Annotated in this window: 47 protein-coding genes, 1 other RNA gene and 1 pseudogene; 27 read left to right on the top strand and 22 right to left on the bottom strand. The window is 59.6% G+C overall.

Going from position 1 to position 56744, the window contains the following annotated elements; all coding sequences use genetic code 11:
• Nucleotides 1-185: 185 nt before the first annotated feature.
• On the bottom strand, nucleotides 186-551 hold the full coding sequence (locus AC0ZWN_RS25275; RefSeq protein WP_099758482.1) for a DUF6124 family protein: 366 nt from the start codon (nucleotides 549-551) through the stop codon (nucleotides 186-188).
• Between the two features lie 1057 nt (nucleotides 552-1608).
• On the bottom strand, nucleotides 1609-2289 hold the full coding sequence (locus AC0ZWN_RS25270) for an alpha/beta family hydrolase (protein ID WP_476337046.1): 681 nt from the start codon (nucleotides 2287-2289) through the stop codon (nucleotides 1609-1611).
• Between the two features lie 95 nt (nucleotides 2290-2384).
• Here AC0ZWN_RS25270 and ccoN (AC0ZWN_RS25265) point away from each other — a divergent pair, with 95 nt between their 5' ends.
• The 10 genes from ccoN (AC0ZWN_RS25265) to AC0ZWN_RS25220 all read left to right on the top strand — a co-directional run bounded on the left by ccoN (AC0ZWN_RS25265) (nucleotide 2385) and on the right by AC0ZWN_RS25220 (nucleotide 10487).
• Entirely contained in the window at nucleotides 2385-3809 is a 1425-nt protein-coding gene (ccoN, locus tag AC0ZWN_RS25265; protein WP_476337044.1) for a cytochrome-c oxidase, cbb3-type subunit I, read from the top strand.
• Between the two features lie 10 nt (nucleotides 3810-3819).
• A complete protein-coding gene (ccoO, locus tag AC0ZWN_RS25260; protein ID WP_003223389.1) occupies nucleotides 3820-4428 on the top strand; it encodes a cytochrome-c oxidase, cbb3-type subunit II in 609 nt (202 codons plus the stop codon).
• A gap of 3 nt (nucleotides 4429-4431) precedes the next feature.
• Nucleotides 4432-4629 carry a cbb3-type cytochrome oxidase subunit 3 gene (locus tag AC0ZWN_RS25255; RefSeq protein WP_095124863.1) on the top strand — a complete coding sequence of 66 codons (198 nt, stop codon included), beginning with the start codon at nucleotides 4432-4434 and terminating at the stop codon, nucleotides 4627-4629.
• Nucleotides 4626-5579 (top strand): cytochrome-c oxidase, cbb3-type subunit III, encoded by a 954-nt coding sequence (ccoP, locus tag AC0ZWN_RS25250; RefSeq protein WP_476337042.1) that lies wholly within the window; start codon nucleotides 4626-4628, stop codon nucleotides 5577-5579. The genes AC0ZWN_RS25255 and ccoP (AC0ZWN_RS25250) overlap by 4 nt, the downstream gene beginning before the upstream one ends.
• A gap of 482 nt (nucleotides 5580-6061) precedes the next feature.
• Nucleotides 6062-7504, top strand: a complete 1443-nt coding sequence (ccoN, locus tag AC0ZWN_RS25245; protein ID WP_093431876.1) for a cytochrome-c oxidase, cbb3-type subunit I — start codon at nucleotides 6062-6064, stop codon at nucleotides 7502-7504.
• Complete coding sequence (gene ccoO, locus AC0ZWN_RS25240; RefSeq protein WP_095047713.1) at nucleotides 7504-8112, top strand: cytochrome-c oxidase, cbb3-type subunit II; 609 nt, start codon at nucleotides 7504-7506, stop codon at nucleotides 8110-8112. The genes ccoN (AC0ZWN_RS25245) and ccoO (AC0ZWN_RS25240) overlap by 1 nt, the downstream gene beginning before the upstream one ends.
• 5 nt (nucleotides 8113-8117) lie before the next feature.
• Nucleotides 8118-8303 (top strand): CcoQ/FixQ family Cbb3-type cytochrome c oxidase assembly chaperone, encoded by a 186-nt coding sequence (locus AC0ZWN_RS25235; RefSeq protein WP_003175465.1) that lies wholly within the window; start codon nucleotides 8118-8120, stop codon nucleotides 8301-8303.
• Nucleotides 8300-9283, top strand: a complete 984-nt coding sequence (gene ccoP, locus AC0ZWN_RS25230; RefSeq protein WP_093431872.1) for a cytochrome-c oxidase, cbb3-type subunit III — start codon at nucleotides 8300-8302, stop codon at nucleotides 9281-9283. The genes AC0ZWN_RS25235 and ccoP (AC0ZWN_RS25230) overlap by 4 nt, the downstream gene beginning before the upstream one ends.
• Nucleotides 9284-9813: 530 nt before the next feature.
• Nucleotides 9814-10068: a type II toxin-antitoxin system Phd/YefM family antitoxin gene (locus AC0ZWN_RS25225; RefSeq protein WP_191630901.1), complete on the top strand. Its 255-nt coding sequence runs from the start codon at nucleotides 9814-9816 to the stop codon at nucleotides 10066-10068.
• Nucleotides 10068-10487 (top strand): type II toxin-antitoxin system VapC family toxin, encoded by a 420-nt coding sequence (locus tag AC0ZWN_RS25220; RefSeq protein WP_099758478.1) that lies wholly within the window; start codon nucleotides 10068-10070, stop codon nucleotides 10485-10487. The genes AC0ZWN_RS25225 and AC0ZWN_RS25220 overlap by 1 nt, the downstream gene beginning before the upstream one ends.
• A gap of 38 nt (nucleotides 10488-10525) precedes the next feature.
• Here AC0ZWN_RS25220 and AC0ZWN_RS25215 read toward each other — a convergent pair whose 3' ends face one another.
• On the bottom strand, nucleotides 10526-11530 hold the full coding sequence (locus tag AC0ZWN_RS25215; protein ID WP_476337039.1) for a metallophosphoesterase family protein: 1005 nt from the start codon (nucleotides 11528-11530) through the stop codon (nucleotides 10526-10528).
• A gap of 270 nt (nucleotides 11531-11800) precedes the next feature.
• Here AC0ZWN_RS25215 and AC0ZWN_RS25210 point away from each other — a divergent pair, with 270 nt between their 5' ends.
• The 7 genes from AC0ZWN_RS25210 to hemN all read left to right on the top strand — a co-directional run bounded on the left by AC0ZWN_RS25210 (nucleotide 11801) and on the right by hemN (nucleotide 19177).
• Nucleotides 11801-12118, top strand: a complete 318-nt coding sequence (locus tag AC0ZWN_RS25210; RefSeq protein ID WP_139213396.1) for a hypothetical protein — start codon at nucleotides 11801-11803, stop codon at nucleotides 12116-12118.
• The gene (gene ccoG, locus AC0ZWN_RS25205) at nucleotides 12118-13533 is read left to right on the top strand and encodes a cytochrome c oxidase accessory protein CcoG (RefSeq protein ID WP_093431860.1); all 1416 of its coding nucleotides are present in this window, start codon (nucleotides 12118-12120) and stop codon (nucleotides 13531-13533) included. The genes AC0ZWN_RS25210 and ccoG overlap by 1 nt, the downstream gene beginning before the upstream one ends.
• An 11-nt stretch (nucleotides 13534-13544) precedes the next feature.
• Nucleotides 13545-14084: a FixH family protein gene (locus tag AC0ZWN_RS25200; protein WP_093431857.1), complete on the top strand. Its 540-nt coding sequence runs from the start codon at nucleotides 13545-13547 to the stop codon at nucleotides 14082-14084.
• 212 nt (nucleotides 14085-14296) lie between these two features.
• Nucleotides 14297-16747 carry a heavy metal translocating P-type ATPase gene (locus AC0ZWN_RS25195; RefSeq protein ID WP_476337036.1) on the top strand — a complete coding sequence of 817 codons (2451 nt, stop codon included), beginning with the start codon at nucleotides 14297-14299 and terminating at the stop codon, nucleotides 16745-16747.
• 24 nt (nucleotides 16748-16771) lie between these two features.
• Nucleotides 16772-16984: a cbb3-type cytochrome oxidase assembly protein CcoS gene (gene ccoS, locus AC0ZWN_RS25190; protein ID WP_093431851.1), complete on the top strand. Its 213-nt coding sequence runs from the start codon at nucleotides 16772-16774 to the stop codon at nucleotides 16982-16984.
• The gene (locus AC0ZWN_RS25185) at nucleotides 16977-17660 is read left to right on the top strand and encodes a sulfite exporter TauE/SafE family protein (protein ID WP_476337035.1); all 684 of its coding nucleotides are present in this window, start codon (nucleotides 16977-16979) and stop codon (nucleotides 17658-17660) included. The genes ccoS and AC0ZWN_RS25185 overlap by 8 nt, the downstream gene beginning before the upstream one ends.
• Before the next feature lie 134 nt (nucleotides 17661-17794).
• Nucleotides 17795-19177 carry an oxygen-independent coproporphyrinogen III oxidase gene (gene hemN / locus AC0ZWN_RS25180; protein ID WP_476337033.1) on the top strand — a complete coding sequence of 461 codons (1383 nt, stop codon included), beginning with the start codon at nucleotides 17795-17797 and terminating at the stop codon, nucleotides 19175-19177.
• Here hemN and AC0ZWN_RS25175 read toward each other — a convergent pair.
• Nucleotides 19174-19656: a hypothetical protein gene (locus AC0ZWN_RS25175; RefSeq protein WP_320414100.1), complete on the bottom strand. Its 483-nt coding sequence runs from the start codon at nucleotides 19654-19656 to the stop codon at nucleotides 19174-19176. The two genes, hemN and AC0ZWN_RS25175, sit on opposite strands and share 4 nt — an antisense overlap.
• Nucleotides 19657-19810: 154 nt before the next feature.
• Here AC0ZWN_RS25175 and fnr point away from each other — a divergent pair, with 154 nt between their 5' ends.
• Entirely contained in the window at nucleotides 19811-20545 is a 735-nt protein-coding gene (gene fnr, locus AC0ZWN_RS25170) for a fumarate/nitrate reduction transcriptional regulator Fnr (protein ID WP_007918332.1), read from the top strand.
• 78 nt (nucleotides 20546-20623) lie between these two features.
• Nucleotides 20624-21172: an adenine phosphoribosyltransferase gene (locus AC0ZWN_RS25165; RefSeq protein ID WP_034152844.1), complete on the top strand. Its 549-nt coding sequence runs from the start codon at nucleotides 20624-20626 to the stop codon at nucleotides 21170-21172.
• A gap of 110 nt (nucleotides 21173-21282) precedes the next feature.
• On the opposite strand, the gene AC0ZWN_RS25160 is transcribed toward AC0ZWN_RS25165, so the two are convergent.
• The 5 genes from AC0ZWN_RS25160 to dnaX all read right to left on the bottom strand — a co-directional run bounded on the left by AC0ZWN_RS25160 (nucleotide 21283) and on the right by dnaX (nucleotide 27083).
• The gene (locus AC0ZWN_RS25160) at nucleotides 21283-22431 is read right to left on the bottom strand and encodes an acyl-CoA dehydrogenase family protein (protein WP_476337032.1); all 1149 of its coding nucleotides are present in this window, start codon (nucleotides 22429-22431) and stop codon (nucleotides 21283-21285) included.
• A 157-nt stretch (nucleotides 22432-22588) separates the two neighbouring features.
• Nucleotides 22589-23191: a recombination mediator RecR gene (gene recR, locus AC0ZWN_RS25155; RefSeq protein WP_007918335.1), complete on the bottom strand. Its 603-nt coding sequence runs from the start codon at nucleotides 23189-23191 to the stop codon at nucleotides 22589-22591.
• 66 nt (nucleotides 23192-23257) lie between these two features.
• Nucleotides 23258-24292 carry an NADP-dependent oxidoreductase gene (locus AC0ZWN_RS25150; protein WP_476337029.1) on the bottom strand — a complete coding sequence of 345 codons (1035 nt, stop codon included), beginning with the start codon at nucleotides 24290-24292 and terminating at the stop codon, nucleotides 23258-23260.
• A 276-nt stretch (nucleotides 24293-24568) separates the two neighbouring features.
• A complete protein-coding gene (locus AC0ZWN_RS25145) occupies nucleotides 24569-24907 on the bottom strand; it encodes a YbaB/EbfC family nucleoid-associated protein (RefSeq protein ID WP_016984747.1) in 339 nt (112 codons plus the stop codon).
• Between the two features lie 67 nt (nucleotides 24908-24974).
• A complete protein-coding gene (gene dnaX / locus AC0ZWN_RS25140) occupies nucleotides 24975-27083 on the bottom strand; it encodes a DNA polymerase III subunit gamma/tau (protein WP_476337028.1) in 2109 nt (702 codons plus the stop codon).
• A 145-nt stretch (nucleotides 27084-27228) separates the two neighbouring features.
• On the opposite strand from dnaX, the gene AC0ZWN_RS25135 reads away from it, so the two are divergent.
• Nucleotides 27229-27978 (top strand): substrate-binding periplasmic protein, encoded by a 750-nt coding sequence (locus tag AC0ZWN_RS25135; RefSeq protein WP_476337026.1) that lies wholly within the window; start codon nucleotides 27229-27231, stop codon nucleotides 27976-27978.
• Nucleotides 27979-28035: 57 nt separating this feature from the next.
• On the opposite strand, the gene AC0ZWN_RS25130 is transcribed toward AC0ZWN_RS25135, so the two are convergent.
• The 9 genes and pseudogenes from AC0ZWN_RS25130 to AC0ZWN_RS25090 all read right to left on the bottom strand — a co-directional run bounded on the left by AC0ZWN_RS25130 (nucleotide 28036) and on the right by AC0ZWN_RS25090 (nucleotide 39796).
• Nucleotides 28036-28524 (bottom strand): OB-fold protein, encoded by a 489-nt coding sequence (locus tag AC0ZWN_RS25130; RefSeq protein ID WP_476337024.1) that lies wholly within the window; start codon nucleotides 28522-28524, stop codon nucleotides 28036-28038.
• Nucleotides 28525-28676: 152 nt separating this feature from the next.
• Nucleotides 28677-29036 carry a hypothetical protein gene (locus AC0ZWN_RS25125; protein WP_476337023.1) on the bottom strand — a complete coding sequence of 120 codons (360 nt, stop codon included), beginning with the start codon at nucleotides 29034-29036 and terminating at the stop codon, nucleotides 28677-28679.
• A gap of 40 nt (nucleotides 29037-29076) precedes the next feature.
• Nucleotides 29077-30217, bottom strand: a pseudogene (locus tag AC0ZWN_RS25120) (polymorphic toxin type 44 domain-containing protein).
• Between the two features lie 287 nt (nucleotides 30218-30504).
• Nucleotides 30505-30601: signal recognition particle sRNA small type (gene ffs, locus AC0ZWN_RS25115), an RNA gene on the bottom strand.
• Nucleotides 30602-30735: 134 nt separating this feature from the next.
• Complete coding sequence (locus tag AC0ZWN_RS25110) at nucleotides 30736-31899, bottom strand: zinc-binding metallopeptidase family protein (protein ID WP_476337021.1); 1164 nt, start codon at nucleotides 31897-31899, stop codon at nucleotides 30736-30738.
• Between the two features lie 177 nt (nucleotides 31900-32076).
• Nucleotides 32077-34434, bottom strand: coding sequence for an NAD-dependent DNA ligase LigA (ligA, locus tag AC0ZWN_RS25105; RefSeq protein ID WP_476337019.1), 2358 nt, complete (start codon nucleotides 34432-34434; stop codon nucleotides 32077-32079).
• Between the two features lie 86 nt (nucleotides 34435-34520).
• Entirely contained in the window at nucleotides 34521-35384 is an 864-nt protein-coding gene (zipA, locus tag AC0ZWN_RS25100) for a cell division protein ZipA (RefSeq protein ID WP_034152851.1), read from the bottom strand.
• 261 nt (nucleotides 35385-35645) lie between these two features.
• Nucleotides 35646-39134 (bottom strand): chromosome segregation protein SMC, encoded by a 3489-nt coding sequence (smc, locus tag AC0ZWN_RS25095; RefSeq protein ID WP_116255236.1) that lies wholly within the window; start codon nucleotides 39132-39134, stop codon nucleotides 35646-35648.
• Nucleotides 39135-39136: 2 nt separating this feature from the next.
• Entirely contained in the window at nucleotides 39137-39796 is a 660-nt protein-coding gene (locus AC0ZWN_RS25090) for a GntR family transcriptional regulator (protein ID WP_034152853.1), read from the bottom strand.
• Between the two features lie 268 nt (nucleotides 39797-40064).
• Between AC0ZWN_RS25090 and xdhA the strand changes: the two genes are divergently transcribed.
• From xdhA to guaD, 4 genes are all read left to right on the top strand, one after another.
• Nucleotides 40065-41519 carry a xanthine dehydrogenase small subunit gene (gene xdhA / locus AC0ZWN_RS25085; protein ID WP_476337016.1) on the top strand — a complete coding sequence of 485 codons (1455 nt, stop codon included), beginning with the start codon at nucleotides 40065-40067 and terminating at the stop codon, nucleotides 41517-41519.
• Nucleotides 41512-43905, top strand: a complete 2394-nt coding sequence (gene xdhB, locus AC0ZWN_RS25080) for a xanthine dehydrogenase molybdopterin binding subunit (protein WP_095124885.1) — start codon at nucleotides 41512-41514, stop codon at nucleotides 43903-43905. The genes xdhA and xdhB overlap by 8 nt, the downstream gene beginning before the upstream one ends.
• 126 nt (nucleotides 43906-44031) lie before the next feature.
• The gene (gene xdhC, locus AC0ZWN_RS25075; protein WP_122597606.1) at nucleotides 44032-44889 is read left to right on the top strand and encodes a xanthine dehydrogenase accessory protein XdhC; all 858 of its coding nucleotides are present in this window, start codon (nucleotides 44032-44034) and stop codon (nucleotides 44887-44889) included.
• 13 nt (nucleotides 44890-44902) lie between these two features.
• On the top strand, nucleotides 44903-46207 hold the full coding sequence (guaD, locus tag AC0ZWN_RS25070) for a guanine deaminase (RefSeq protein WP_093431807.1): 1305 nt from the start codon (nucleotides 44903-44905) through the stop codon (nucleotides 46205-46207).
• A gap of 106 nt (nucleotides 46208-46313) precedes the next feature.
• Here guaD and AC0ZWN_RS25065 read toward each other — a convergent pair whose 3' ends face one another.
• Entirely contained in the window at nucleotides 46314-47078 is a 765-nt protein-coding gene (locus AC0ZWN_RS25065) for a GntR family transcriptional regulator (protein ID WP_007918375.1), read from the bottom strand.
• A gap of 357 nt (nucleotides 47079-47435) precedes the next feature.
• Between AC0ZWN_RS25065 and AC0ZWN_RS25060 the strand changes: the two genes are divergently transcribed.
• On the top strand, nucleotides 47436-48626 hold the full coding sequence (locus tag AC0ZWN_RS25060) for a benzoate/H(+) symporter BenE family transporter (protein WP_476337013.1): 1191 nt from the start codon (nucleotides 47436-47438) through the stop codon (nucleotides 48624-48626).
• 250 nt (nucleotides 48627-48876) lie between these two features.
• On the opposite strand, the gene AC0ZWN_RS25055 is transcribed toward AC0ZWN_RS25060, so the two are convergent.
• Nucleotides 48877-49221, bottom strand: a complete 345-nt coding sequence (locus AC0ZWN_RS25055; RefSeq protein ID WP_095047735.1) for a YggL family protein — start codon at nucleotides 49219-49221, stop codon at nucleotides 48877-48879.
• A 233-nt stretch (nucleotides 49222-49454) separates the two neighbouring features.
• Here AC0ZWN_RS25055 and dacB point away from each other — a divergent pair, with 233 nt between their 5' ends.
• Nucleotides 49455-50915, top strand: coding sequence for a D-alanyl-D-alanine carboxypeptidase/D-alanyl-D-alanine endopeptidase (gene dacB / locus AC0ZWN_RS25050; protein ID WP_476337011.1), 1461 nt, complete (start codon nucleotides 49455-49457; stop codon nucleotides 50913-50915).
• 120 nt (nucleotides 50916-51035) lie between these two features.
• On the opposite strand, the gene AC0ZWN_RS25045 is transcribed toward dacB, so the two are convergent.
• Nucleotides 51036-53417 (bottom strand): sensor domain-containing diguanylate cyclase, encoded by a 2382-nt coding sequence (locus AC0ZWN_RS25045; protein WP_476337009.1) that lies wholly within the window; start codon nucleotides 53415-53417, stop codon nucleotides 51036-51038.
• 147 nt (nucleotides 53418-53564) lie between these two features.
• Nucleotides 53565-55835, bottom strand: coding sequence for a bifunctional 23S rRNA (guanine(2069)-N(7))-methyltransferase RlmK/23S rRNA (guanine(2445)-N(2))-methyltransferase RlmL (gene rlmKL, locus AC0ZWN_RS25040; protein WP_476337007.1), 2271 nt, complete (start codon nucleotides 55833-55835; stop codon nucleotides 53565-53567).
• A 532-nt stretch (nucleotides 55836-56367) separates the two neighbouring features.
• Between rlmKL and rmf the strand changes: the two genes are divergently transcribed.
• Entirely contained in the window at nucleotides 56368-56583 is a 216-nt protein-coding gene (gene rmf / locus AC0ZWN_RS25035; protein ID WP_003223300.1) for a ribosome modulation factor, read from the top strand.
• Nucleotides 56584-56744: the final 161 nt, after the last annotated feature.

Here is a 56744-nt window from a genome sequence, read left to right as displayed (position 1 = left end):
TTGATCATCTTCACGACTTGCAGCTTGAAGCTGTCGTCGAATGCCCTGCGTTTTTTAGTCATGAATAACTCCTCGATAGATGTATTTTCCACCTATCGGGGTGTCCGGGGAAATTAGACCACTGCACACCTCGGTCAGTCCCCTCTACCTCTGGGAGAGGGTTAGGGTGAGGGCCGGCCCAATAACTACTGAGGCAGCTTCAATTTATCCAGCAGTCGATTGACCAACAGCTCGTTGAGCATGATCACCTGTTGCAGCGCCAGCAGCGGTTTGCGCTCCGGGCCGCCTATTGAGTTGGCGATGTTGCCGGCCATGGCATGGGCGTATGAAAGCGACTCGCTAGCCTCGACCAGCAGGGTTTCGTCATCCAGCGTGGGGTCGACGAGATAGACCGGACGAAACTTGGGCGAGCTCGGCGGAGCACCCAGTGCTTCGGGTCTGAGGTAATAGTCGAGGGCGCGGTCGGTTGCTTCTTTGATCTTTTGCGGGCTAAGCGCGGGGTCGTGAGGGATTGGGTCTGTGGGTGGTGGATTTGGTGTGATTTTGAACATAGATAAAGCTCCAATTTGAAAAAACGGGAGCCATCACCCTCGCTACCAAACGGCGGGTGGCGGCCATGCGCGGGTTGGTAGACCGGTCAAATTGGGTAACCCGGCGCTCACAGAGGAGCCCCACGCATGCCCACCATACAAAGCCATATCTCAAAAAAGGAGACAGCATCGACAGTGTCGCAACAACGACAATTTAAGACGGGCTACCAAACCCGATCACTGTTTTTCAGTGACAAGGAAACGATATAGCCCGGCCTGTAGTCGTGTAAGCCGGCGGATTCTGGCGTACGCGTAGGTAACGGCGCAAGGTGTTGTAGGCCTGATGGCGTAACGGTTCGTGTACTTTAAACGCGTTCACAAAATCATGTTTGCGCACAGGAAATGCTGGGCAGTGCGCGCTTCCAGTTTTTTATCGTGTCAGCAGAATCGCCCCTCACCCTAGCCCTCTCCCCGAGGGAGAGGGGACTGACCGCGGTGTTTGGGAGAGGTACGCCGACGTGCAATAGCGCGTTGAACTCAGGCTTTGAAAAGCCCAAAAATCGGCTCCCTCTCCCTCGGGAGAGGGCTGGGGTGAGGGGCGAGAACACCACAAAAACCAAAGCCAAGCGCTCCGTGCTCTTCACCACTCAATAGGCCGAGTGTCAGCTCGCCTGCTTTTGATCTTGATCCACGAGCGACGTCGGAAGGCTGAGTGGAGGGATTGATCCGGGCGTGGGAGCGCAGCGACCGTTTGGCGTAGCCAAACACAGCGGGAGTAGGTGCAGCGAAGCAAACCGGAGACGCTGCGCCCGGATCGATCCCGCAGCGAAGGAACCCCGAGCCTTAGCGAGCGGGCCGGACGTAGGAGCAAGCGTTTTTGGTTACTTTTTAGGCGTTTGTAAAAAGTGACCCGCCGTAAGGGCGGAACCCTAAGTAGCCGTTACCGCAGCAACGGATATATACCCAAAAAATATGTCGTAGCTGAAATCGATCCCCCTCACCCCAGCCCTCTCCCCCATGGGGGCGAGGGGGAAAGGGAGCAGATCTTCATGCAGTTCAAAATCTCAGCCCAGCTCGGTCAGTGGCTGAGAAACTCGGCTATTTTCTGCGCAGCGCTGGCCAAATGCTGTTCATGGGTAAACCCGGAAACCTTTAATGGCTTGAGGTCATGATCCCCGGCCGCGAGCCACGCCACCTCAATACTCGGTGACAAGGTGTAAGCCTCAACCGCCTCCCGATTACCCAGCGCATCCCGCTCCCCCTGCACAATCAAAGTCCGCGTCTGCAAAGAAGCCAAATGCTCAACCCGTGGTTTCTCCGGCTTCCCCACCGCATAAAACGGATACCCCAGACACACCAGCGCATCAGCCCCCAACTCATCAGCCAGCAGACTCGCCATCCGCCCGCCCATGGACTTGCCACCAATGGCCAAAACCCCAGCGACATGACGTCGCACTTCAGCAAACACCTCACGCCAACATTCCTGCAGTTTCGCAGCAGGATTCGGCGGCCGCTTTACCCCATCCACCCGCCGCTGCGCCATATACGCAAACTCAAACCGCAACACGCTCACACCCAGTGCAGCAAGGCGCCCAGCCATATCGTTCATCCAGTCACTGTCCATCGGCGCACCAGCACCGTGGGCAAGGATCAACGTCGCTGAAGCCTCACCACTGGCGGCGTTCCAAAGCCATCCATGATCGAGCACGCACTGCGCCCATTGATCCCCGTCAATACTGGCCTTGTGCTGTTTGTCCATGCTTGCCTCGCTTTTAGTCTGCCTATAACTCCAGACGAAGGATTCGCCGCGTGTCTTGCGCGCGCTCACTTCGGCTGAACCGTGGATGGGGAACCATGAACACTTCTATCAGTACCGCCTACAACTACAAGGTGGTCCGCCAATTCGCCATTATGACGGTGGTGTGGGGCATCGTCGGCATGGGCCTCGGGGTTTTTCTCGCGGCCCAATTGGTCTGGCCCGAACTCAACTTCAATTTGCCCTGGACCAGTTTCGGCCGTCTGCGCCCGCTGCACACCAACGCGGTAATCTTCGCGTTCGGTGGCTGTGCGCTGTTCGCCAGTTCGTTTTACTCGGTGCAACGCACCTGCCAGACACAACTGTTTGCGCCGAAAATCGCCGCGTTCTGCTTCTGGGGCTGGCAACTGGTGATCCTGCTGGCGGCGATCAGCCTGCCACTGGGTTACACCAGTTCCAAGGAATACGCCGAGCTGGAATGGCCGATCGACATCCTGATCACCATCGTCTGGGTCGCCTACGCCATCGTGTTCTTCGGCACGATCATGCAGCGCAAGACCAAGCACATCTACGTGGGCAACTGGTTCTTCGGCGCGTTCATCATCACCGTGGCGATTCTGCACATCGTCAACAACCTTGAGTTGCCGGTGAGTTTCACCAAGTCCTACTCGGTGTACGCCGGTGCAACCGACGCGATGGTGCAATGGTGGTACGGCCACAACGCCGTAGGCTTTTTCCTCACCGCCGGTTTCCTCGGGATGATGTACTACTTCGTGCCGAAACAGGCCGAGCGTCCGGTGTATTCGTATCGCCTGTCGATCGTGCACTTCTGGGCCTTGATCACCCTGTACATCTGGGCCGGCCCGCACCACTTGCACTACACCGCGCTGCCGGACTGGGCACAGTCGCTGGGCATGGTGATGTCGCTGATTCTGCTGGCACCGAGCTGGGGCGGCATGATCAACGGCATGATGACCCTCTCGGGCGCCTGGCATAAGTTGCGCAGCGACCCGATCCTGCGCTTCCTTGTGGTCTCGCTGGCGTTCTACGGCATGTCGACCTTCGAAGGTCCGATGATGGCGATCAAGACCGTCAACGCCCTCTCCCACTACACCGACTGGACCATCGGCCACGTACATGCCGGCGCCCTCGGCTGGGTGGCGATGATCTCGATCGGCGCGCTGTACCACATGATCCCGAAAATCTTCGGCAAGGCGCAGATGCAAAGCGTCGGTTTGATCAACGCGCACTTCTGGCTCGCGACCATCGGCACCGTGCTCTACATCGCGTCGATGTGGGTCAACGGCATCGCCCAAGGCTTGATGTGGCGCGCGGTAAACGAGGACGGCACGCTGACCTACTCCTTCGTCGAAACCCTGGTGGCCAGCCACCCAGGCTTCGTCGTGCGGCTGATTGGTGGCGCGATCTTCCTCAGCGGCATGTTCCTGATGGCTTACAACACCTGGCGCACCGTGCGGGCCTCGCAGCCTGCTGACGTCGTTGCTGCCGCGCAGATGGCCTGAGGAGTCCGCCATGAAACACGAAACGATTGAAAAGAACGTCGGCCTGTTGATGTTGCTCATGGTCTTTGCCGTGAGCATCGGCGGCCTGACCCAGATCGTCCCGCTGTTCTTCCAGGACGTCACCAACAAACCGGTGGAAGGCATGAAGCCCTACACCGCGCTGCAACTGGAAGGCCGCGACATCTACATCCGCGAAGGCTGCGTCGGTTGCCACTCGCAGATGATCCGCCCGTTCCGCGCCGAAACCGAGCGCTACGGGCACTACTCGGTTGCGGGCGAAAGCGTGTGGGATCACCCGTTCCTGTGGGGTTCGAAACGTACCGGTCCGGACCTCGCCCGGGTCGGCGCGCGTTACTCGGATGACTGGCACCGCGCGCACTTGTACAACCCGCGCAACGTCGTACCGGAATCGAAAATGCCGGCCTATCCGTGGCTGGTCACGCAAGCGGTAGACAGCAGCCACACCGAAACCAAGCTCAAGACCATGCGCACCCTCGGCGTGCCGTACACCGACGACGACATCAGCGGCGCGGTGGCCAGCCTCAAGGGCAAGACCGAAATGGACGCCCTCGTCTCCTACCTGCAAGTGCTCGGCACTGCGATCAAGAGCAAGAGGTGAGCCATGGTCATTGAAATGAGCACAGGGCTGATCCGTGGTTTAGGCACCGTTGTCGTGTTTGTAGCGTTCGTCGGTTTGACCTTGTGGGTATTCAACCGCAAGCGCACCCCGGAATTCGCCGAAGCGCGTCTGCTGCCGTTCGCCGACGAGCCGCAACCCGACACAACCCCAGTAAATGAGACAAGGAGTACCCGGCCATGACCACCTTCTGGAGTACGTGGATCTGCGTACTGACCATCGGCAGCCTGATCGGCCTGACGTGGCTGCTGATCGGCACGCGCCGGGGCGAGACCAAGGGCAGCGTAGACCAGACCATGGGCCACAGCTTCGACGGCATCGAGGAGTACGACAACCCGCTGCCGCAGTGGTGGTTCATGCTGTTCGCCGGCACGCTGGTGTTTTCCGTGGGCTATCTGATCCTCTATCCGGGCCTGGGCAACTGGAAAGGCATCCTGCCGTGTTACGAGGATGGCTGGACCGGCGTGCACGAGTGGGAAAAGGAAATGAACAAGGCCGACGCCAAATTCGGGCCGATCTTCGCCAAGTTCGCCGCCATGCCGCTGGAAGAAGTGGCGAAGGATCCGCAGGCGCTGAAGATGGGTGGCCGCCTGTTCGCCTCCAACTGCTCGGTGTGCCACGGCTCAGACGCCAAAGGCGCGTTCGGTTTCCCTAACCTCGCCGACAGCGACTGGCGCTGGGGTGGCGACGCCGACACCATCAAGACCACCATCATGGGTGGCCGGATGGCGGCAATGCCGGCCTGGGGCGAAGTGTTGGGCGAAGCCGGGGTGAAAAACGTCGCGGCGTACGTCCGTCACGAACTGGCCGGTTTGCCATTGCCAGCCGACAACAAGGCTGACCTGCAAGCCGGACAGCAAGCGTTCAGCACTACTTGCGTGGCCTGTCATGGGGCGACCGGCCAAGGTACTGAAGCCATGGGCGCGCCGAATCTGACGCACCCGGCCGGGTTTATCTATGGCACCAGCCTGACCCAACTCGAGCAGACCATTCGCCATGGTCGCCAGGGTCACATGCCAGCGCAGAACGAACTGCTGGGCAACGATAAAGTGCAATTGCTTGCCGCTTATGTGTACAGCCTGTCACACGGATTGAATACAGAAAAGCTGATTACTGAAGACAACAAAAAGTAATCATTGCGTACACCTCTGCCGCACCATTCTCGGTGCGGCAGCATCCAGCCCCTTTGCGACGCATTGTCGCACCCCTTCACACCCTCTCCTTTCGGTTCCTCTGATTCGGGTCTACGCTTGCTCGATGCGGACTGGCTTGTGCCGGTTCCAGGTCAACGCTGACTGCTGTGTTCCGCGAACCGGCTGACTGATGTGGCCGCAAACGCCGGTAGATACCGGCTGTCGTGCCATTTACCGTCCGTCACCCGAACTGAGCGTTTGAACACACCCCGTTACAAGCGACCTGAACCCCTCGCTTTTTTCGTCCGCTGCGACATTTTGTCCGAGGCCAATTTTGTCCTTACGCGGCGCATGGAAAGGCCGCAGAATCAGCGTTGGAAAGCATTGACCCAGGTCATGGCGCGTTGCAATGACCCCCTGCTCTCTGCATACTTGCGGCCGATTTTAATCCTAATAAAACACCCAAACCGTGGAACCTTAGAATGAGCACAGCAATCAGTCCGACTGCTTATAACTATAAGGTAGTCCGCCAGTTCGCCATCATGACGGTGGTCTGGGGGATCCTTGGCATGGGGCTCGGTGTCTTCATCGCCTCGCAACTGGTCTGGCCGGAGTTGAACTTCGGTCTGCCGTGGACGAGCTTTGGACGCCTGCGCCCGTTGCACACAAACCTGGTGATTTTCGCCTTCGGTGGTTGTGCACTGTTTGCCACTTCCTACTATGTCGTGCAGCGAACCTGCCAGACGCGACTGATTTCCGACAGCCTCGCCGCCTTCACCTTCTGGGGCTGGCAAGCGGTGATCGTCGGCGCGATCATTACCTTGCCGCTGGGTTACACCACCACCAAGGAATACGCGGAACTGGAATGGCCACTGGCTATTCTGCTGGCGATTGTCTGGGTCACCTACGGTCTGGTGTTCTTCGGCACCATTACCAAGCGCAAAACCAAGCACATTTATGTGGGTAACTGGTTCTACGGTGCGTTCATCGTGGTCACGGCGATGCTGCACATCGTCAACCACGCCTCGCTGCCGGTGAGCTTCTTCAAGTCCTACTCCGCCTACTCCGGCGCGACCGATGCGATGATCCAGTGGTGGTACGGCCACAACGCGGTGGGCTTCTTCCTGACCACCGGTTTCCTCGGGATGATGTACTACTTCGTGCCGAAACAGGCCGAGCGTCCGATCTACTCCTATCGCCTGTCGATCGTGCACTTCTGGGCGCTGATCACCCTGTACATCTGGGCCGGTCCGCACCACCTGCACTACACCGCACTGCCGGATTGGGCACAATCGCTGGGCATGGCGATGTCGATCATCCTCCTGGCGCCAAGCTGGGGCGGCATGATCAACGGCATGATGACCCTGTCGGGCGCCTGGCATAAGTTGCGCACCGACCCGATCCTGCGCTTCCTCGTGGTTTCGCTGGCGTTCTACGGCATGTCGACCTTCGAAGGGCCGATGATGGCGATCAAGACCGTCAACTCGCTCTCGCACTACACCGACTGGACCATTGGCCACGTACACGCTGGCGCTCTCGGCTGGGTAGCGATGATCTCGATCGGCGCGATCTACCACATGATCCCGCGCCTGTTCGGCCGTGCGCAGATGCACAGTGTCGGCCTGATCAACGCGCACTTCTGGCTCGCGACCATCGGCACCGTGCTCTACATCGCTTCGATGTGGGTCAACGGCATCACGCAGGGCCTGATGTGGCGTGCAATCAACGACGACGGCACCCTCACCTACTCGTTCGTTGAAGCGCTGCAAGCCAGCCACCCGGGCTACATCGTCCGTGCCCTGGGCGGTGCTTTCTTCGCCAGCGGCATGTTCCTGATGGCTTACAACGTCTGGCGCACCGTGCGCGCCTCGAACCCGGCTGAAGCCGAAGCCGCTGCCCAGATCGCTGTCGTTGGAGCTCACTGATGAAGCATGAAGCTGTCGAGAAGAATATTGGCCTGCTGGCCTTCTTCATGGTCATCGCCGTCAGCGTTGGCGGCCTGACCCAAATCGTTCCGCTGTTTTTCCAGGACGTCACCAACAAGCCGGTCGAAGGCATGAAGCCGCGTTCGGCGCTGGAACTGGAAGGCCGCGACGTTTACATCGCCAACGGCTGTGTCGGCTGCCACTCGCAGATGATCCGTCCGTTCCGTGCCGAAACCGAACGCTATGGGCACTACTCGGTCGCCGGTGAAAGCGTCTGGGATCACCCGTTCCTGTGGGGTTCCAAACGTACCGGGCCAGATCTGGCCCGTGTTGGCGGTCGTTACTCCGATGACTGGCAGCGTGCGCACTTGTACAACCCGCGCAACGTCGTGCCTGAGTCGAAAATGCCGGCTTACCCGTTCCTCGTAGAAAACAAGCTCGACGGCAAAGACACTGCCAAGAAAATGGAAGTGTTGCGCACGCTCGGCGTTCCTTACACCGACGAAGACATCGCCGGGGCCAAGGATGCCGTGAAGGGCAAAACCGAAATGGACGCGCTGGTGGCCTATCTGCAAGGCCTGGGCACCATCATCAAAAGCAAACGGTGATCTAGATGGATATCGGGATGATTCGTGGCCTGGGCACCGTTGTCGTGATGGTGGCCTTCATCGGTCTGGCGTTGTGGGTGTTCAGCCCCAAGCGCAAGTCGGAGTTTGAAGACGCGACCTTGTTGCCTTTTGCGGATGATCCCGAAGCCATCAAGCACGTCGAGCAAGCTTCTAGGAGTAACAAAGAATGACTACATTCTGGAGTCTGTACGTCACAGTCCTCAGTCTCGGTACGATCTTTTCCCTGACCTGGCTGCTGCTGTCGACCCGCAAGGGCCAGCGCAGCGAACAGACGGACGAGACGGTCGGGCACTCTTTCGACGGGATCGAGGAGTACGACAACCCACTGCCGAAATGGTGGTTCATGCTGTTTGTCGGCACCATCATTTTTGCCTTGGGTTACCTGGTGCTGTACCCGGGCCTGGGCAACTGGAAAGGCCTGCTGCCGGGCTACAACTACCTCGATAACGACAAGCAGACCGCGTTCGCCAATGGCCAGACCGGCTGGACCGGCGTGCACGAGTGGGAAAAGGAAATGGCCCGCTCGGACGCCAAGTTCGGTCCGATCTTCGCCAAGTTCGCCGCCATGCCAATCGAAGAAGTGGCCAAGGATCCGCAAGCACTGAAAATGGGTGGCCGTCTGTTCGCCTCCAACTGCTCGGTGTGCCACGGTTCCGACGCCAAGGGCGCCTACGGTTTCCCTAACCTGACCGACGCCGACTGGCGCTGGGGCGGCGAGCCGGAAACCATCAAGACCACCATCATGGGCGGTCGTCACGCAGTGATGCCGGCCTGGGCTGAAGTCATCGGTGAGCAAGGTGTTGCCGACGTAGCAGCATTCGTTGTGACCAACCTGGATGGCCGCAAACTGCCGGAAGGCACCAAGGCTGACCCGGCCAACGGCGGCAAACTGTTCGCCGCCAACTGCGTGGCCTGCCACGGTCCGGCCGGCAAAGGCACCCCCGCCATGGGCGCGCCTGACCTGACCCATCCGGGTGCGTTCATCTACGGTTCGAGCTTCGCGCAACTGCAGCAGACCATCCGTTACGGCCGTCAGGGCCAGATGCCTGCGCAGGAACAACTGCAAGGCAACGACAAGGTGCACCTGCTGGCGGCATATGTTTACAGCCTGTCCCACGGTGAAAAAGCACCCGAAGCGAACGCCGAGTAAGGCCAGCGCTTGAAGTACAAAAGGCCCCGCCAATGTTGATTGGCGGGGCCTTTTTTCATGCTGGCATTCATGCCTTGAGACATATGCTCAATAGACCTGAGCAGCACTGCCCTGTAGGTTTTTCCCACCCCGATGAACAGCATCGGGTCAACCTTCAAGGATGAAGCCTACATGTCAAAGAATGACGAAACCACACTGCCAAAACGTTTGCAGTCCCTCCATGATCATGAAGCAACGCTGGGGAATAGGCCTGTGGCACCCGCACGCTCACCCTCACCAAACCCCGTAGGTTGCCCAGGTAACAGCGGCGGTCTGGACGGTCTTGGCGGCGGCAGATTGCCCTGACAGGGGGCAGCAAAACACAGCGAATTTACGTCCAATATCCTGCGCCCCTGCCCTTTGGCCGGGGCGCTTTCGCCGGTGCCGTTATGACAGTGATAAACCGATCGTCCGCAACCCACCTTTTCGATTGCTGGGCAAACCCAAAAGTAGTAACGTTTCTACACCAGGATCACCGGAGGCCGAACATGATGGCCATCACGACCATTTCCAGCCGCGAATTCAACCAGGACACCAGTGCTGCCAAAAAAGCCGCGCATCAGGGCCCGGTCATCATTACCGATCGTGGCAAGCCTGCCCATGTACTGCTGAGCATCGAGGAATACCAGAAACTGACCGGTAGCCAGACCAGCATCGTCGATCTGCTGGTCATGCCGAATGCGCCTGACATCGAATTCGAACCCGAGCGCGCCGTCATCACTCCTCGCAGCGTGGACCTGTCCTGATGTTTCTACTGGATACCAATGTAGTTTCCGAACTGCGAAAACCCCAGGCCGACAAGCAGGTGGTGACATGGGCAAACAGCGTCGCCCCGGCCAGCCTGTATTTATCGGCCATCACTGTGCTGGAGCTGGAAACCGGCATTCTGCGTATCGAACGCCGCGACCCGCCACAAGGAGGGATGCTGCGCAACTGGCTCGAGCGTCATGTCAAACCCGCATTCTCGGGAAGAATCCTCTCGGTCGATAGCGCCGTCGCTAGCCGATGCGCACAGCTGCATGTGCCTGATCGCAGCAATGAATGCGACGCTTTGATCGCCGCCACCGCGCTTGTTCATGGGCTGACGCTGGTCACCCGTAATGTTGCCGACTTCCAACTCAGCGGCGTTCATCTGATCAATCCATGGAACGCTGCCAATCACTGATCGTACAAAGCCCCGCCTAATCACTGGCGGGGCTTTTTTTATGGGCGCTTGGCGAAGATTGAATGCACCGGCGTCGTATCGATCAGCGTTCGATTGCGCCACTGATTGTTCTTCACCAGATAGACCTGCAACTGCTTGCGGTCCTCGGTGAAACTGGCAATCAGATAGGTTTGCTGAGACGTACTGCCGCTCAGGTAGATGGGTACGCTACCCTCCCAATAAGCATCACCTCCATCCTTATGCAAATGGCCGGCAAAGATCGCCGTCACTTGATATTTATTGACCATATCGGTGAAGCGTTTCTGTTGCGCTTGGGTCCCCTGGTGGCGCAACGGTTTATGCATATTGATGATGATGGCGTACCCCGAGGCTCGCGCCAGTCTGAGGTCCGTCTCGAGCCAGTCGAGCGCATCGTTGATTTCAAATGTCGTCGGGTTCAATGGATGAGCAATCCGGGTGGTATACGTCGGTTCGTTATTGAGTTGAACCATATGAACTTCGCCGATGTTTTTTGAATAGGCGAGACTGCCAGAGTACTTTTTACTGAGAAACCCACTGGTGATTTTCAGATCAAAGCTGTCGACTTTACCCTCATGGTGCTCTTTGAACTCGACAATACTTCCCGCCGCACAGCTATTACTAAAACAATCATCAACATTGTTTTCATAATCGTGATTACCCAAGCCGTATAAATACTCACCTTTGAAGTGCTTGGTCAGTAAATCCTTCATGAACGAACGCTGCCAGCCATGACCAAAAGCGGTTATATCGCCATTGATCATCAAAGGCACCTGGGCTTGAGAGCCGTGCTGATTTCTGAACTCGGCAATACTCCCAAGCTGAGTATCAACCAGCCATTTCGAACGAACATCGAATTCGGCGTCGGATTCGGATTCGCGATCATCGGTCTTGTCGGTCCAGGGATATTGAGTATCCGAGGCAAAAACCATGTGTTTCGGTGTTCCGGTTATAGCCTGCGCCGATACACCCGTCGCCCACAAACACACACCCAGCACAACGCTTGCAAACTTGTTAAAAGCCATACATTAAATTCCGTTTAAAGTAATCAATCAGACGCGAACTTTTCGCGCAAACAGAACTTATTCGAAAAAACAGAAAACTTCAAAGCACTCATAAAGAACAATCAATTGGATTTATTTCAGAGGCACTAGCCGCACAACTTGAATAACCTGCAGAGCACTGAAAATAAACATGACAAGTTCAATTCAACCTAGCGTGGCCCACGCAAAACCACATTCAAAGTTTTCTTTCAGGACAGACACGCGTCGAGTTTTGCAAAGGAAACCCTGAACGTGACGCCATTCGTGCGTGCGTCCAATCTGACCAGACTTTTTTATGAAACTCGCAATGACCGCAGCGGCGGACTGTTCTCCCATGGAAACAATGAATTAGCCCTCAAGCCAAAACCGTCCATACTCAACAAGTCAATTGACCTGCATCATGCTTTGCTGCATTCGCTACACCATTCAGGTTTTTTACCCAACGCGACCAAAGGTCGCACCCTTGATCCAGAGCGACCGGCGTATCATTGCGCCACTGCAACACCCCTTTCTGACCTGGGTTGGCACGTATCGACCGAGGCATTTTTCCACTGCCGTGGGATGCAATGATGAGCAACCAGATTCCGGTACACGACGTCACACCACCGAGCAAAAACGCGAACAACAGCGTTGACCTTTACGCCTCTCGAGAAAAAATCTACACCCGCGCGTTCACCGGCCTGTTCCGCAATCTGCGGATGATGGGCGGTGCGGCATTGTTCCTGCTGTATTTCGGTACGGTGTGGCTGAACTGGGGCGGTCATCAGGCCGTGTGGTGGAACCTGCCGGAGCGCAAGTTCTTCATCTTCGGCGCCACTTTCTGGCCACAGGATTTCATTCTGCTCTCGGGCCTGTTGATCATTGCCGCGTTCGGCCTGTTCTTCATTACCGTGTACGCCGGCCGGGTCTGGTGCGGCTACACCTGTCCGCAAAGTGTGTGGACGTGGATTTTCATGTGGTGCGAGAAGGTCACCGAAGGCGACCGCAATCAGCGCATCAAGCTCGACAAGACGCCGATGAGCACCAACAAATTCGCGCGCAAATTCGCCAAACACGCGCTCTGGCTGTTGATCGGTTTTGTCACCGGCATGACCTTCGTTGGCTACTTCTCGCCGATCCGTGAACTGGTCTTCGAATTCTTCACCGGTCAGGCCGATGGCTGGTCGTATTTCTGGGTCGGTTTCTTCACCCTCGCCACTTACGGCAACGCCGGTTGGCTGCGTGAGCAGGTGTGCATTTACATGTGCCCGTACGCACGCTTCCAGAGCGTGATGTTCGACAAGGACACGCTGATCGTCTCCTACGACCCGCGTCGCGGCGAAAGCCGTGGCCCGCGCAAGAAAGGCGTCGATTACAAGGCCCAGGGGCTGGGCGATTGCATCGATTGCACCATGTGCGTTCAGGTGTGCCCGACCGGCATCGACATCCGCGACGGCCTGCAGATCGAGTGCATTGGCTGCGCGGCCTGCATCGACGCCTGCGACAGCATCATGGACAAGATGGATTACCCGCGCGGGCTGATCAGCTACACCACCGAACACAACCTGTCCGGGCAGAAAACCCATAAACTGCGGCCACGCCTGATCGGCTATGCCGTAGTGTTGCTGGCGATGATCAGCCTGTTGGTCACTGCATTCGTGATGCGCTCGCTGGTCGGCTTCGACGTTAGCAAGGACCGCGTGCTGTACCGCGAAAACGCCGAAGGCCGGATCGAAAACGTCTACAGCCTGAAGATCATGAACAAGGATCAGCGCGACCACACTTACGTGCTGGAAGCCGCGGGCCTGCCCGACCTGCGCCTGCAAGGCAAACGCGAGATCAAAGTCGCGGCCGGCGACATCGTCAGCATGCCGGTCGAGTTGTCGAGCGCACCGGAGCAACTGCCATCGAGCACCAACGAGGTGAAATTCATCCTCAAGGATGCCGATGACGACAGCGTCCACGTTGAAGCCAAGAGCCGATTCATCGGCCCACAAATCCGTTGAGAGAACTGAACATGCCCGCAGCAAACGCCGCAAGTCCCTGGTACAAGCACCTTTGGCCATGGATCATCATCGGGATTCTGGCCTGTTCGGTGACCCTGACCCTGTCCATGGTGACCATTGCGGTGAACAACCCGGACAACCTGGTCAACGACAACTACTACGAGGCCGGCAAAGGCATCAACCGTTCGCTGGACCGTGAACTGTTGGCACAGACTCTGAAAATGCGCGCCGCTGTGCATCTGGATGACGTGACCGGTGAAGTTGATTTGCGCTTGAGCGGTGACAGTCAGCCAAAGACCCTGGAGCTGAACCTGATTTCACCGACGCAGCCGGAGAAGGATCGCAAGATTGTCCTGACCCGCAGCGAGACTGAAACCGGGCGTTACATCGGTCAATTGGGTGACAAAGTTGAAGGTCGCCGGTTTGTCGAGTTGCTGGGCAGTCAGGATGATCACGTCTGGCGGATGTTCGAGGAAGAATTGGTTAACCATGACAAGGATCTGCTGCTGGGTGATGAACCGCTGCAAGGTGCCGAAGACTTGAAGAAGTAAACAACTTCAAAAGCCCCCTCACCCTAGCCCTCTCCCCCTGGAGAGGGAACTGATCTCGAGCGTTTGCACGTTTTGTGTATGACAGTAAAGATCCAGCCGACTGAACCAGTTTTTCCGGCTCACACCGATCGGCTCCCTCTCCCTCCGGGAGAGGGCTGGGGTGAGGGCAAGCGGACAACCCCAATGCAAGGGCTTAACCCCTCAACGATGCCATGACCACCCCACTCCCCTGCTATCACTGCGCCCTGCCGGTCCCGTCCGGCAGCCGCTTCACTGCCGTCGTACTCGGGCAATCCCGCGAATTCTGCTGCCCGGGCTGTCAGGCCGTGGCCGAAGCCATCGTCGCCGGCGGCCTGGAAAGCTATTACCAACACCGCAGCGAAGCCTCGGCCAACCCCGAAGCATTGCCGGTGCAATTGGTCGATGAGCTGGCCCTGTACGACCGCGCCGATGTGCAGCAACCCTTCGTCCGCCATGAAGGCGAACTGGCTGAAACCACCCTGTTGATGGAAGGCATCAGTTGTGCCGCCTGCGGCTGGCTGATCGAAAAACACCTGCGCACGCTGCCCGCCGTGGCCGAAGCGCGGCTGAACCTGTCCAACCATCGCCTGCATGTGCGCTGGGCCGACGCGCAATTACCGCTGAGCCAAGTACTCGCCGAACTGCGCCACATCGGCTACGCCGCCCACCCGTATCAGGCCGATCGCGCCAGCGAACAACTGGCCAGCGAAAACCGCCTGGCCCTGCGTCAGCTCGGCGTCGCCGGGCTGCTGTGGTTCCAGGCGATGATGGCGACCATGGCCACCTGGCCGGAATTCAACATCGACCTCAGCCCCGAGCTGCACACGATCCTGCGCTGGGTCGCGCTGTTCCTGACCACACCGATCGTGTTCTACAGCTGCGCGCCGTTCTTCAAAGGCGCGATGCGCGATCTGCGCACACGCCACCTGACCATGGATGTCTCGGTGTCGCTGGCGATCGGCAGTGCCTACATTGCCGGGATCTGGACCTCGATCACCGGGGTCGGCGAGTTGTATTTCGACGCGGTGGGGATGTTTGCACTGTTCCTGCTCGCCGGCCGCTATCTCGAACGCCGTGCCCGCGAACGCACCGCTGCCGCCACCGCGCAATTGGTCAATCTGTTGCCTGCCTCCTGCCTGCGCCTTGATGCAGCCGGCCAGAGCGAACGCATCCTGCTCAGCGAACTGCGCCTCGGCGAGCGGATTCTGGTGCAGGCCGGCTCGATTCTGCCGGCGGACGGCAAGATCATCGACGGCCAATCGAGCATCGACGAATCGCTGCTCACCGGCGAATACCTGCCGCAACCGCGTACCCTCGGCGACACGGTCACTGCCGGCACGCTCAATGTCGAAGGCGCGTTGACCGTGGAAGTTCAGGCGCTGGGCCAAGACACGCGCCTGTCGGCCATCGTCCGTCTGCTCGACCGCGCCCAGGCGGAAAAACCGCGACTGGCGGAAATCGCCGACCGCGCCGCGCAATGGTTTTTGCTGTTATCACTGATTGCCGCCGCGGCCATCGGCCTGCTCTGGTGGGAGCTGGATTCATCGCGCGCATTCTGGATTGTCCTCGCCATGCTCGTTGCGACCTGCCCGTGCGCGCTGTCGCTGGCGACACCGACCGCGCTCACCGCAGCCACCGGGACATTGCACAAACTCGGTTTGCTGCTGACCCGTGGTCACGTGCTGGAAGGCTTGAATCAAATCGACACGGTGATCTTCGACAAGACCGGCACCCTCACCGAAGGCCGACTGGTGCTGCGCTCGATTCGCCCGCTCGGCGCGCGCGACAGCGATGAATGCCTGAGCCTTGCCGCCGCACTGGAAAACCGTTCGGAACACCCGATTGCCCGCGCCTTCGGCCGTGCGCCGCTGGCCGCGGAAGAAGTCCACAGCACACCGGGGCTTGGCCTCGAAGGCTTGGTGGGCGGACAGCGTTTGCGCATCGGCCAGGCAGAATTTGTCTGCGCCCTCAGCGGTGCGAACGTGCCCGGCATGCCGAACGAGGCCGGCCAATGGTTGCTGCTCGGCGACACTCAAGGGCCACTGGCGTGGTTCGTTCTCGACGACCGCTTGCGTGACGACGCCCCCGCGCTGCTCGTCGCGTGCAAGGCACGTGGCTGGCGTACGCTGCTGTTGTCCGGCGACAGCTCGCCAATGGTCGCCAGTGTAGCGGCGGAATTGGGCATTGATGAAGCTCGTGGCGGTTTGCGCCCGGACGACAAACTGCAAGTCCTGCAACAGCTGCACCGGGAAGGTCGCAAAGTGCTGATGCTCGGCGATGGCGTCAATGACGTGCCGGTACTCGCTGCGGCCGACATCAGTGTGGCCATGGGGTCGGCCACCGATCTGGCGAAAACCAGTGCCGATGCGGTGTTGCTGTCCAACCGCCTCGACGCCTTGGTCCAAGCCTTCACGCTCGCGCGGCGGACCCGTCGGGTAATCATCGAGAACCTGCTGTGGGCGGCGCTGTACAATGGCCTCATGTTGCCGTTCGCCGCCCTCGGCTGGATCACGCCGGTGTGGGCCGCCGTTGGTATGTCGATCAGTTCATTGACCGTGGTGCTCAATGCCCTGCGCCTGACTCGTCTGCCGAGTCCGCCGCCCGCCAGCACCCGATCGCACACCCGCCCGCTGCCGGCCTGAGCCGCGCGGGCACCTGGAGTACAGATGCCAGCTCTCTACGTGATGATCCCGGCCGCCCTGCTGATCGTGGCCATCGCCGTTTACATCTTTTTCTGGGCGGTGGACAGCGGTCAGTACGACGACCTCGACGGACCGGCGCACAGCATCCTGTTCGATGATCAGGATCCGAACCACACCGCCGCCGTGGACGAAGCCAACCCCGACAAACCGGACGACAAGGCCCCACCTCATGCTTGAACTGGCGCCCTTGCTGGTATCGGCATTGATCCTCGGCCTGCTCGGTGGCGGTCATTGCCTGGGCATGTGCGGCGGTTTGATGGGCGCGCTGACCCTGGCGATTCCCAAGGAACAGCGCAGCCGGCGTTTCCGCTTGTTGCTGGCGTATAACCTTGGGCGGATTCTCAGTTATGCCACGGCTGGTTTGTTGATCGGTCTGGCCGGATGGGCTGTCGCCAACAGTCCGGCCGCGCTGTTCATGCGCGTGCTGGCTGGATTGCTACTGATCGCCATGGGTTTGTATCTGGCCGGATGGTGGAGCGGGCTGACGCGCATTGAAAGTTTGGGGCGCGGGCTGTGGCACTACATTCAGCCGGTGGCCAATCGCTTGTTGCCAGTATCGAGTCTGCCCCGCGCATTGCTGCTTGGCGCATTGTGGGGCTGGCTGCCGTGCGGGCTGGTTTACAGCACGTTGCTGTGGTCGGCGAGTCAGGGCAATGCGCTGGACAGTGCGTTGTTGATGCTCGCGTTTGGCCTCGGCACCTGGCCGGTGCTACTCGCCACGGGCCTCGCGGCAGAACGCGTGACTGCCATTTTGCGCAAACGCAGCGTGCGCATGGCGGGTGGATTGCTGGTAATTCTGTTTGGCATCTGGACATTGCCGGGGCCGCATCAGCATTGGTTGATGGGCCATTAGATCGGCGGCGCAGCCTGCTCGCGAAGAGGCCCGCACTAACACCACACCTCTCCCCGTTGATGCAAATCAACAGCGCCACCACCGCCCCCCGATAGACTCGCTCACACTGCCAGCCTATCCGGGGGAATGCCCGCATGCTCGACGCCATTCGTTGGGACTCTGATCTGATCCACCGCTACGACCTGGCGGGGCCGCGCTACACCTCGTATCCGACGGCCGTGCAATTTCACAGTCAGGTCGGCACCTTCGACCTGTTTCATGCCCTGCGCGACAGCCGCAAGGCCCTGCGCCCGTTGTCGTTGTATGTGCATGTGCCGTTCTGCGCGAACATTTGCTACTACTGCGCCTGCAACAAAGTCATCACCAAGGATCGTGGTCGCGCCCTGCCCTACCTGCAGCGGCTGGAGCAGGAAATCCAGTTGATCGCCTGCCACCTCGACCCGGCGCAGAAGGTCGAACAACTGCACTTCGGTGGCGGCACGCCGACCTTTCTCAGCCACGACGAGCTGCGCCAGTTGATGGCGCACCTGCGCAAGCATTTCAATCTGCTGGAGGACGACTCCGGCGATTACGGCATCGAGATCGACCCGCGCGAAGCCGACTGGTCGACCATGGGCCTGCTGCGCGAACTGGGTTTCAACCGGGTCAGCATCGGCCTGCAAGACCTTGATCCGGCGGTGCAGCGCGCGGTCAATCGCCTGCAAAGTCTGGAAGAAACCCGCGCGGTGATCGATGCCGCGCGTACCCTGCAGTTCCGCTCGATCAATATCGACTTGATCTACGGCTTGCCCAAACAGACCCCGGAAAATTTCGCCCACACCGTTGAAGAAGTCATCAGCCTGCAACCGGACCGGCTCTCGGTGTTCAACTATGCGCACCTGCCCGAGCGTTTCATGCCGCAGCGACGGATCAATGGCAATGAGTTACCGGCGCCCGCGCAGAAACTGGAAATGCTCGAACACACCATCGAACAGCTCACCGCCGCCGGCTATCGCTACATCGGCATGGATCACTTCGCCCTGCCCGATGACGAGTTGGCGATTGCTCAGGAAGAAGAAACCCTGCAACGCAACTTCCAGGGTTACACCACTCACGGCCATTGCGACCTGATCGGGTTGGGCGTTTCGGCTATCAGCCAGATCGGCGACCTGTATTGCCAGAACAGCAGCGATCTCAACGAGTACCAGAACACCCTCGCCGCCGCACAACTCGCGACCAGCCGGGGCCTGGTGTGTAACGCCGATGATCGCTTGCGCCGAGCGGTGATTCAGCAACTGATCTGCAATTTCAGCCTGGAATTCGCCGCGATCGAGCAGCAGTTCAACATCGATTTTCAGGGCTATTTCGGCGCGCTGTGGCCGCAGTTGCAAGGCATGGCCAGTGATGGCCTGATCGCGCTGGATCGCGAGCGGATCGCCGTGTTGCCGGCGGGTCGTCTGCTGGTGCGCTCGGTGTGCATGGTGTTCGATGCCTACCTGGAACAGCAGAACCGCCAGCGTTTTTCGCGGGTGATTTAGTTTTTCGTCAACAACGAACCGACGCTCAGGTTCTGATCCGCGGTCAACCCGGACTGCCCGACCACTTTGGACAAAGCCAGATTGGCCGTGATCAGGCCGGTATTCAACGCGGCGATAGCGCCTCGCAGCGCGGCAGCCTTGATGATTTTTTCTTCGTTGGAAAGGCGCTTGTCGGCCATGACCGCTTCGATGAGTGCCTTTTTCTCGGCAATCTGTTTTTGCAGTTTGCGGATCATCTTCAGCAATTGCTGGATGTTCTCGGGCAGGCCACTGTTCTCGATGTCGCTGTTTTCGCCACCGGCACTGGCGGATTTTGCAATCGATGCACCGGACAGCGACACTTTGACGCCCTCGACCAAGGTCGGGGTTGCCTCATCGGACGAACCTGGGTTGTGTGCATTGCCGGACGCAACTTTAAACGCTTCCGGCGTTGCCGCAACGTCGCTGCTAGCGGGGCCCAGCGTACCAATGGCGGCCATCGAATCGTTCCTTGTATGCACTTTGATACCTGTTTATCGGCTGCTGGCCCTGTGGCTTTATGGCTGTAGGGCAAAGTCGCCCCAGACTGGCCTGAATGTCCTCCCGTGAGTTACCCTTACGGCTTATGTGTGTTTTCCCACAAGGATCCAAGAAATGTCCGAGCCAGTTAAACTGCGCGCTCACAACCAGGCCCATTGCAAGGATTGCAGCCTGGCCCCTCTCTGCCTGCCACTTTCTCTGAATCTGGAAGACATGGATGCGCTGGACGAAATCGTTAAACGCGGCCGCCCGCTGAAAAAGGGCGAGTTCCTGTTCCGCCAGGGCGACACGTTCGATTCCGTTTATGCAGTACGCTCCGGCGCCCTGAAGACCTTCAGCCTCAGCGACAGCGGCGAAGAGCAGTTGACGGGTTTCCACCTGCCGAGCGAACTGGTCGGCCTGTCCGGCATGGACACCGAGAAACACCCGGTCTCCGCCCAAGCACTGGAAACCACTTCGGTCTGCGAAATCCCTTTTGAACGTCTCGACGAACTGGCCCTGCAACTGCCGCAGCTACGCCGCCAGTTGATGCGCGTCATGAGCCGGGAAATCCGCGACGACCAGCAAATGATGTTGCTGCTGTCGAAAAAAACCGCCGACGAGCGCATCGCTACCTTCCTGGTCAACCTCTCGGCCCGCTTCCGCGCTCGCGGATTTTCGGCCAACCAGTTCCGCCTGAGCATGTCGCGCAATGAAATCGGTAACTACCTCGGTCTGGCGGTGGAAACCGTGTCCCGGGTCTTCACCCGTTTTCAGCAGAACGAACTGATCGCCGCCGAGGGCAAAGAGATTCACATCCTCGACCCGATCCAGCTCTGCGCGCTGGCCGGTGGCTCGATCGAAGGCTGATCTCGATCCGCGGTTGAGCGAAGCGTTTCAGCCGCGGGTATACTGCGCCGTTTGCAGCCTTGCCAGGACACCTCGACGATGGTCTTCGACTCCTTCGACATCAAATCGCTTATCCGCCCTGTGATCGACTTCCCGAAACCGGGCGTGATCTTTCGCGACATCACCCCGCTGTTTCAGTCGCCGACGGCTCTGCGCCTGGTGATGGACAGTTTCGCCCACCGCTACGTCGAAGCTGATTTCACCCACATCGGCGCGATGGATGCCCGTGGCTTCCTGATCGGCTCGGTGTTGGCCTATCAGTTGAACAAGCCGCTGGTGCTGTTCCGCAAGCAAGGCAAACTGCCGGCGGACGTACTGGCCGAAGGTTACGCAACCGAGTACGGCGAAGCGTTCCTGGAAGTGCACGCCGACAGCCTGTGTGAAGGCGATTCGGTGGTGATGTTCGATGATTTGATTGCCACGGGCGGGACGTTGATCGCAGCAGCCAACCTGATTCGCCGCATGGGCGCGCGGGTGCATGAGGCGGCGGCGATTATTGATTTGCCGGAGCTGGGTGGTTCGCAGCGTCTTGAGGACATGGGCATTCCTAGCTTCTGCCTGACGCAGTTTGCCCTGACTGATAAATAAGTAGCGCCCTCCCGGACGCTTTCGCGAGCAAGCTCGCTCCCACAAGGGAACGCATTCCAACTGTGGGAGCGAGCTTGCTCGCGAAGGGTCCGGCAGCCTCACGCCGAAACCTAAAGCCCCATCTGCTTGCTAATGATCTCGTTCATCACTTCCCGCGTCCCGCCGCCAATCGACAGAATGCGGTTATCCCGATACAGCCGCTCCACCAGACTTTCGCGCATATAACCCAGCCCACCAAGAATCTGCACTGCCTCGGTGGTGATCCGGTCCGAGGTGTCCGTGGCAAAGTTCTTCGCCATGGAGATTTCCTTGATCACACTCTGCCCCGCCGCCATCTTCGCCGCTTGCCGGTAAGTAAATTCGCGTGAGACTTCCAGCGCAGTCGCCATTTCGGCGAGGCGATGCTTGATCACCTGAAATTTGCCGATCGGCTTGCCAAACGCCTCGCGCTCGCGCGCCCACTTCAGGCTTTGCTCCAGCGCAAGCTGTGAGGTCATGTTGGCCATCAGCGCCAACGCCAGCCGTTCGCTCTGGAAGTTGCCCATGATGCAGGCGAAGCCCATGTTCTCGGCGCCGATCAGGTTTTCTGCAGGCACGCGGCAATCGTCGAAGAACAACTCAGCCGTGTCCGACGCCCACCAACCCATTTTTTTCAACTGACGGCCAACGGTGAAGCCCGGCGTACCCTTCTCGATCAGCAGCAGACTGATGCCGCCAAACCCCGGCGCACCGGTGCGTACCGCGACGGTGTAGAAATCGGCGCGCACGCCACTGGTGATAAAGGTTTTACTGCCGCTGACGCGATAGACATCGCCGTCACGCACCGCGCGGGTTTGCAGGTTGGCGACGTCGGAGCCACCGCCGGGTTCGGTGACGGCCAGCGCGCTGATCCTTTCGCCGCTGAGCACTTGCGGTACAACGCGATCTCGCACTTCGGGGCGCGCCCATTTGACGATCGGTGGCAGGCCGATATCCAGCGACCCCAGCCCCGCTACCAGGCCGCCAGAGCCGCAGCGCATCAACTCCTCACTGGCGGCGACCTTGGCGAACAGATCGCCTGCATGGCTGCCTCCAAGCGTTTCCGGATAACCGATGCCGAGGATGCCTGCCGCGCCAGCCTTCCGGTACAGCTCGCGGGGGAAACTTTCGGCTTCTTCCCACTGATCGATGTCCGGCAGGATCTCGCGTTCTACGAAACGTCTGACGCTGTCGCGGACCAATTGGTGGCTGGGGTCGAAGTATTCCTGAAAGGCAGGCATGGGCGAGCTCCACGGAAGGGTTCGCCGAACTTAACCGAGCGCTTGCTTGGTTTACAAGATGCAGAAGATCAAAAGATCGCAGCCTTCGGCAGCTCCTACATTGGAAATACGCGTTTCCATGTAGGAGCTGCCGAAGGCTGCGATCTTTTGATTTTTATCAGAGAGAGATGGGTTTACGCCCGGCAAACGAATGCGCCAGCGTGCCGCCATCGACCAGCTCAAGTTCACCACCCAACGGCACGCCGTGGGCAATGCGAGAGGCGATCAGGCCTTTGTTGCTCAACAGTTGAGCAATGTAATGCGCCGTCGCTTCACCTTCCACGGTCGGGTTGGTCGCGAGGATGACTTCGGTAAACGTGCCCGCCTCTTCGATCCGCGTCATCAACTGCGGAATGCCGATCGCCTCAGGCCCCAGGCCATCGAGCGGCGACAAATGCCCCTTGAGCACAAAGTAGCGGCCACGGAAACCGGTCTGCTCGACCGCATACACATCCATCGGCCCTTCCACCACGCACAGCAACGTGTCGTCACGGCGGGTATCGGCGCATTGCGGGCACAGATCGTCTTCGGTCAGCGTGCGGCACTGACGGCAGTGACCGACCCCTTCCATGGCCTGGCTGAGGGCCTGGGCCAGGCGCAAGCCGCCGCTGCGGTCACGCTCGAGCATCTGCAACGCCATGCGCTGGGCGGTTTTCTGCCCCACGCCCGGCAAAGTGCGCAAGGCGTCGATCAGTTGGCGAATCAAAGGGCTGAAGCTCATGGGTAAAAAGTCCGACAAAACAACGAGACGCGGTTTATACCCGCGCCTCTGGCCAGCGTCAAATACTCAGTCCTGGGCGACCTTCACTACCAGTTTGCCGAAGTTGCGCCCCTCGAGCAGACCGATAAACGCCTCGGGCGCCTGCTCGAGGCCTTCGACCACGTCCTCGCGGAATTTCACCTTGCCATCGCGTACCCACGGCACCATGTGGCTGATGAACTCCGGCTGACGATCACCGTAGTCGTCGAACACGATGAAGCCCTGAATGCGCACGCGCTTGGTCAGCAGCGTGCGTTGCAGCATCGGCAGGCGATCCGGGCCTTTTGGCGTTTCGGAGGCGTTGTATCCGGCGATCAGGCCGCACAGCGGAATGCGCGCCTTGGGGTTGAGCAACGGCACCACGGCATCGAACACATGACCACCGACGTTCTCGTAATAGATGTCGATGCCATCGGGGCAGGCCTTGGCCAATTGCTCGGCAAAATCGGGCGCCTTGTGATCGATGCAGGCATCGAAACCCAACTCTTCGACCACGTACTTGCACTTATCAGCACCGCCGGCCACGCCGACCGAGCGCATGCCTTTGATCTTTGCCACCTGGCCGACCACCGAGCCCACCGCGCCGGAAGCCGCAGCGACGACTAGCGTATCGCCTTCTTTAGGCTGACCGATGTCCATCAAGCCCATGTACGCGGTCATGCCGGGCATGCCCAACACACCCAGCGCCATCGACGGGCTCGGCAACCCGGCCGGGATCGGCATGATGTCACGGCCATCGCTGATGCTGTGGCTCTGCCAACCGGTCGCGCCGACCACCAGATCGCCTTTATGGAATTTCGGATGACGTGAATCCTCGACACGGCTGACCGCGCCGCCGGTCATCACTTCACCGATTTGTACCGGCGCGGCGTAGGACGGTGCGTCGCTCATGCGCCCGCGCATGTAGGGATCGAGGGACAGGTACAGGGTTTTCAACAATACCTGACCGTCCTGCAGATCCGGCAAGGCTTCGCGTTCGAGGCGGAAGTTTTCCGGGGTCGGCGCGCCAACCGGACGCGAGGCGAGGACGAAGCGTTGGTTGAGCGTGAGAGAGTCGGACATGTCAGCGTCTCCTGTGAAGGGTTAATTCAGCGGGTATAGGGAGCAGACCGTTGAGGCTTTTGCACGTTCGATGTTTATTCAGTTGGCCGGGATTGATCGTTCCCATGCTCCGCGTGGGAATGCCGCAACGGACGCTCCGCGTTCGGCTCTGGACTTGGAACACGGAGCGTCCCGGGCTGCATTCCCACGCAGAGCGTGGGAACGATCGGCCAGAAACAAAAATGCCAGGCGCAATGCCTGGCATTTTGTGTAGCTCATCTGCCGCCGGTTGGCGAATCAGAATGGCAGTTTCATACCGGCTGGCAGGTTCATGCCAGCGGTCATGTTGCCCATTTTGTCCTGGCTGTTCTTTTCGATCTTGCGCACTGCGTCGTTGACGGCGGAGGCGATGACCGCTTCCAGCATTTCTTTGTCATCTTCGCTCATGCCTTCAACCAGGCTTGGGTCGATGCTCACGCTTTTGACGTCGTGGCGACCGGTCATCACCACGGTGACCATATCGCCGCCGGCCTTACCGGTGACTTCGGCGTTGGCCAGTTCTTCCTGCATCTTGGCCATTTTTTCCTGCATCTGCTGTGCCTGCTTCATCAGGCCGGCCATGCCACCTTTCATCATGGGAATCACCTCAAAAGTACTTGGATCAAAACAGCGCCCGGCCAGCGAGGCCGGGCACCTTCAGTTATTAGCCTTGGGCGACCAAGGCATCGACAGGTTCAATAGTATCGTGTCGCACCACCGCGCCGAACTGCTGAACCATCTGCTGGATGAACGGATCGCCATGGATTGACTCCTCCGCCTCGCGCTGACGGTTGGCGCGCCGACGGGACGCGGCCTGGGCCGGGGTTTCCTGCTCGGGCTTGATCAGCTCGATGGTCAGGCTCAATGTGCGACCGTGGAACTGGTTCAGCGCATCGTTGAGACGACGCTGCTGCGTGGCGTTGAACAGTGCGCTGTGCGCCGGGTCGAGGTGCATCAGCCAATGGTCGCCATCGACGGCGATCAATGTGCAGTTGGCGGCGATGCTGCCGGTCATGCCGGAGATCGGCAGTTTCGGGAACAGTTCCAGCCACTGCAACGCCAGACCTGTGGCCGGTGCCGCAGCCGGTTCTGGCTCGGGCTCCGGGGCAGGCTCGGCGGCGTGCTCACTGGCCAGTTCGTCGAGGTAGCTGTAGGCCGAATCGATGTCCGGCTCGATGTAATCCTCATCCAGCGGCGGCTCGTCGTCCAGGTCCATGCCCGGGGTGGCGGCATCGACGTCAGCGACCGACGGTTCGGGAATCGGCGCGGCGGCCCACTCAGGCGCCTCCGGAACGACGCTGTCCGGGGTCGGCAGCGGCATCGGCGGCAACTCGGGTTGCTCGGCGGTGGTTTCCAGCACTGGTTCGACGGCGGGTTGCTGCGCAGGCTCGGGTTCAGCCTCGGGCTCTACCGGGTCATTCCACGGCAGGTCGACGACGGCTTCGGCGACGACCGGCGCGGGTTCAGGTTCTGCCGCAGCAACGGGCGCAACCGGCGCAGGCTCGGGAGTCGGTGCCGGGATCGCAACAGGTGCCGGCGCTGGAGCTGGATCCGGCACTGGAGCCGGCGCAACAGCAGCAGCGACTACCGGCGCTGGTTTAGGCGCGGCAGCCACGGAGTTTGCGGAATCAACTGTGGCCTGGCTGATCCCCACTGGCTTTAGCGGTTGCCTCGGTGCGTCTGCGGTATCTGCCGGCCGGAAGGCCAGCATCCGCAGCAGGACCATTTCGAAGCCACCACGCGGGTCCGGCGCCAGCGGTAAATCGCGGCGGCCGATCAGGCCCATCTGGTAATAGAACTGCACGTCTTCGGCCGGCAAGGCCTGCGCCAGTGCCAACACGCGATCGCGGTCGCCATGGCCATTGTCGACGCCTTCCGGCAACGCCTGAGCGATGGCCACGCGGTGCAGCACATTAAGAATTTCCGAGAGCACGCCATTCCAGTCCGGGCCTTGTTCGGCCAGGTGACGCACGGCTTCGAGCAACGCTTTGGCGTCGCCTTCGATCAACGAATGCAGGACGTCATAGACCTGACCGTGATCCAGCGTGCCGAGCATCGCTCGCACGTCGGTAGCGAGAACCTTGCCTTCACCGAAAGCAATCGCCTGATCGGTGAGGCTCATGGCGTCACGCATCGAACCGTCAGCGGCGCGACCGAGCAACCACAGGGCATCGTCTTCAAACGGCACGTTTTCGGCAGTGAGAACGTGGGTCAAATGCTCGACCACACGCTCCGGCGTCATGTTCTTCAGCGAGAACTGCAGGCAGCGCGACAAAATCGTTGCCGGAAGTTTCTGCGGATCAGTGGTCGCCAGGATGAACTTAACGTACGGCGGCGGCTCTTCGAGGGTTTTCAGCAGCGCATTGAAGGAATGGCTGGAGAGCATGTGCACTTCGTCGATCAGGTAGACCTTGAAGCGCCCACGGCTTGGCGCGTACTGCACGTTGTCGAGCAGTTCGCGGGTGTCTTCGACCTTGGTGCGGCTCGCGGCGTCGATCTCGATCAGGTCGACGAAGCGCCCCTCATCGATTTCACGGCACACCGAACACTCGCCGCACGGGCTGGAAGTGATACCTGTCTCACAGTTCAGGCATTTGGCAATGATCCGCGCAATCGTGGTTTTACCCACCCCGCGCGTACCGGTGAACAGGTACGCGTGGTGCAGCCGCTGGCTGTCCAAGGCATTGATCAGAGCTTTGAGCACATGGGTCTGGCCGACCATTTCGCGGAACGAGCGCGGACGCCATTTACGTGCAAGAACCTGATAACTCATCGAAAACCGTCGCAGCGAAGGAAGCAGAAGCGGCTAATGCTAGCGGAGCAAGGGCAAAATTGCATCCGGTGTCCTCGTCTAATATGGCTAAGCTGCATGAGCAGAGGCTTTTATCGGCTCGGGATCGGGAATTACCGGAGCGTTTATGCGGTGGGCCTTAGGGGCGTTGCTGGGAATCAGCCTGAACGTGACGGCAGCGGAAAACCCGTTGCGCTTCGCCATGCCCGACAGCTGGGCAATGCCGATGGTGCAACTCGAACGCGGCCGACCGACCCAAGGCATTCTCTACGACCTGATGCTCAGCCTGGCCACGCAGGTCGGTGTACCGGCCGAGTTTCACGTCCTGCCCCGCGCCCGCGTGCAGAGCGCGATGGAACACGGCGAGATCGACGTGCGCTGCTATGCCGCACAGTCGTGGTTGCCGAATCAGTCGGGGGACTACATCTGGAGTCTGCCGTTGTTCTTCCAGCGCGATCTGCTGATCAGCCGCAAGGATCAACCGGCCAGTGTCGTCCCCGCGCATTTACCCCGCCAATCCATCGGCACCGTTCTGGGCTACACCTACCCTACCCTGCAACCGCTGTTTGATGCGGATCGGCTGCAACGTGAAGATGCGCGCAATCAGGAGCAGGTGCTGGAGAAACTGCTGGCCGGGCGTTATCGCTATGCAGTGAGCAATCAGTGGACGCTGGACTGGTTTAACCAGCGCCTGCTCCCTGAGCAACAGTTGCAGGGGGTGGCGGTTTTACAGGAGCAGAAGGTCGGTTGTTACGTGAGGAATGATCCGAAGGTGCCGGTGCAGCGCATTTTGCGCACGTTGCTGCGGATGAAGATGTCGGGGGAGATTGATGAAATTATCCGACTGTATACCGGCAGCTCGGAACCAGGTTCCTAACCCACTAAATGAAAAAAGGGACTCATGCATGAGTCCCTTGTTCAAACCAACTGGCAATTAAAGCAGAGCGCAAGAACCAGACATCGGGATCTTCGCTACATCACCCTTGCCTACACACAATAGTGTGACTTTCGCTCCCTTCTTCAGCGAAGCCAATGAATTGGCATCACTCTTTTCGAAAGAAAACTGCGGCTCCATGAACTGATTCACACCACCACGCAATGTGAGGTATGGATTACCCATGAAGTCAGTATTGATGTCTGTGACAGTACCCGACACCTTGAATTTTTTATCTTTAAACTTCTGATCGGCAGCCACGGTGTTCTCGTTGTAAGCAACAGCGATATCACGTGCAGTCACAGCCGGTGTGGCAGCCAATTCCTGCTTTGCTTTTTCAAGCTCTGCTTCTGCATGTACTTTTTTCGCGTCGGCGAGCGCCACTGCTTCCGCTTGTTTCTGCTCCGGAGACTTCATCGCATTGCTGATGAAGCCGATAACAAAAAGTACACCTATGATAATGCCGACCCATTTAAACAGTTTTTTCACGCCTTTCTTCCTCTGATAGTTGAGTTTTCCGTTACCGCGTCATGCCCGATTGCCGGTGCTGCCTGACGATTTCAAACGAACCGATTCTCTAGAATCGGTTCGTTTGATGCAAGGCCAGTTGCCATCATTGGTGCCAAAAGCATTGAGCCGTGCTAGGGCTTGGCCAAATCCCACTGGCACTGCTTCAGCCGATCCACGTCGGTGCCACTATCTTTTCGCATATCAATGTTGCCGTCCGCGTCAAGATAGATATCCGTGTTAGGCCATTTGGGCGTGATGCTGATGCAATGATTACGTCCGCCTTCTTTACTCCACCACGAAAACTCCATGAAGAATTCGTCGTCTGGAAGGAAGAAACCATTGTCCATCGCCCCGCCACCAGGACGCATGCCGCCTTTGTAAATACGATCTTGCACATTCCAGATATACCGGAACTCATTTTGTCCTGCTTTAGAGTAATGAACGTTCACCGTCGGCAAAGCGATGTCCCAGTGAGTGATAGCGAAATACACAACAGGTATCCACAGCACTCTTATCAACCATGTCCGACGCTTACTGACAGTTGTGGGCACGGATTCCATCTCCCCAACTCTCCGGTGGTACGGCAACAACTTCATCCATGATCATCTTCGCGGTCACTCCGCCTGCGGGATACTGTTCGGCGAGCTTAATCCCGATTTGAATCGATACCCTATCGGCAACATCATCCCACGATCGCGGCGCATACCATGGGCTTGCCGTAGTGTGTGGGCCGGGGCACTCTCCTCTCTTCAGGCTTGCTCAGCTCGCCAGCTTTGGTGGCTGCGTCGGACAACAGCTGCGCAACGCCAGCTCCATCCAGTAGCTCGCTCTCGGACATGCCTGCTATGACTCCGACATACCCATAATGGATGTTCGACCAGATATCGTAGAAGTAATCGTAGGCCCCCTGCTTGTGGTAAACACCTACAAAGAGCTTGCGAAGCTTAGGCTTATGATCCCAATCCATTCTCGGGCCGACTTTATTGGCCCAGATTGCCCACGCCGCAGCGATGTCCATGTAATTGCCAAGGAGCCGGCTAGCTGGCCCACCCACTCCCTTTAACAGTGAAGGCTTCCTGTCTGGCGAAGCAGGATCATAGCGGTAGAGCTTTTGCATCGATGAAACTTCTGGACTCAGGATATTTCGATTCATCTCACCTGCAATGTAGTCAGCCAGAGGCTCCATTTGGTCAGGATGGTTACACGCGGCAGGTTGTACTTTATCCACATTCTGTTCTGGTTTCGGAGTGCCAGGATCTACGAGCGCGTTGGCGGCAACAGCCTTTTCTTTCAGTTGCGGATCAGCGAGAAGCGTGGCCATCTTCTCTTCGTCAACCGTCCCATTGGGGCGAATCGCTCCAAGCGCCATGAAGTTGATGATGGTTGCCCCTCCAGCTCCCCCCATGACAAAACCACCACCAACATCACCTGATCCGCTAATGATCGTTCCTCCATGACTTGTAGGGCTTCCTAAATGAGCCATGGGGCGACCATTGACCAGAATCGAGGGAAAACCCGTGGTGATGACCGCGCCGCATCCGCAAGTGTCACCAACACGGGCAGATCCCATGAAGTTGATATTGGTATCAGAAGAAGCAGATGCGATTGGGGTTGTACCATGCCCCGGTAATGGGCAGACATGCTTGTCTCCCAATCGAGCTGAGGAAATCATTCGTCGTCCTTGTGTCGAGCATCAAACCTCCGTCATTGGAGGCGAAAGCGTTTTGAAGCGCCGCGAGAATACCGCACACATCGGCGGGTGGCCTTTAGGAAAATTCCGAATAGGGGCAAGAATTGCCTGAGATCGCATTTTCAACTTCTGTAGATGCAAGCCTGTTCAGGAGTCTCACCAACAAAGGGATTTGTGTCGGCCTGGCAAATCGCAGACACAAAAAAACCGCAGTGGGCGAAACCCATGCAGTTCTGTTTGAAGCGTTCGATTGTTCGTTAAGGTGGTAACCCCACCAGCCACACCCCGGCACACAATGTTCCCGCTGTGGCTGCTGCCTTCCGGCTCTGACCAGGTTCACGGGTAATCGTTGCGGGGGGACCGATGGGGTCACCATAACGACGCTTGCCTGTCGGCGAGCCGCGCCATTGTACCTATCTGAGACGAAGTTACAACCGTTGGTTGCAGATTAAAAATATGAACGGGTTCAAGGACATAAAGATCGCAGCCTGCGGCAGCGCCTACAGGGCCAGAACTTCATCCGCCCTGCCGCCCGCCTGCTGGATCACCAGATGAATGAAGTGCAGTTTGGCAATCGCTGGCGCCGGCAGCACGAACGGGTAGAAATCCGGCTGGCCCATGCTCCGTGACAGCTCATTGAGCATGCCCGCCAGTTCGATCCACGCGTTGACGAATGACAGGAACGCCTCGCCGCCGGGATGCTCCGGGTCGTACAGCGTGCTGGTCGGAAACGGTTGATAGTCGAAATCCATTTCCCGCGCGCTCATGCCAAAACCCAGTGCCGTGTCCACTGCGTCCATCATATGCAGGTAGTGCGCCCAGGTTTCCGCCCAGTCTTCCCACGGGTGCATGGTCGCGTAGGCGCTGACGTAGTACCGCGGCCAGTCCAGCGGTGCGCCCTGTTGATAGTGACGATCAAGCGCTTCGGCGTAACTGGCGCGTTCGTCACCGAACAGGCTGCGGAATGAATCGAGCCAGGGGCCGTTGGCGATCAGCCGATCCCAGTAGTAATGCCCGACCTCATGACGAAAATGCCCGAGCAGTGTGCGGTAGGGTTCATGCATCGCCGCCCTCACCTGCTCGCGGTGGGCGTCGTCGGCTTCTTTGATGTCGAGGGTGATCAGGCCATTGGCGTGGCCGGTCATCGGCGCGTTGCCTTCGAGGTCGACGCCGATGAAGTCGAAGGCCAGCCCAGTGTCTTCATCCACGGTTTTCGGGATGACTTGCAGGCCGAGGGTGATCAGTTGCGCAACGAGGCGACGCTTGGCGATTTCGACTTTGCGCCAACGCTCAGGGTTGTCCGGGGCGGACAGGTCGGGGATGGTGCGGTTGAGGCTGCAGGCGATGCACAGGCTGTCGTGATCGTTGGCCGGCAGCAGCCAGTTGCACGCGGCGGCTGTGTCGAGGTTGGCGCAGCGGCGGAACAGGCCGGCCTCGGGGTCGGCATCGAGCGTCCAGGTGCCCTCATACGGCCCCGGCTGCAGCGAGGTCAGGCGACTTTCTTCGGCTTGATAACCGAGTAACGCATTACAGGCCAGACACTGGCTGTTGCGAAAGAACAGCGACTGGCCGCAGCGGCACGGCCAGACTTTGCTGTTGCGTGAGGATTCGCCCATGAACGGCGCGATGATGCGGGAACTGAGCTGCTCGAAAAAACGGTGCATGGCGATCTCTCCCTGGGGCTTGCCAAGACTAGATCATTCCCGTGACAACATCGTTCCCGCGCTTTGCTGATCGTTCCAACGCTCTGCGTGGGAATGCATCCAGTGACGCTCTGCGTCACAGCGGACGCGGAGCGTCCGGGGCGGCATTCCCACGCGGGAGCGTGGGAACGATCAATCTTAAACGGCGACGCCGTGAGTTTTGAGGAAGGCGATGAAGGCTTCTTCGTCCATCACCTTCACGCCCAGCTCATTGGCCTTGGTCAGTTTGGAACCAGCGCCGGGGCCTGCGACCACACAATGAGTCTTCGCCGACACGGAACCGGCAACCTTGGCGCCAAGGCTTTCCAAGTGCTCCTTGGCGACATCACGGCTCATCAGCTCAACCTTGCCGGTCAGCACCCAGGTCTCGCCGGACAGCGGCAAGCCCTCAACAACCTTCTTCTCGCTCTGCCAGTGCATGCCGAAATCACGCAGTTGCTTTTCGGATGCCTCAGCCAGTTGCCGGTTCTCAGGCAGCGCAAAAAACTCGCGAACCGAATTCGCCTGTTTCTCCGGCAAGGCCTGACGCATGTCCAGCCAGTCAGCATTCATCACCGCTTCCAGCGAACCGAACTTGTCCGCCAGCTTCTGCGCGCCACCGGGGCCGACCGAGGGAATGTGCAGCTTGTCGAGAAAGCCGCCCAACGTAGTGCTGGCCGCGAACTCGGCGCCCAACTCACCCTGATCCTGAATCTGCAAACCATGGCCGAGCAACTCGATGATCACCTGCTGGTTATGCGCATCTTCAAAGAAGCTGTGAATCTCGTGCGCCACTTCCAGCCCCACATCCGGCAGATACGTCAGCACTTGCGGCAATGCCTGCTGCACGCGCTCCAACGAACCCAGCGAGCGCGCCAGCACTTTGGCGGTCTCCTCGCCTACATCGGGAATGCCCAGCGCATAGATGAAGCGCGCCAGCCCCGGTTTCTTGCTGTCTTCAATGGCCGCGAGCAGCTTGTTGCTGGACACCTCGGCAAAGCCTTCCAGATCGACGATGTCGTCGAACTTCAGCGCATACAGATCGGCCGGTGAACTGACCAAACCTTCGTCGACCAATTGCTCCACGCTCTTGTCGCCCAAGCCTTCGATATCCATCGCCCGACGCGAGACGAAATGAATGATCGCCTGCTTCAGTTGCGCGCCACAGGCCAGTCGGCCCACGCAGCGATACACCGCGCCTTCGCTGACGGTTTCCTTGCCTTTGCTGCGCTTGATCAGTTGCGTGCGCTCGACGTGCGAACCGCACACCGGGCAGTTCTCTGGAATCTGCACCGCGCGCGCATTTTCGGGACGGCGATCCATGACCACTTGCACCACCTGCGGAATCACATCACCGGCGCGGCGGATGATCACGGTGTCGCCGATCATCAGGCCCAGACGCGCGACTTCATCCATGTTGTGCAGCGTAGCGTTGGCCACAGTGACGCCCGCCACCTTGACCGGTTTCAGACGCGCCACTGGCGTCACGGCGCCAGTGCGGCCAACCTGGAATTCCACGTCGAGCAACTCGGTGAGCTCTTCCATCGCCGGAAATTTGTGCGCGATCGCCCAACGCGGCTCACGAGCACGGAAGCCCAGTTCACGCTGATCGGCAATGCTGTTGACCTTGAACACCACGCCGTCGATTTCATACGTCAGCGAGTTACGCCGCTCGCCGATATCGCGGTAGTAATCGAGACATTCGCCAATGCCCTTGGCCAGCTTCAGTTCGTGACTGATCGGCATGCCCCACTTCTGCAACTGTTTGAGGTTGCCGATGTGCGTATCGGAAATATCGTGGGAAACCTGGCCGATGCCGTAGCAGCAGAACTCCAGCGGACGGTTGGCGGTGATCTTCGAATCGAGCTGACGCAAGCTGCCGGCGGCGGCGTTGCGCGGGTTGGCGAAAGTCTTGCCGCCGACTTCCAGTTGCGAGGCGTTGAGGCGCTCGAAACCGGCCTTGGACATGAACACTTCACCGCGCACTTCCAGGGTCGCCGGCCAGCCTTCGCCATGCAGTTTCAGGGGAATGTTGCGCACGGTGCGCACGTTGACGCTGATGTCTTCGCCAGTAGTGCCGTCGCCGCGCGTGGCGCCGCGTACCAGCACGCCGTCCTGATAAAGCAGGCTGACCGCCAGACCATCAAGTTTCGGCTCGCAGCTGTACTCCACCGCCGCACCGCCACCGAACAGATCGCCGGCCGGCAGGTCCAGACCTTCGCTCACCCGGCGATCAAATTCGCGCATGTCAGTTTCTTCGAAGGCGTTGCCGAGGCTGAGCATCGGCACTTCGTGACGCACCTGAGTGAATGCGGTCAGCGCCACGCTGCCGACGCGCTGGGTCGGCGAGTCGCTGGTGATCAATTCCGGGTTGGCCGCTTCCAGCGCTTTGAGCTCGTGGAACAACCGGTCGTACTCGGCGTCCGGAATGCTCGGCTCGTCGAGGACGTGGTAACGGTAGTTGTGCTGATCGAGTTCAGCGCGCAGTTCAAGAATGCGGTTTTTGGCGGCGGTCATGGGTGTTCTCTCAAAAAGCAAAAGAGCAGCCGAGGCTGCTCAATCTATATTGCCGACTGCCTCTTGTGCCGAGGCAATCTTTTCAATCAACGCTTCTGGGTCAAGGCGCGACGTTCGAATTCGACGATGCGCTGACGGTAGTGCTCGATGGTCTGCGCGGTCAGGACGCTGCGCTGGTCATCTTTCAGTTCGCCGTTCAATTCCTGCGACAGCTTGCGGGCTGCAGCCACCATCACGTCGAAGGCTTGCTTCGGATGACGCGGGCCTGGCAGGCCGAGGAAGAAGCTTACCGCCGGGGTGCTGAAATGGTCGATGTCGTCCAGATCAAAGATGCCCGGCTTGACCGCGTTAGCCATGGAGAACAGCACTTCACCGTTGCCAGCCATGCTTTCGTGACGGTGGAAAATATCCATCTCGCCGAAACGCAGACCGCTTTCGAGAATGTTCTGCAACAGCGCCGGGCCTTTGAAGCCAGCGGCATCACGGCAGATCACGCTGATGACCAATACTTCTTCAGCTTGCGGCTGATCCTTGTCGGCCATCGCCGGCGCAGGCTTGCTGTCTTCAACGAAATCGTTGTCACGGCTGCTGAAGCTCGGGCCGCCGTCCAGATCCAGATCGAGGTTCAGGTCACCCTGCGCCGGACCGTTGCTGCCACGCTTGCCACGTTTCGAACCGGATTCGCGAGGCTCGCGTGCTTCGCGGGCCGGCATGCTCACCGACGGCAGGTCGTGTTCGTCCAGTTGCGGCTCTTTGTGAGTGTCCAGCACGCGAGCCGGGCCCAACAGCTCAGCGCTGGTGTCCTCGTCCGGCAGGTTGGACAGACTTCGGTCAAGACGGAATTTCAGTTTTCCCTTGCCGCCGCGCATACGGCGCCAGCCATCGAAAAGAATACCGGCTATCACAATGATGCCGATGACGATCAGCCACTCGCGCAGACCGATTTCCATGTAATCCCGTGCCTCTATAAAAAATGCTGAAAAATAAGGGGTTTACATTGTGCAAACCGCTTTAAAACGTGGCGCCAACTCTATGTTCTGACAGGCGTTTTGCCCACGTATACGAAAAATTGACATTAAACTAGCACGACCAAAGACAACTTTACACCGTCTGTCTCATTTGGCTTGCGCGAATATGTCGATTGGCCAGCAAGTCGCAGTTGGTAAAAAAGTCCTACAGACCTGAATTACCTTTTCCGACACCACGCTGACTCAGGCGTCCACCATCGCCATCGCCTCCTCGACATCCACGGCTACCAGTCGCGAACAACCCGGTTCATGCATCGTTACGCCCATCAACTGCTCGGCCATTTCCATGGCGATCTTGTTGTGGGTGATATAGATGAACTGCACGGTCTGCGACATCTCTTTGACCAAGCGTGCGTAGCGTCCAACGTTAGCGTCATCCAGTGGCGCGTCAACCTCATCAAGCATGCAGAACGGCGCCGGGTTCAATTTGAAGATGGCAAAAACCAGTGCCAGTGCGGTCAGGGCTTTCTCCCCGCCGGAGAGCAAATGGATGGTGCTGTTCTTCTTCCCTGGCGGCTGCGCCATGATCGTTACCCCTGTATCGAGTAGATCTTCGCCCGTCAGTTCCAAATACGCGCGCCCGCCACCGAAAACTTTTGGAAAAAGCGCCTGTAAACCGCCATTGATCTGATCAAAGGTATCTTTGAAGCGGTTGCGGGTTTCCTTGTCGATCTTGCGAATAACGTTTTCCAGGGTCTCCAGCGCTTCGACCAGATCGGCGTCCTGGGCATCCAGATAACGTTTACGCTCGGACTGTTGCGTGTATTCATCGATGGCCGCGAGGTTGATCGCACCCAGGCGCTGAATCCGCGCGTTGATGCGTTCGAGTTCTTCTTCGGCTTCGCGTTCACTGGCTTGCGCGGTTAATGTCGCGAGCACGCCGTTAAGATCGTAGCCGTCTTCCAGCAACTGATCCTGCAAAGCCTTGCGGCGCACGGTCAGGGCTTGCCATTCCATGCGTTGCTGTTCGAGCTGGCCGCGAATCAACTGCGATTGCTGCTCGGCCTGAGTCCGGCGCTTTTCCGCGTCGCGCAATTCGCGATCGGCATCTTCCAAAGCGATCTGCGCGGTCTTCAGCTCTTCATCGACGGTCATGCGCTTGTCGAGCAGTTCTTCGAGTTTCAGGCGCAGCTCTTCCAGCGGTGCCTCGCCCTCCTCCAGATTCAGACTCAACTGTTCGCGCTTTTCAGTCAGGCGCTCGGCCTGCATTTCCAGACGCTCCAGCGCCTGACGCGTGGAGTCATGCTGCGCGCGCAACGAGCCAAGACGCACGGCCAATTGATGCGCGTGATCCTTGTGCTGCCGCGCCTCCTGGCGCACGCGGTCAAGGCGCTCGCGCAGGCTGTCGCGCTGGGCCAGCAGCAATTCACGCTGCTCGGTGTCCAGCGCCATGGCATCCAGCGCTTCCTGCAATTGCATGCGCGCTTCGCCGATCTGTTCGTGCTCGAGTTCGCGTTGTTCGCCGAGCTCGACCAGCTCTTCATCGAGACGCGTGCGGCGCAGCGTCAGCTGTTCAGCCTTGGCTTTGCCAGCGGACAGCTGCGCTTTCAATTCACCTTGCTGGCGCGCTTCGTCTTGCAGCAAACGGCGCAAATGTTCGCGGCCGTTTTCCTGCTGACGCTGTTGCGCACGCAGGGTTTGCAGACGGGTTTCCATGGCCTCGACCGTGGCTTCTTTTTCTTCACGTTCGAGGTGCAGCGCTTCGATTTCCTGTCCACGGGCGAGCATGCCGCTTTCCGCTTCGCTGGCCCGGCGCACGCGCAGGAAGTGCCGACCGACCCAGTAACCGTCGCGGCTGATCAGGCTCTCGCCAGCGCTCAACTGTCCGCGCAAGGCCAAGGCCTGCTCAAGGCTGTCGACCGGTTTGACCTGACCGAGCCACGGCGACAGATCGATCTGCGCGTCGACCTTATCGAGCAAGCTGCCGGCGACGCGCACGCCATCGCTGGCCGGGCTGAGCAGGCGCAGATCGCCCTGAGTGAAACCGGATAAATCGAAGCCGCTGAAGTCGTCGACCAGCACCGCTTGCAGGTCGGCGCCGAGCACGGTTTCCACCGCCAGCTCCCAACCGGCCTCGACCTTCAGGCCCTCGGCCAGACGCGGGCGCTCGGCGAGGTTGTGTTCTTTCAGCCATTCGGCAGTGCCGGTGCCCGGGTCGAGCGCGGCTTGCTGCAAGGCTTCAAGGGAAGCCAGGCGACCGTTGAGGCGCTGCAAATCGCCCTGCGCCTGTTGCTGCGCGGTCAGCGCTTGCTGCAACTCCTGACGCAGTTGTTCAAGCTTTTCGACCTGCGCTTCTTCGCTGGTCTGCAAATCTTCGAGGGTCGCTTCGGACTCGGCGAGCTGCTCGTTGAGTTCCATGATCGCCGCGTCTTCCGGGTCAGCCGAGAGCAGCGCGCGCTCTTCACCGAGGCGTTTCTGCCGGTCAGCGAGGCGCTCCATGCTGGTTTCCAGCTGCTGGATGCGCGACTGCTGCACTTCAGCCTGACGGCGCGGTTCGGCGGCGGTCAGGTTGAAGGCGTCCCACTGCTCCTGCCAGCCGTGCATGACCGATTCGGAATCTTCCAGCGCAGCGGCGGCTTCTTCGGCGGCAGCGCTGGTGACTTCCTGCTCAGGGGTGAGCATGTCCAGCTCTTCGCCGAGGGTCAGCAGCAACGTGCGGTCGTGGCCCAGGTGCGATTCGGTTTCGAGGCGTGCGCGCTCGGCTTCTTTCAAGTCGTCCTGCAACTGCCGCAAGCGTTGCTGGCCGTGCTGGATGCTCTGCTCGACGCGGGCGATGTCGCCGCCGACCGAATAGAAGCGCCCCTGCACCAGATTGAAGCGTTCGGACAGGTCATGGTGACCGTCGCGCAGACGTTCGATGGCCGCATCGGCATTGCGCTGCTCAGCGACCAGCGCTTCGAAACTGATTTCCTGGGTGCCGATGATCGACTCGCGCTGGCCGACCTGTTCGTTGAGATCCTGCCAGCGCAGGGCCGACAGTTGCGCCTTGAGCTGGCGCTCTTCGGCTTTGAATTCCTGATACTTCTTCGCCGCTTCGGCCTGGCGGTGCAGGCGCTCGAGCTGACGCTCCAGCTCATCGCGCAGGTCAGTCAGACGCGCAAGGTTTTCGTGGGTGCGACGGATACGGTTTTCTGTCTCGCGCCGACGCTCCTTGTACTTGGAGATGCCAGCGGCTTCTTCGATGAAGTTGCGCAGGTCTTCCGGCTTGGATTCGATCAGCTTGGAGATCATCCCCTGCTCGATGATCGAATAGCTGCGCGGGCCGAGACCGGTGCCGAGGAAAATATCGGTGATGTCGCGACGACGGCATTTGGTGCCGTTGAGGTAATAGGTGGTCTGGCTGTCGCGGGTGACTTTTCGGCGAATCGAAATCTCGGCGTAGGCGGCGTACTCGCCCAGTAGCGTGCCGTCGGAGTTGTCGAAAACCAGCTCGATACTGGCCTGACTCACCGGTTTGCGGCTGGTCGAACCGTTGAAGATGACGTCGGTCATCGACTCGCCACGGAGGTTCTTCGCCGAACTCTCGCCCATCACCCAGCGTACGGCGTCGATGATGTTCGACTTGCCGCAACCGTTCGGCCCGACGACCGCCGCCATGTTACTGGGGAAGTTCACCGTGGTCGGGTCGACGAAGGATTTGAATCCCGCCAGTTTGATGCACTTGAGCCGCACGCTTAGGCAACCGTCAGGGCGGAAACCACCAGATCGCAGCTGCGCTGGGCGTAAGCCGTCAGCACGATGCGGATCTGCGGCAAATCACGGGCGAGCACGGCGGCGAGCAGGCGTTCGAACAGTTCGAGGAACTCGCTCATTGAGGCCTTGCGCTGTTCGAGGGCGAGGAAGTACGCACGGCTCATGGCCGGCTGCAGGTTCTCGACGGTCTCTTGCAGGTACGGATTGTTGGCGAACGGATAGGCGGCGCGCATTACGGCGAAGCTGTCGTCGACGAAGCTGCGGATGTCCTGACGCTCGTAGCTGGCGGTCAGGCGCTGCTGGATCTGCACGAACGGCGCCATGTCCGATTGCACTTGCCAGCCATTGGCCACTGCGTTTCCGAGCAGGATGTATAGCTCACTCATCAACGTGCACAGGCTCTGCACCTTGTGCGGCGTCAGCTCGGTGACGTGCGCACCACGGCGCGGCAGGATCGCGATCAGGTGGCGGCGCTCAAGGATCAGCAAGGCTTCACGGACCGAACCGCGGCTGACATTCAGTGCCAGCGTGACCTTCTGTTCCTGGATGCGCTCTCCCGGCTTCATTTCGCCACGAATGATGCGTTCGGCGAGGTGGTGAGCGATTTGCTCGGCGAGGCTGTCCGGCGCCTTGAACGTCATGGTTGTCCTTCAAACTCTATCGATCTGCACAAGCGGCGCAGTGTAGCGCAAATGCAGGCTCATGGCGGAGTGCCCACTCAGCGGTTTTTGGCACGATTCCCGCAAAAAAGCAGGGGATCCAATGAGGGTCAATACTGAATAGACACGTTGTTGATCGACGAAATGCTTTTTCCTGACCTTTAAGTCAGAAAACCATTGACCGAAAAGTCAGACCTGCTAAATTCGGTTCACGTCGGTTAACAACAATAATGAGTCTGCGAGGCCTTCCGTGATCCAGTTTTTACTTAACCAGGAACTCCGTAGCGAGCACGCCCTGGACCCGAATCTGACTGTGCTCAATTACCTGCGTGAACACGTCGGCAAATCCGGCACCAAAGAAGGTTGCGCCAGCGGTGACTGCGGCGCCTGCACCGTAGTAGTTGGCGAGTTGCAAACGGATGACGCTGGCCGCGAACACATTCGCTATCGCAGCCTCAACTCGTGCCTGACGTTCGTGTCGTCACTACACGGCAAACAACTGATCAGCGTCGAAGACCTCAAACACAAAGGCGAACTGCACAGCGTGCAGAAAGCCATGGTCGAGTGCCACGGCTCGCAGTGCGGTTTCTGCACCCCCGGCTTCGTCATGTCGCTGTTCGCCCTGCAAAAGAACAGCGATGCACCGGATCACGCCAAGGCCCACGAAGCACTGGCCGGCAACCTCTGCCGCTGCACCGGCTACCGGCCTATTCTGGCGGCGGCCGAGCAATCCTGCTGCGGCAAGCAGCCGGATCAGTTCGATGCCCGCGAAGCGGACACAATCGCGCGCCTCAAAGCCATCGCCCCAACCGATATCGGCGAACTCAACAGCGGCGACAAGCGCTGCCTGGTGCCGCTGACCGTCGCTGATCTGGCCGATCTCTACGACGCTTACCCACAAGCGCGCCTGCTCGCTGGCGGTACCGATCTGGCGCTGGAAGTCACCCAATTCCACCGCACCCTGCCGGTGATGATCTACGTCGGCAACGTCGCGGAAATGAAGCGCATCGACACCTTCGAAGACCGCATCGAAATCGGCGCCGCCACCGCCCTCTCCGACTGCTACGAAGCACTGAACGCCGAGTATCCGGACTTCGGCGAACTGCTGCACCGCTTCGCCTCGCTGCAAATCCGCAACCAGGGCACCCTCGGCGGCAACATCGGCAACGCCTCGCCGATCGGTGACTCGCCACCGCTGCTGATCGCCCTCGGCGCGCAGGTCGTGCTGTGCAAAGGCGAAACCCGCCGCACCCTGAACCTGGAAGATTACTTCATCGATTACAAAGTCACGGCCCGTCAGGAAAGTGAATTCATCGAGAAGATCATCGTCCCGCGCGCCAGCGCCGAGCAGCTGTTCCGCGCCTACAAAGTCTCCAAGCGTCTGGACGATGACATCTCCGCCGTCTGCGCCGCGTTCAACCTGCGCGTCGAAAACGGTGTGATCATCGACGCACGCATGGCTTTCGGCGGCATGGCCGCGATCCCGAAACGCGCTGCCCACTGCGAAGCCGCGCTGATTGGTGCGCCGTTCACCAACACGGTGGTCGAACGCGCCTGCGCCGCACTGGCGGAAGATTTCACGCCGCTCTCGGACTTCCGCGCCAGCAAGGAATATCGCCTGCTCAGCGCGCAGAACCTGCTGCGTAAATATTTCATCGAACTGCAAACACCGCACATCGAGACTCGGGTGACCGCTTATGTCTAACCATCACGGCGTAGAAAAAACCCAGGCTGAACTGGCTGAACTGTTCGCCAAGGATCTGACCTCCGGTGTCGGCCGCAGCGTCAAGCACGACAGCGCCGCCAAGCACGTGTCCGGTGAAGCGCAGTACATCGATGATCGCCTGGAATTTCCCAACCAGTTGCACCTGTATGCACGCATGTCGGACCGCGCCCACGCGAAGATCATCAGCATCGACACCTCGCCGTGCTACGCCTTCGAAGGCGTGCGCATCGCCATCACCCACGAAGACGTGCCGGGCCTGAAAGACATCGGCCCGCTGATGCCGGGCGACCCGCTACTGGCCATCGATGACGTGCAGTTCGTCGGTCAACCGGTGCTCGCGGTGGCCGCGAAAGATCTGGAAACCGCGCGCAAAGCCGCGATGGCCGCGATCATCGAATACGAAGATCTCGAACCCGTGCTCGACGTGGTCGAAGCCCTGCGCAAACGCCACTTCGTCCTCGACAGTCACACCCACCAGCGCGGCGATTCGGTTTCTGCGCTGGCAACCGCTGAACACCGCATCCAAGGCACGCTGCACATCGGCGGTCAGGAACACTTCTATCTGGAGACGCAAATCTCCTCAGTGATGCCGACCGAAGACGGCGGCATGATCGTCTACTGCTCGACGCAGAACCCGACCGAAGTGCAGAAATTGGTCGCCGAAGTGCTCGACGTGTCGATGAACAAAATCGTCGTCGACATGCGCCGCATGGGCGGTGGTTTCGGTGGCAAGGAAACTCAGGCGGCCAGTCCGGCGTGCCTGTGCGCGGTGGTTGCGCACCTCACCGGCCAACCAACGAAGATGCGCCTGCCGCGCGTCGAAGACATGCTGATGACCGGCAAGCGTCACCCGTTTTACGTCGAGTACGACGTCGGCTTCGACAGCACCGGGCGCCTGCACGGGATCAACATGGACCTGGCCGGCAACTGCGGCTGCTCGCCGGACCTGTCCGCGTCGATCGTTGACCGGGCGATGTTCCACTCGGACAACTCGTACTACCTCGGCGATGCGACCATCAACGGTCACCGCTGCAAGACCAACACCGCGTCGAACACTGCTTACCGTGGTTTCGGTGGCCCGCAAGGCATGGTTGCGATTGAAGAAGTGATGGACGCGATTGCCCGTCACCTGCACCTCGACCCACTTGCGGTGCGCAAGGCCAACTACTACGGCAAGACCGAGCGCAACGTCACCCACTACTACCAGACCGTCGAGCACAACATGCTCGAAGAGATGACCGCTGAACTGGAAGAAAGCAGCCAGTACCACGAGCGCCGTGAAGCGATTCGTCGCTACAACGCCAACAGCCCGATCCTGAAAAAAGGCCTGGCGCTGACCCCGGTGAAGTTCGGCATTTCCTTCACCGCCAGTTTCTTGAACCAGGCCGGTGCGCTGATCCACATCTACACCGATGGCAGCATCCACCTGAACCACGGCGGCACGGAAATGGGCCAAGGCCTGAACACCAAAGTCGCGCAGGTCGTGGCCGAAGTGTTCCAGGTCGAAATCGATCGTGTGCAGATCACTGCAACCAACACCGACAAGGTGCCAAACACCTCGCCGACGGCAGCGTCCAGCGGCGCCGACTTGAACGGTAAAGCGGCGCAGAACGCGGCGGAAATCATCAAGAAACGCCTGATCGAATTCGCTGCGCGTCACTACAAAGTCACTGAAGAAGACGTTGAATTCCACAACGGTCACGTGCGTGTTCGCGACCATATCCTGACCTTTGAAGCGCTGATCCAGCAGGCGTATTTCAATCAGGTCTCGCTGTCGAGCACTGGCTTCTACAAGACCCCGAAAATCTACTACGACCGCAGCCAGGCGCGTGGTCGTCCGTTCTACTACTTCGCCTTCGGCGCGGCGTGCTGCGAAGTGATCGTCGACACCCTGACCGGCGAGTACAAGATGCTGCGCACCGACATCCTTCACGACGTCGGCGCCTCGCTGAACCCGTCCATCGACATCGGTCAGGTCGAAGGTGGCTTCATCCAGGGCATGGGCTGGCTGACCATGGAAGAGCTGGTCTGGAACAACAAAGGCAAGCTGATGACCAACGGCCCGGCCAGCTACAAGATCCCGGCCGTGGCGGACATGCCGCTCGACCTGCGGGTGAAGCTGGTGGAAAACCGCAAGAACCCGGAAGACACGGTGTTCCATTCCAAAGCTGTCGGTGAGCCGCCGTTCATGCTCGGGATTGCGTCGTGGTGTGCGATCAAGGATGCAGTGGCGAGCCTCGGTGATTACAAACATCAGCCGCAGATCGATGCGCCGGCGACCCCGGAGCGGGTGTTGTGGGGGTGTGAGCAGATGCGTCAGTTGAAAGCGGTGAAAGCCGTCGAAGCTGAAACCGCGGTTGTTTGATGATCGTTCCCACGCTCTGCGTGGGAATGCAGCCCGCGACGCTCTGCGTCGCATCCTGAACAGCGGACGCGGAGCGTCCAGTGATGCATTCCCACGCAGAGCGTGGGAACGATCTGAGAGGTGTGTATGTACAACTGGATCGACGCCCTCGCCGACCTGCAGAACCAGGGTGAACCCTGCGTTCTAGTGACGATCATCGAGGAACTCGGCTCGACGCCACGCAACGCCGGCTCGAAAATGGTCATCAGCGCTAATCAGAGTTTCGACACCATTGGTGGCGGGCATCTGGAATACAAAGCCATGCAGATCGCCCGCGAGATGCTCGCCAGCGGCAAGCAGGACACTCATCTGGAGCGCTTCAGCCTCGGCGCCAGCCTGGGCCAGTGCTGCGGCGGCGCCACCGTGTTGCTGTTCGAACCAATGGGCCAGGTGCAGGCGCAAATCGCCGTGTTCGGGGCCGGTCACGTTGGCCGCGCCTTGGTGCCGCTGCTCGCCAGCCTGCCCTGCCGGGTGCGTTGGATCGATTCGCGCGAGGCCGAATTCCCCGAACACATCCCCCACGGCGTGCGTAAAATCGTTTCCGAAGAGCCTGTGGATGAAATCGATGAACTGCCCGCCGGCAGTTACTGCATCGTCATGACCCATAACCATCAGCTCGACCTTGAACTCACTGCCGCGATTCTCAAGCGCAACGACTTCGCCTACTTCGGCCTGATCGGTTCGAAGACCAAACGCGCGAAGTTCGAACACCGTTTGCGTGATCGCGGTTTCGACAGCGGCGTCGTGCAACGCATGCGCTGCCCGATGGGCATCGGCGAAGTCAAAGGCAAACTGCCTGTGGAAATCGCCATCTCCATCGCCGGCGAAATCATCGCCACCTACAACGCCAACTTCGGCCAGCAGACTGCCAGCGCCGAACCGATTGCCAAACTGCTGCCGGTGTCGCGGCGCAGTCAGGCGACCAAACTCAAAGCCTCAAACTGATTAGAGAACCCTCATGCCTCTGACTCGCAAAGCCTACCGCGCCGCCATCCTGCACAGCATCGCCGACCCCGCCGAAGTCGGGATCGAAGCCTCCTACGAATATTTCGAGGACGGCCTGCTGGTGGTCGATGGCGGCAAGATCAGCGCCCTTGGCCATGCCAGTGATTTGCTGCCGACCCTGCCGGCAGACATCGAAATCGAGCATTACCAAGACGCGTTGATCACCCCGGGCTTCATCGATACCCACATTCACTTTCCGCAAACCGGCATGGTCGGTGCCTACGGCGAGCAATTGCTCGACTGGCTGAACACCTACACCTTCCCGTGCGAAAGCCAGTTCGGCGACAAGGCCCACGCCGACGAAGTCGCTGACATTTTCGTCAAGGAGCTGCTGCGCAACGGCACCACCACCGCACTGGTGTTTGGCAGCGTGCACCCGCAATCGGTGAACTCGTTATTCGAAGCGGCCGAGAAGCTCGACCTGCGCATGATCGCCGGCAAGGTGATGATGGACCGCAACGCCCCGGACTACCTGACCGACACCGCCGAATCGAGCTACGTCGAAAGCAAGGCGCTGATCGAACGCTGGCACGGCAAGGGCCGCCTGCACTACGCGGTCACCCCGCGCTTCGCGCCGACCAGCACCCCGGAACAACTGACCCTCGCCGGCCAACTGCTGACCGAATACCCGGATCTGTACATGCAGACCCACATCAGCGAAAACCTCAAGGAAATCGAGTGGGTCAAGGAGCTGTTCCCGGAGCGCAAGGGCTACCTCGACGTTTACGATCACTACAAACTGCTCGGCGAGCGCTCGGTATTCGCTCACGGCGTTCATCTGTGCGACGACGAATGCGCGCGCCTGGCAGAAACCGGTTCGGCGATCTCGTTCTGCCCGACCTCGAACTTCTTCTTGGGTAGCGGCCTGTTCAACCTGCCGATGGCCGAGAAGCACAAGCTCAATGTCGGTCTGGGCACTGACGTTGGCGGCGGCACCAGTTTCTCGCTACTGCAGACGCTGAACGAAGCGTACAAAGTGATGCAACTGCAAGGTGCGCGCCTGAGCCCGTTCAAGTCGCTGTACCTGGCGACCCTGGGTGGCGCGCGGGCGCTGCGTCTGGAAGACAAGATCGGCAACCTGCAACCGGGTTCCGACGCTGACTTCCTGGTGCTCGATTACAACGCCACGCCGCTGCTGAGCTACCGCTTGAAGCAGGCCAACAACATTGCCGAGACGTTGTTTGTGTTGATGACGCTGGGTGATGACCGCACGGTGCAGCAGACGTATGCGGCGGGTGCTTTGGTGCATCAGCGCTAATTTCCCCCGCCCCATGATCATTCCCACGCTCTGCGTGGGAACGATCAGACAGGCACAAAAAATCCCCCGCAACTTTTCAGCTGCGGGGGATTTTTCTATTGGTCAGTCAGAGCTTGGCCGCAGGACGCCCCGGCTTCTTGGTCTGCAACAAATGCGAGAACACCGCATGCAGATCATCCGACGCGCCTTCCTCGTCGAGGTTGAGCTTGCTGTCGATGTGATCCATGTGGTGCATCATCAGATTCACCGCCAACTCACCGTCGCGCTTCTCGATCGCGTCGATCAACTGGGTGTGTTCGTCGTACGAGCAGTGCGAGCGGTTGCCGCTTTCATACTGGGCAATGATCAGCGACGTCTGCGAAACCAGGCTGCGCTGAAAGCTGATCAACGGGGCGTTCATCGCCGCTTCCGCCAGTTTCAGGTGGAATTCGCCCGACAGACGAATACCGGCGCCGCGATCGCCACGGGAGAAGCTGTCGCGCTCGTCGTTGACCATCTGCCGCAGCTCGGCGATCTGCTCGGCGGTGGCGTGTTGCACCGCCAACTCAGTGATCGCGCGTTCGACCAGGCGACGGGCAAGAAACACCTGACGGGCTTCTTCAACGCTCGGGCTGGCAACCACCGCGCCGCGGTTCGGTCGCAACAGCACCACGCCTTCATGGGCCAGACGCGACAGCGCGCGGCGAATGATGGTGCGGCTGACCCCAAAGATTTCCCCCAGCGCTTCTTCGCTCAACTTGGTGCCGGGCGCCAGACGCTGTTCGAGGATAGCCTCGAAAATATGCGCGTAGACAATATCGTCCTGGGTTCCGCTGCGGCCGGCTTTGCCTGCTCGCGGTTGTTTCTTGAGGGGTTGCAACTGTTCGTTCATGGGCACTCGAGTCGGGAGAACTGCGGCGAATAGACCGTGACTGTAATACGGCACAGTAGGTCGCTGGCAAGTATCGCGTAAAAAACAGCGCGATTGTACACAATGGAAGGTGGCAACACGACTGTACGGCTGTTTGTGACTTCCGCTGTATTGCAACGATCCGTTACGTTTGAGTTTAGGCTTGATCGCAGAATCCGCTGGTCGACCACAATCCCCTGTGGGAGCGAGCCTGCTCGCGAAAGCCGTTTCACATTCAAAATGAATGTTGACTGACACACCGCTTTCGCGAGCAGGCTCGCTCCCACAGGGGTTTGGCGTACAGGGGACATCTTCATTGGTATAAGGAACACCGCCGTCATGAACGACGCCACGCACACTCAACTGCGCCCACTGGCCGACACATCACCATCGGCGATCGTCGCGGGATTCATCGCGATGATGACTGGCTACACCAGCTCGCTGGTGCTGATGTTCCAGGCCGGGCAAGCGGCGGGCCTGACCAGCGGGCAGATTTCTTCGTGGATCTGGGCGATCTCGATCGGTATGGCGGTCTGTTCGATTGGTTTGTCGCTGCGTTATCGCACGCCCATCACCATCGCCTGGTCGACCCCCGGCGCAGCGTTGCTGATCACCAGCCTCGGCGGCGTGAGCTATGGCGAGGCCATCGGCGCCTACATCACCTGCGCCGTGCTGGTGACGATCTGCGGCCTGACCGGCAGCTTCGAACGCCTGGTGAAAAAGATCCCCGCGTCGCTGGCAGCGGCATTGTTGGCAGGGATTCTGTTCAAGATCGGCAGTGAGATCTTCGTCGCCGCGCAGCACCGCACCGGGCTGGTGCTGGGGATGTTCTTCACTTATCTGCTGATCAAACGCCTGTCGCCGCGTTATGCCGTGCTCGCCGCGCTGCTGATCGGCACCGCGCTGTCAGGCTTTATGGGTCTGCTCGACTTCAGCGGTTTTCATCTGGAAGTGGCGACACCGGTGTGGACCACGCCGCACTTCTCGCTGGCGGCGACCATCAGCATCGGCTTTCCGCTGTTCGTGGTCGCGATGACCTCGCAGAACATGCCCGGGATCGCCGTGCTGCGCGCCGATGGTTACAACGTGCCGGCCTCACCGCTGATCACCACCACCGGTATTGCCTCGCTGCTGCTGGCGCCATTCGGCTCCCACGGCATCAACCTCGCAGCGATCAGCGCGGCAATCTGCACCGGACCGCACGCCCACGAAGATCGCAACAAGCGCTACACCGCTGCGGTGTGGTGCGGGATTTTCTACGGGATTGCCGGGGTGTTCGGCGCCACGTTAGCGGCGTTGTTTGCCGCGCTGCCGAAGGAACTGGTGCTGTCGATTGCCGCGCTGGCGCTGTTCGGTTCGATCATCAATGGCTTGAGCATTGCCATGACCGAGGTGAAGGAGCGTGAGGCGGCGTTGATTACCTTTATGGTCACGGCGTCGGGGTTGACGCTGTTTTCCATTGGGTCGGCGTTTTGGGGGATTGTGGCGGGGGTTTTGACTTTATTGATTTTGAATTGGCGTAAAGCTTAAGGTCAAAAGCCCCTCACCCTAGCCCTCTCCCCGAGGGAGAGGGGACTGACCGAGGTGTTTGGAAGACATACGCCGACGTGGGATACCGAGTCGAACTCAGGTGTTGAACAGCTCGCAAATCGGCTCCCTCTCCCTCGGGAGAGGGCTGGGGTGAGGGGCAGATTCACCACAAATCCCAAACCGAACACCCAAACACCCAACCACCAGACGAAAAAAAACGGCGACCCTCAGGTCGCCGTTTCCCATGACATCAAGCTACCGGATTGATCGGCTTTTCCGGATACCAAACGTCCAGCAACGGGCTGACTTCATACTTGGTCAGCTCGGAGCGGGTTTTCAGCCAGGCTTCAACGGCAGCGCGCTGCTCTTCGTTGACCGAGCCACGCTTCTGCAGGCAAACCAGACCGAAGTCGTCGCCGCCCACATAACCCAGACCATTGGCTTCCATGGCTTCTTTGATGAAGGCTTCGAGGAAAGCGTCAATGGCTTCTTCGGACAAGTCTTCTTTGAAGTCCAGGTTCAGCTCGAAACCCAGCTCTTGAAATTCATCAACGCACAGTTTTTTGCGCAGACGCTGGGAACGGTTAGTCGCCATTGGAACAATCCTCTTAAGTATTAACGGCCGGCACTTTACCAGTTTAAGCGGTCGATTGCCCGACTCTCTGGCCCCTGAAGCCGACCGCTTGTAAAAAAATAACGTATTGGCCGGCCCCGACAAGGCACAAGCTGTAACACCTTGGGGCATAATGCCGACACTTTCATGACCGCTGAGGGCTTTTTCATCCATGTCCTCGTTATTTTCCCCTCGACTGTAGGGTTTTATTTCATATGATCAAATCGTTGCGTCCTCTATTGCTCGCCGGCCTTCTTTTGCCCCTGGCCCTGCCTGTTTCCGCTGCCACCATCAATACTTCCCTCACCCCGAATGTCGAAAAAGCCCTCAAAGCCAGCAAGCTACAGCCCAGCGCCCTGTCGCTGGTGATGGTGCCGCTGGACGGCCCGGGCACGCCGACCGTGTTCAACGCCGACGTGTCGGTCAACCCGGCCTCGACGATGAAACTGGTGACCACCTACGCAGCGCTGGAAATGCTCGGCCCCAACCATCAGTGGAAAACCGAGTTCTACACCGACGGCGACCTGAACGGCGGCATCCTCAACGGCAACCTCTACCTCAAGGGCGGCGGTGATCCAAAGCTGAACATGGAAAAGCTCTGGCTGCTGATGCGCGACCTGCGCGCCAACGGCGTGACGCAGATCACCGGTGATCTGGTGCTCGACCGCAACTTCTTCGTGCAGCCAGTGCTGCCGGAATTCAACGATGACGGTAATGACGAGAACAAGCCGTTCCTGGTCAAACCCGACTCGTTGCTGGTCAACCTCAAAGCCCTGCGATTTGTTGCCCGCAACGACAATGGCCGAGTGCTGATCTCGGTAGAGCCGCCAATCGCCAGCGTACGCATCGAAAACACCGTCAAAGCGCTGCCTTCCAAACAATGCACCGGCGGCGTGCGCTACAACCCGGTGCCGCAGGCCGATGGCAGCGTGACCGTGACCGTGGCCGGCCAGTTGGGCGAAGGTTGCAGTTCGCAGACTTATCTGTCGCTGCTCGACCACGCGACCTACACCGCCGGCGCCGTGCGCGCGATCTGGAAAGAACTGGGTGGCAGCATTCAAGGCAAGGACCGTCTGGCCTCGACCCCGAGCAACGCGAAACTGCTGGCTCGTGCCTACTCGCCGGACCTGGCGGAAATCATCCGCGACATCAACAAATACAGTAACAACACCATGGCCCAGCAACTGTTCCTCAGCCTTGGGCAACGCTTCCGCAACGATGCCGACGGTGACGACGCCAAAGCAGCGCAGCGCGTAGTGCGTCAGTGGATGGCGAAGAAAGGCATCACTGCACCGCATCTGGTGATGGAGAACGGCTCCGGTTTGTCTCGCGCCGAACGTGTCAGCGCCCGTGAGATGGCGAGCATGCTGCAAGCGGCGTGGCACAGCCCGTATGCCGCTGAATACATCAGCTCGCTGCCGATCGCCGGTACTGACGGCACCATGCGTAAACGCCTGAAAACCACTGCGATGCGCGGTGAGGCTCACGTCAAGACCGGCACCCTGAACACCGTGCGCGCGATCGCCGGTTTCAGCCGTGATGTGAATGGCAACACCTGGGCAGTGGTGGCGATCCTCAATGACAAGGCACCGTTTGGGGCATCGTCGGTGCTCGATCAGGTGCTGCTGGATCTGTACAAGCAGCCGAAACTGGCGCAGACCGCTTCGGTTCTCTGATCACCGCGGCTCCTGTAGGAGTGAGCCTGCTCGCGATAGCGTCAGTCCAGATACATCATGTGTGACTGACATACCGCAATCGCGAGCAGGCTCACTCCTACAAGGGAACAGCGTCGCGGCTTAGCTCATCTGTTCGACGCGATCACGCCCGCGCTGCTTCGCCATATACACCCCAGAATCCGCCCTCAGCAACAGCGCGTCCGCGCCCTCCCCCGGTCGCCAACTGGCGATCCCGAAACTCGCGGTCACCACGCCAACTACATCCACCGGCGCACTGCGCAAACCCTGCCACAACTCAACCGCCAGCATGTACGCGTGTTCGCCATCGATGTCCGGGCATAGCACCATGAATTCCTCGCCGCCCAAGCGACAGAACACATCGGTGCGCCGCAATCGATGGCCGATGCGTTCGCACACCGCTTGCAGCACCCGGTCGCCCACAGCGTGGCCGTACTGATCGTTGATACGTTTGAAATGGTCGATATCGAGCATAATCACCGACAGCTCGCCGCCGCCGCGCTCGACCCGGGCCATTTCCGTGGTCAGGCGTTCCTGGAAGTAGCGACGGTTGTGGATGCCGGTCAGCGAATCGGTCACCGACAGCGCGCGCAACTCTTCCTCGACGCGTTTGAGGTCAGAAATATCCGAAATATAGCCGTGCCACAGCACGCCGCCGCCCGGCAGCTCTTCCGGCGTCGCCTCGCCGCGCACCCAGCGCAGGCCGCGCTCGGGCAGTTGCACGCGGTATTCCTCGCGCCACGGGCTGAGGCTGTCGGCCGAGGCGCGAATGGAAGAGCGCACACGAGTAACGTCCTGTGGATGAATGCGCGTGAAGATCGCTTCGGCGTTGAACAACAGCACGTCCGGCTCCAGTTCGTAGATCTCGCGGATGCCGTCGCTGGCGTAGATCACGCTGAAGCGCCCGTCGAATTCCATCTTGAATTGATAAATGCCGCCGGGCACGTGCGCGCTGAGTTTCTTCAGCAACACATCCCGCGCCGCCAGCACCTCGTGCACGCGCTTGCGCTCGGTGATGTCGATGCAGATCGCCAGGTGTCCGACCCACAACCCCTGCTCATCCAGCACCGGCGTGGCGAGCATGTTCACCGGAATATGGCTGCCATCGCTGCGCACCAGCGTCCACTCGCGGGCCTCGTGTCCGCCGACCTCACCGCCCTCGACCAGCATCGCGTGGCAGGTCGGGATGCTTTTCCCGTAGCGCGCACTCAACTCGGCAGCGCGGGCCATCAGCTCACGGGGCAGGTGCAGGTTTTCCAGGGTCATGTGACCGACGACATCGGCGCTGCTGTAGCCGAGCATTTGTTCGGCACCGGGGTTGAAGGTGTTGATCACGCCGCGCAAGTCGGTGGCGATGATTGCCACCTGCGTCGCCGCATTGAGCACGCCGCGCAACTGACCGTGGGTGCCGCGCAATTCCTGTTCGCTGGCGTGCAGCTCCTGCGTGCGCAGTTCGACCATGCGCAAGGCGCGCTGACGCTGACTGACCAACACGTAGAGCAAGGCGCTGAGCAGCAAACTGAGCAAGCTGCCCAGAATGATCACGCTACCGACCGACGAATGATTGGCCTGCGCGAAGGCGTCGCTCGGCAGGATATCGACCTGATAGTCGTGATCGGCCATGCGCAGTAACCGCGTGGCCGACAGGTCGCTCGGCGCCGGCTCATTGGTCGACTCGAACAACACTTCGTGCTGATCATGGGTCGACATGTCGAGAATGCGCACCGACAGATAGTCATGGAAGGCATCAGGCAGACCGTCGGCCAGCAACTGGCGCATGCTGATTACCGCCATCACGTAGCCAAAGGATTGGCGCTCGCCACTGTGGCTCACTGGCGCCACCAGCAGCACACCGCGCGCATAGGACGGCTCGATACTGACCAGGTGCATCGGTTGCGACACCGCCAGCCCGCCGCGTTTGTCGGCACGTTGCAGGGTGTCCCGGCGCAAGGGTTGCGCCAGCAAGTCATACCCCAACGGTGAGCCGAGTCGACTCTGCGTCTGGCTGTAGAGCACCGGCACGTATTGCTCGCGTTCGCCCGCCAGTTGCAGTTCGCCCTGCGCATTCAGCTCACGAATCGTGAAGTGGGTCAGGCCTTCGTCACGCACGCGCTGCTCAAACGCAGCGCGCTCGGCCCCATTGACCTTGAGGGCAAACGAATAGGCCTGGGTACGCATCAATAAGGGGTGGGTGTAACCGTCGAATTCGGCGCGGGACACCGATTCAGAGTTGGCGAAGAAGCGGCGCAGGCCGTCGAGGCGTTGCTCCTGATCCTGAAAGCGTTCTTCGATGCGGGTGTAACGTTCGTTGGCCAGCAGTTGAAAACGCTGACGGGTCTGTTGCTGGAATTGATTGAGGGTGGCCCAGGCGAGCAGCCCCGTGAGAATCCCGCCGGCGAGCAATACCAGCAGCGCGACCAGCCAGGCCGAGACGTCTTCGCTGATAAAACCCAGAATCTTTGGGCGCACGGGGTGCAACGACATAAAGACAACTCACACTACGCCAGCATTTACGGGAAAACCCCATTGACCGTGTGTGAGTTATAGCTATTAGCCACTAATTTAGCTAGCGCGGGCAGATCCACGGAGCCTTTAAAAATCAAGGCTCTGTGGATCCAACCCGGCAAAGCGTCAACGAGCCGTGATTTTCCAGGCGCGGTGGATCTTGGTGTTACGGGCGAAATCCGGATCAATGGTCTGCGCGCTGATTTCCTCGACCGCGTAACGCTCGGCGAGGTTTTCTTCCAACTGGAACTTGCGGAAGTTGTTGGAGAAGTACAGCACACCACCGGTTGCCAGACGCGCCATGGCCAGGTCGATCAACTGTACCTGATCACGTTGCACGTCGAAGATGCCTTCCATGCGCTTGGAGTTGGAGAAGGTCGGCGGATCGATGAAGATCAGGTCGTACTCGTCACGGCTGCTTTCCAGCCACGCCATCACATCGCCCTGCTCCAGACGGTTCTTGTCCGAGAAACCGTTCAGCGACAGGTTACGGCGTGCCCAGTCGAGGTAGGTTTTCGACAGGTCGACGCTGGTGGTGCTGCGCGCGCCGCCCTTGGCCGCGTGCACGCTGGCGGTCGCGGTGTAGCAGAACAGATTGAGGAAGCGCTTGCCGGCGGCCTCTTTCTGAATGCGCATGCGCATCGGGCGGTGGTCGAGGAACAGGCCGGTATCGAGGTAGTCGGTGAGGTTGACCAGCAACTTCACGCCGCCCTCGCTGACTTCATTGAACTTGCCCTGTGCAGCCTGACGCTCGTACTGCTTGGTGCCGCTCTGGCGTTCGCGGCGTTTGACCACCACGCGGCTCTTGTCGACATTCAGCGCCTGCGGAATGGCCGCCAGCGCGTCGAACATGCGCGCCGAGGCTTTTTCCGGATCGATGGACTTCGGCGCGGCGTATTCCTGGACATGCACCCAATCGTGGTACAGGTCGATGGCCATCGCGTACTCAGGCATGTCGGCATCGTAGACGCGGTAGCAATCGATGCCTTCGCGCTTGACCCACTTGCCCATGGCCTTGAGGTTCTTTTGCAGGCGGTTCGCAAACATCTGCCCGCCTTCGCTCAAGCGCGGTTGCTCGATCACCGGTGCCGGGGCTGGCGTCGGTTTGATCGGGTTGCCGTTCTTGTTGAACTTGCGCTCTTGCGGCTCGTCCGGGGTCTGATCGTAAGCCGCTTGCTCGCGCTCGGCCTGACGCTGTTCCGGGGTGCGACGCTCGCCGGTGACGAACTGGTCCGGCAGCACTTTGATCAACAGCAGTTTGCACGGCAGCGCGCCGTTCCAGAACGAATACTGTTTGTGGCTGCGGATGCCCATGCGCTTGCCCAGATCCGGCGCGCCGGTGAACACCGCCGCTTCCCAGTTCAGGCAGGCCTGACGCAGGCGCTCGCCGAGGTTCTGGTAGAGATACAGCAGGCTGGCCTCGTCACCGAGACGCTCGCCGTACGGCGGGTTGCAGATGACCAGACCTTTCTGGTTCTGATCCGGACGCGGCTCGAAGGTCGCGACTTCGCCCTGGTAGATCTTGATCCACTCGCTCAGGCCAGCACGCTCAACGTTGTTGCGGCCTGGCTGAATCAGACGTGGGTCAGCTTCATAACCACGAATCCACAGCGGTGGCTTGGCCAGACCGGCAGCGGCACGCTCGACGGCTTCTTCGTGGAGTTTTTTCCACAGCGCCGGCACGTGACCAAGCCATGCGGTGAAGCCCCACTGCTCACGGCGCAGGTTCGGCGCCATGTCGGCGGCGATCATTGCTGCTTCGACGAGGAACGTACCGACGCCGCACATCGGGTCAGCCAGCGCGCCGCCTTCAGCGGCAATGCGCGGCCAGCCGGAACGGATCAGGATGGCTGCCGCGAGGTTTTCCTTCAGCGGTGCCGCACCCTGCTGCAAGCGATAGCCACGCTGGTGCAGGCTGTGCCCGGAGAGGTCGAGGGAGAGAATCGCTTCGCCGCGATCCAGACGCAGGTGAATGCGCAGGTCCGGGTTGAGCTTGTCGATCGACGGACGGTCGCCCTGCGGCGTGCGCAGTTTGTCGACGATGGCGTCTTTGACTTTCAGGGCACCGAAGTGGGTGTTGTCGATGCCTGAGCCGTGGCCGCTGAATTCGACGGCCAGGGTGCCGTCGCTGAGCATGTGATCCTGCCACTCGATGTCGAGCACACCGTGGTAGAGGTCTTCAGCGTCTTTCATCGGGAAACGCTTGAGCACCAGCAATACGCGGTTGGCCAGACGCGACCAGAGGCACAGACGATAAGCAGTTTCCATGGTCGCCATGCCACGCACGGCGGAAGTGTGCTCGCGCGCTTCTTCAAGGCCAAGCCCGACGGCTTCCTCGATGAGCAGGCCTTCAAGACCTTTAGGGCAAGTGAGGAAGAGTTCGAAACGGTCGGACATGGTATTTCCAGAGCCTTTGGCTAGTGAATCGGCAACGCATTGCCGATCCGGTTTTCAATCAGGCGCTTTTCTAAAAGAACGCCCGCGTGGCACGAAGGTGTGCCGTTCCATCCCCGCTGCTCGGGTTAAAAGAGCTTAGATGCCGGGACAGATAAAAAAGTTGATGAAACAAAAAGTCTTAAAGCGACCCTTCGTCGCTTTATACCCCAGCGCAAACGTGGGTCATTCTCACTAAAGAATTAACCCCATCATGCAGCGCGGGGCCGATCATACCGGGGTTTGCTGAAAAACCGTGCATGAAACCCGTCGTTACTTATGGCTGTAGCACCAATTTCGTTACGTCCTTATGACAAAACGATCATTCCCTCGGTGTGACTCATTGGTTAGAACTGAACACAGGTTGACGTCGCAACGGCGTCAACACCTTGGCTCGCCACGCCGGCAGCGAGCCGCACCATGGCAGGTTTCTTCTGCCAGACCTCAGTTGAGGTCAACGCGACACAAAACAGTCAACAAGTGAGGGAAACACCCTATGAGAAGACTTAAGCGTGATCCGTTGGAAAGAGCATTTTTGCGCGGATATCAATATGGCGTTGGTGGCAAATCCCGTGAGCTTTGCCCATTTACTCTACCGTCGGTACGCCAAGCCTGGATTAACGGCTGGCGAGAAGGACGCGGCGACAACTGGGACGGTATGACCGGCACTGCGGGAATCCACAGACTCAACGAACTTCACGCCGTCGGCTGACACAGGGCATTAACTCCGACACGACAATCTGAATTTGTAACGACTTACCATGCACGTCCTTCCCGGACGGCGGGCTGCGGCCCAGGGGCTCCTTCGAGGAGCCCTTTTTATTGCATGGATTTTTGTGCCGAGCGCATAACCTGTAGGAGTGAGGGGGCGCG

Source organism: Pseudomonas sp. 3B-A001-10F, assembly GCF_056313565.1.
This window is presented reverse-complemented; position numbering and strand designations above follow the sequence as displayed.

Excerpts from the sequence above, each read along its gene's own strand:
- ccoN (WP_476337044.1), top strand. The coding sequence starts at position 2,385 with ATGAACACTTCTATCAGTACCGCCTACAACTACAAGGTGGTCCGCCAA.
- rlmKL (WP_476337007.1), bottom strand. The coding sequence starts at position 55,835 with ATGTCCGACCGTTTCGAACTCTTCCTCACTTGCCCTAAAGGTCTTGAA.
- ccoO (WP_095047713.1), top strand. The coding sequence starts at position 7,504 with ATGAAGCATGAAGCTGTCGAGAAGAATATTGGCCTGCTGGCCTTCTTC.
- ccoG (WP_093431860.1), top strand. The coding sequence starts at position 12,118 with ATGAGCAACCAGATTCCGGTACACGACGTCACACCACCGAGCAAAAAC.
- AC0ZWN_RS25060 (WP_476337013.1), top strand. The coding sequence starts at position 47,436 with ATGAACGACGCCACGCACACTCAACTGCGCCCACTGGCCGACACATCA.
- xdhB (WP_095124885.1), top strand. The coding sequence starts at position 41,512 with ATGTCTAACCATCACGGCGTAGAAAAAACCCAGGCTGAACTGGCTGAA.
- dacB (WP_476337011.1), top strand. The coding sequence starts at position 49,455 with ATGATCAAATCGTTGCGTCCTCTATTGCTCGCCGGCCTTCTTTTGCCC.
- AC0ZWN_RS25160 (WP_476337032.1), bottom strand. The coding sequence starts at position 22,431 with ATGCCTGCCTTTCAGGAATACTTCGACCCCAGCCACCAATTGGTCCGC.
- AC0ZWN_RS25150 (WP_476337029.1), bottom strand. The coding sequence starts at position 24,292 with ATGTCCGACTCTCTCACGCTCAACCAACGCTTCGTCCTCGCCTCGCGT.
- dnaX (WP_476337028.1), bottom strand. The coding sequence starts at position 27,083 with ATGAGTTATCAGGTTCTTGCACGTAAATGGCGTCCGCGCTCGTTCCGC.
- ccoN (WP_093431876.1), top strand. The coding sequence starts at position 6,062 with ATGAGCACAGCAATCAGTCCGACTGCTTATAACTATAAGGTAGTCCGC.
- recR (WP_007918335.1), bottom strand. The coding sequence starts at position 23,191 with ATGAGCTTCAGCCCTTTGATTCGCCAACTGATCGACGCCTTGCGCACT.
- ccoP (WP_093431872.1), top strand. The coding sequence starts at position 8,300 with ATGACTACATTCTGGAGTCTGTACGTCACAGTCCTCAGTCTCGGTACG.
- AC0ZWN_RS25165 (WP_034152844.1), top strand. The coding sequence starts at position 20,624 with ATGGTCTTCGACTCCTTCGACATCAAATCGCTTATCCGCCCTGTGATC.
- rmf (WP_003223300.1), top strand. The coding sequence starts at position 56,368 with ATGAGAAGACTTAAGCGTGATCCGTTGGAAAGAGCATTTTTGCGCGGA.
- AC0ZWN_RS25055 (WP_095047735.1), bottom strand. The coding sequence starts at position 49,221 with ATGGCGACTAACCGTTCCCAGCGTCTGCGCAAAAAACTGTGCGTTGAT.
- AC0ZWN_RS25185 (WP_476337035.1), top strand. The coding sequence starts at position 16,977 with ATGCTTGAACTGGCGCCCTTGCTGGTATCGGCATTGATCCTCGGCCTG.
- ccoS (WP_093431851.1), top strand. The coding sequence starts at position 16,772 with ATGCCAGCTCTCTACGTGATGATCCCGGCCGCCCTGCTGATCGTGGCC.
- AC0ZWN_RS25215 (WP_476337039.1), bottom strand. The coding sequence starts at position 11,530 with ATGGCTTTTAACAAGTTTGCAAGCGTTGTGCTGGGTGTGTGTTTGTGG.
- AC0ZWN_RS25270 (WP_476337046.1), bottom strand. The coding sequence starts at position 2,289 with ATGGACAAACAGCACAAGGCCAGTATTGACGGGGATCAATGGGCGCAG.
- xdhC (WP_122597606.1), top strand. The coding sequence starts at position 44,032 with ATGTACAACTGGATCGACGCCCTCGCCGACCTGCAGAACCAGGGTGAA.
- AC0ZWN_RS25175 (WP_320414100.1), bottom strand. The coding sequence starts at position 19,656 with ATGGCCGCCATTGGTACGCTGGGCCCCGCTAGCAGCGACGTTGCGGCA.
- fnr (WP_007918332.1), top strand. The coding sequence starts at position 19,811 with ATGTCCGAGCCAGTTAAACTGCGCGCTCACAACCAGGCCCATTGCAAG.
- ccoP (WP_476337042.1), top strand. The coding sequence starts at position 4,626 with ATGACCACCTTCTGGAGTACGTGGATCTGCGTACTGACCATCGGCAGC.
- hemN (WP_476337033.1), top strand. The coding sequence starts at position 17,795 with ATGCTCGACGCCATTCGTTGGGACTCTGATCTGATCCACCGCTACGAC.
- AC0ZWN_RS25045 (WP_476337009.1), bottom strand. The coding sequence starts at position 53,417 with ATGTCGTTGCACCCCGTGCGCCCAAAGATTCTGGGTTTTATCAGCGAA.
- guaD (WP_093431807.1), top strand. The coding sequence starts at position 44,903 with ATGCCTCTGACTCGCAAAGCCTACCGCGCCGCCATCCTGCACAGCATC.
- zipA (WP_034152851.1), bottom strand. The coding sequence starts at position 35,384 with ATGGAAATCGGTCTGCGCGAGTGGCTGATCGTCATCGGCATCATTGTG.
- AC0ZWN_RS25255 (WP_095124863.1), top strand. The coding sequence starts at position 4,432 with ATGGTCATTGAAATGAGCACAGGGCTGATCCGTGGTTTAGGCACCGTT.
- ccoO (WP_003223389.1), top strand. The coding sequence starts at position 3,820 with ATGAAACACGAAACGATTGAAAAGAACGTCGGCCTGTTGATGTTGCTC.
- AC0ZWN_RS25220 (WP_099758478.1), top strand. The coding sequence starts at position 10,068 with ATGTTTCTACTGGATACCAATGTAGTTTCCGAACTGCGAAAACCCCAG.
- AC0ZWN_RS25145 (WP_016984747.1), bottom strand. The coding sequence starts at position 24,907 with ATGATGAAAGGTGGCATGGCCGGCCTGATGAAGCAGGCACAGCAGATG.
- AC0ZWN_RS25065 (WP_007918375.1), bottom strand. The coding sequence starts at position 47,078 with ATGAACGAACAGTTGCAACCCCTCAAGAAACAACCGCGAGCAGGCAAA.
- AC0ZWN_RS25200 (WP_093431857.1), top strand. The coding sequence starts at position 13,545 with ATGCCCGCAGCAAACGCCGCAAGTCCCTGGTACAAGCACCTTTGGCCA.
- AC0ZWN_RS25225 (WP_191630901.1), top strand. The coding sequence starts at position 9,814 with ATGGCCATCACGACCATTTCCAGCCGCGAATTCAACCAGGACACCAGT.
- ligA (WP_476337019.1), bottom strand. The coding sequence starts at position 34,434 with ATGACCGCCGCCAAAAACCGCATTCTTGAACTGCGCGCTGAACTCGAT.
- AC0ZWN_RS25090 (WP_034152853.1), bottom strand. The coding sequence starts at position 39,796 with ATGACGTTCAAGGCGCCGGACAGCCTCGCCGAGCAAATCGCTCACCAC.
- AC0ZWN_RS25135 (WP_476337026.1), top strand. The coding sequence starts at position 27,229 with ATGCGGTGGGCCTTAGGGGCGTTGCTGGGAATCAGCCTGAACGTGACG.
- AC0ZWN_RS25195 (WP_476337036.1), top strand. The coding sequence starts at position 14,297 with ATGACCACCCCACTCCCCTGCTATCACTGCGCCCTGCCGGTCCCGTCC.
- AC0ZWN_RS25275 (WP_099758482.1), bottom strand. The coding sequence starts at position 551 with ATGTTCAAAATCACACCAAATCCACCACCCACAGACCCAATCCCTCAC.
- AC0ZWN_RS25235 (WP_003175465.1), top strand. The coding sequence starts at position 8,118 with ATGGATATCGGGATGATTCGTGGCCTGGGCACCGTTGTCGTGATGGTG.
- AC0ZWN_RS25110 (WP_476337021.1), bottom strand. The coding sequence starts at position 31,899 with ATGCACCGTTTTTTCGAGCAGCTCAGTTCCCGCATCATCGCGCCGTTC.